Consider the following 57671-nt stretch of genomic DNA (forward strand, 5'->3'; position numbering starts at 1 on the left):
TACGACGTGGGGTAGAGCATTTCCTGCATACCGGGGCCGCCCTTGGGGCCTTCGTAACGGATCACGACCACGTCACCCGCGACGACCTTGTCGCCGAGAATGGCATCGACAGCCTCGTCCTGGCTTTCGAACACGCGCGCGCGTCCGGAGAAGATCCACTGCGATTCGTCGACACCGGCAGTCTTGACGATGCAGCCCTTCTCGGCGAGGTTGCCGTAGAGCACGGCGAGGCCGCCGTCTTTCGAATACGCGTCCTGCTTGCTGCGGATACAGCCGTTCTTGCGGTCGGTATCGAGCGACGCATAGGTCGCCTCCTGGCTGAACGCCACCGTGGTCGGAATGCCGCCGGGCGCCGCGCGGAAAAACTTCTGTGCTTCTTCGCCCGCGCCGCCGGCGATGTCCCACTTGGCGATCGCGTTGCCGAGCGAGCCGCTATGCACGTTGCCGCACGACAGGTCGAGCAATTCAGCGCGGGCCAGTTCGCCCAGAATGCCGAGGATGCCGCCCGCGCGATGCACGTCTTCGATGTGGTACTTGTCGGTCATCGGCGCGGCCTTGCACAGGCAGGGCACTTTGCGCGAGATGCGATCGATATCGGACATCGTGAAATCGACCCCCGCTTCCTGTGCGGCTGCCAGCAGGTGCAGGACGGTATTGGTCGAACCGCCCATGGCCACGTCGAGCGCCATGGCGTTCTCGAATGCGGCCTTGGTGGCGATGCTGCGCGGCAGGACCGACGCATCTTCTTCCTGATAGTAGCGGCGGCACAGGTCCACGACCAGGCGGCCTGCCTGTTCGAACAGGCCTTTGCGCCATGCGTGCGTCGCGACGATCGTGCCGTTGCCGGGCAATGCGAGGCCGATCGCCTCGGTCAGGCAGTTCATCGAGTTCGCCGTGAACATGCCCGAGCAGGAACCGCACGTCGGACACGCGCTGCGTTCGATTTCGGCCACGTCGGCGTCGCTGATCGCCGGGTCGGCGGCCTTGATCATCGCGTCGATCAGGTCGATCTTGGCGATCACCTGACCATCGGTCGGCGACTTGACCTTGCCCGCTTCCATCGGCCCGCCGGAAACGAACACGACGGGGATGTTCAGGCGCATGGCGGCCATCAGCATGCCCGGGGTGATCTTGTCGCAATTGGAGATGCAAACCATGGCATCGGCGCAATGCGCGTTGACCATGTATTCGACCGAGTCGGCGATCAGCTCACGCGAGGGCAGCGAGTAGAGCATGCCGCCGTGGCCCATGGCAATGCCGTCGTCCACGGCGATCGTGTTGAATTCCTTGGCGACGCCGCCGGCCGCCTCAATTTCCTTCGCGACCAGCGCGCCGAGATCGCGCAGATGCACGTGGCCCGGCACGAACTGCGTGAACGAGTTCACCACGGCGATGATGGGCTTGCCGAAGTCGCCGTCTTTCATGCCGGTGGCGCGCCACAAGGCGCGAGCGCCAGCCATGTTCCGGCCATGAGTCGAAGTCTTTGATCGATAGTCAGGCATCTCTGTCCTCAGGTCTTGCAGTCGTCGTAAGTGGGATTGGGGTCCGGGCCAGCGGCCAGCGAGGGCTCGCAGTACCGCGCAGGGCGAATGTCCGGAAAGGGCAAATAGTGCTGGAGCGCCAGTAAGACGTCCAATATATTTTTCCAGGCGAATAAAGTCGAAAAATATATCAATCGATGACGGCATCGGTCAAAACCGGGCCAGGCCGCGCGTGGACGAACGATACGTTGTGACCGAAACCGGTTGCGGATTTGCCCGAGATGAACCAAAAAAAAGCACGCCCTCAGGCGTGCTTTCGTTACTGCGAGGCGAGACGCCGCGCTTCAGCGCACCTTCATCCCCGGCTTCGCGCCGCTTTGCGGTTCGATGATGTAGAGGCCCGGTTCGGCCTTTTCGTTGGTCGACGACGCGGACAGCACCATCCCTTCCGAAACGCCGAACTTCATCTTGCGCGGCGCGAGATTCGCGACCACCACCGTGAACTTGCCCTTGAGGTCCTCCGGCTTGTAAGCCGAGCGGATACCCGAGAACACGTTGCGCGTGCGTTCTTCGCCGACGTCGAGCGTCAGTTGCAGCAGCTTGTCCGACCCCTCGACGACGTTGCAATCGACGATCAGCGCCACGCGCAGGTCGATCTTCGCGAAGTCGTCGATCGAGATGACCTCGGGCGTTGCCGGTTCGGCGTTGGCCTTCGCAGGCGCGTCCTTCGATGCCTTCGACTTCTGCTTCGCATCGGCGGGCGCGGCCGCGCTCGCGTCGGCTGCCTGCAGCGAATCGCGGTTCGCTGCGAGCAGGGCTTCGATCTGCTTGGGATCGACGCGCGTCATGAGGTGCTTGTACGCGTTGATCGGCGTCGCCGACGACAGCGGTTTCGCGGCGTCGACCCAGGTGAGCGGCGCGATCGAGAGGAAGCTCTCGACGCCGGCGGCCAGCGTCGGCAACACCGGCTTGAGCGCGAGCGACAGCAGGCGGAACGCTTCAAGGCTCACGCTGCAGGCTTCATGCAGCGCCACCGCGTTGACCGGATCCTTCGCCAGTTCCCACGGCTTGGCCGTATCGACGTAGCCGTTGACCACATCGGCGAGTTCCATCGTCTGGCGCAGCGCGCGGCCGTAGTCGCGCGACTCGTAGTGCGCGGCAATCTGCGGGATCGCGTCGCGCAGTTGCGCGAGCAGCGGATGATCCATCGCGCCGTCCTGCACGCGGCCGTCGAAGCGCTTGATCAGGAAACCCGCCGCGCGGCTGGCGATGTTGATGTACTTGCCGACGAGGTCGCTGTTCACGCGCGCCTGGAAGTCCTCGAGGTTCAGGTCGAGGTCTTCCATCGTGCCGTTGAGCTTGGCGGCGAAGTAGTAGCGCAGCCACTCGGGATTCAGGCCGGTGGTGATGTAGCTTTCCGCCGTGATGAAGGTGCCGCGCGACTTCGACATCTTCGCGCCGTCCACCGTGAGGAAGCCGTGCGCGAACACGTTGGTCGGCGTGCGATGGCCCGAGAATTCGAGCATCGCCGGCCAGAACAGCGTGTGGAAGTACAGGATGTCCTTGCCGATGAAGTGATACTGCTCCGTCTTCGTGCCCGGCTTGACCCAGGCGTCGAAGTCGATGCCGCGCTTCTCGCACAGGTTCTTGAAGCTCGCGTAGTACCCGACGGGCGCATCGAGCCACACGTAGAAGTACTTGCCGGGTGCGCCCGGAATTTCGAAGCCGAAATACGGCGCGTCGCGCGAGATGTCCCAGTCGGCGAGCTTCGATTCACCCGCGTCGCCGAGCCACTCGCGCATCTTGTTCGTGGCTTCCGGTTGCGCGAGGCCGCTCACCCAGCCGCGCAGGAACTGCTCGCAGCGCGGGTCCGAGAGGCGGAAGAAATGGTGCGTCGAGGTCTTGCGGATCGGCGTCGCGCCGGAGACCACCGAGTACGGATTGACGAGGTCGGTCGGCGCGTAGGTCGAGCCGCACACTTCGCAGTTGTCGCCGTACTGGTCCTTCGCGCCGCATTTCGGGCACTCGCCCTTGATGAAGCGGTCCGGCAGGAACATGTTCTTGACCGGATCGTAGGCCTGCTCGACGTCGCGCGTGTCGATGAGACCCGCTTCCTTGAGCGCCAGATACACCGATTCGGAGAGCACACGGTTCTCTTCGGAATCCGTCGAGTAGTAGTTGTCGAACGACACGCCGAAGCTGTCGAAATCGCGCTTGTGCTCCTGCCAGACGCGCGCGATCAGCTGCTGCGGCGTGAGGCCTTCCTTCTCGGCGCGCAGCATGACGGGCGTGCCGTGCGTGTCGTCGGCACCGACGTAGTAGACCTCGTGACCATGCATTCGCAGCGCGCGAACCCAGATGTCCGTCTGGATGTACTCGACCAGATGGCCGATATGGATTTGCCCGTTGGCGTAGGGCAGGGCGGACGTAACGAGAATCTGGCGGCGGGCCTGCTGAGCCTGGTGTGTGCCGGCGGCACTGAGGTCGGTGGCGGGTGCTGACATGTTGGGAGAGTCCGGTGATGCGGGAGGTCGAAACGACAATTTTAGCAGGGCGGAGGGGGCGCGCGTTCGCGGCCGGAAGTGCCGCGGGAGACGCGCTCTGGTCCTGTGCGAAATCCTGGTGCGCCTGGTGCGCGTGACACGGGTTCTGCGCAACAGCGGGCGAAACCAGGGGACGGACGCTGTCCAGGAACCCGTCCGATGCTGCATCGCACAAATAGCGGGCAAAAAAAACCGGGGCAGTATGGCCCCGGAGCAACAACGACAAGAGGAGAATGGTGACGCGGCGGCATCGCCAGCCACGTACCGTAATGAGAGACAGCGGATCGGGCGGGGAGTTCGAAAAAATTTACATTTTCCGGGTCCACCCGCCGTCAAACTGCCATCACGCAGCCATCAGCCCTGATGTTGCGCCGTTGCGCGCAGATAGATTTCCACGCGACGGTTCGCCGCGCGGCCTGCTTCGGTGTTGTTGTCGGCGACCGGTTGCGTGTCGCCACGGCCTTCCGCGGCGAGGCGCTGCATCGGGATGCCGCGCGTCGACAGGTAGTTCACGACGCTCTGCGCGCGGTTGACCGATAGCGTCTGGTTAAACGCGGGCTGGCCCGTACTGTCCGTGTGCCCCACGACCTGCGCGACCACTTCCGGATTCTGCTGCAGCGTCTGGGCGACCTGATCGAGCACCGGTGCGAATGACGGCATGATCGCGTAGCTGTTGGTGGCGAAGGTCACGCTGCTCGGGATGTCGAGCTTGAGCGAGCCGTCCGGCTGCTCGGTGATCTTGGTGCCCGTGCCCTGCGTCGCGCCCGACAGACGGTTGTGGATCGCCTGCCAGTTGTAGCCGGTCACACCGCCGACGAGCGCGCCGGCACCTGCGCCGATCGCCGCGCCCTTGCCGCCGCCGAAGATCGCGCCGATCGCAGCACCCGTGCCGGCGCCGACGCCGGTGCCGATGGCCGTGTTGGTGCCCTGCTGGGTCGCGCAGCCCGCGACGAGCGCACCGGCGACAGCAAAGACGGAGAGGCGGGTCAAGATTCTTGCGTTCATTTTGCTTCCTCACTTGAATGGAACACGACGACTGCCGGCACTGACCGCCCGCCTGCAGGCCCCGACTGGGTACAGGGTCTTCGGGCGGCTGCCTGCCGACAGCTACTACAATGGCGGCTTGAAGGCTTGTGTGACGAGGTTCACCGACGGGATCGCCGCTTCAAGGTTCGACGCCCGCAAGCGTGCACTTCAGCCGTGAAATTCGCAATGCAGCCTAACAATTTCTATCATTTCGCGGCGCCAGCGCGATCATTCGATCCGCGCCCGGCGACCGGTGTACCCACGGAGCATCAATGAGCATAGATCGGGCTTTGGTCGACGCCGCGCTTGCGGCCCTGACGGATCCGAACACGGGCAAGCCCTACGCGACGGGCAAGGGCGTCCGCAATGTTGTCGTCGAGGGTGACGGCGTCGGCGTCGAGATCGTGCTTGGCTATCCGGCGAAGAGTCAGGTCGACGCGATCCGGTCGCAGGTCGAGGCCGCGCTCGCCGCGGTGCCCGGCGTCAAGTTGAGCCGCGTCGCGGTGACGACTGACATCGCCGCGCACACCGTTCAGCGCGGCGTCAAGCTGCTGCCGAACGTGAAGAACATCGTTGCAGTCGCCTCGGGCAAGGGCGGCGTCGGCAAGAGCACGACCGCCGTGAACCTCGCGCTCGCACTGGCGGCCGAAGGCGCCTCGGTGGGCATCCTCGACGCCGATATCTACGGCCCATCGCTTCCGATGATGCTTGGCATTCACGGTCGCCCCGAGTCGCCGGACGGCCAGTCGATGAACCCGCTCGAAGGCCACGGCATGCAGGCGAACTCGATCGGCTTCCTGATCGAGCAGGACAACCCGATGGTCTGGCGCGGCCCGATGGCGACATCGGCGCTCGAACAACTGCTGCGCCAGACGAACTGGCGCGAGCTCGACTATCTCATCGTCGATATGCCGCCGGGCACCGGCGACATCCAGCTCACGCTCTCGCAGCGCGTGCCGGTGACGGGCGCCGTGATCGTCACGACGCCGCAGGACATCGCGCTCCTCGACGCGAAGAAGGGTCTCAAGATGTTCGAGAAGGTCGGCATTCCGATTCTCGGCATCGTCGAGAACATGGCCGTGCATGTCTGCTCGAACTGCGGCCACGCCGAGCACATCTTCGGCGCGGGCGGCGGCGAGCGCATGGCGCAGGAATACGGCGTCGAGGTGCTCGGCAGTCTGCCGCTCGACATCACGATTCGCGAGCAGGCGGACTCGGGCCACCCGAGCGTCGTCGCCGATCCCGAGGGCCGGATTGCCCAGACGTATCGCGCGATCGCGCGTCGCGTCGCGATCCAGATCGCCGAGCGTGCACGTGACATGACGTCGAAGTTTCCAAGCATCGTCGTGCAGAACACCTGAAAAGCCTGGGTTCGCGCCGGCGGCCCGTATCGGCGCTGCGCCTTGGCGCGCGGGGTGCAGCGCGGCCGACGCTGTGCGCTCCCGCACACGCGCAGGTGCACAGGCGCGCGGTATCATGTGGACTTCATCGCGTCCGGTGCGATGGCCGCAAGAGCGGCTGCCGGCCGGCAAGAGGATTGCATGGTAAAAGGAAACGAGAGGCTAGCGGGGTATGCATTCGTCGTGCTGGCAGTGGCTGGCGGCGTGCTGCTTGGCGGCTGCACCAGCTTCATGGGGCAGCAGGACAAGCGCGCCGCCGCGCAGTTGCTGCCCACGATGGGTAACCAGGTGCGCGGCACCCTTTCGTTCGTCGAGCGTTCGGACGGTGTGCAGGTCAGCTATAACCTCGCGGGTCTGCCGCCCAACAGCGATCACGCCTTGCAGATCCACGAACGCGGAGACTGCAATGCCGTCGACGCGTCGAGCGCGGGACCCGTCTTCGCGCCCGCCGCCGCGCGCATGCGGCCCGGAACACGCGTGGAGGGCGATCTCGGCAACATTCGCGCCGATTCGAACGGCGTTGCCACGGGGTTTTTGGTCGCACCCGACGTTTCGCTCGATGGAATCCGCTCGGTGATCCAGCGCGCGGTGCTGGTCCACCATGACCCGATCGACCCGTACGCCGACCCGCAGCGCGGCACCGGCCTGGCGCTCGCATGCGGCGTGATCCGCGTCGAGTGAGCGCGGGACCGCTCCGGCCGGTTGGCCGCTTGCACTGCCGCGATGCCTTTCATATGCACTTTTCGGGCGTCTCGATCTACATCGCGTAAAATAAGCGCCTTTCGTACGCGGGCGCAGTTCCGTCGCGCAGTTCTGCCCGCAGTTCTGCCGATTGGCGGTTTCGGACCGCATTGCGCTTTTCGCCCCTTTTCGTCATCCAAGTCATTTAACTGACACGTAGCGACCAACATGGCAATCAAGTCCGACAAGTGGATCCGGCGCATGGCCGAAGAACACAAAATGATCGAGCCGTTCGTGCGCGACCAGGTCCGTGTGGCGGAGGATGGGCGCAAGATTGTGAGCTACGGCACGTCGAGCTACGGCTACGACATCCGCTGCGCCGACGAATTCAAGATCTTCACGAACATCAATTCGACGATCGTCGACCCGAAGAACTTCGACGAAAAATCGTTCGTCGACTTCAAGGGCGACGTTTGCATCATTCCGCCGAACTCGTTCGCGCTCGCGCGCACGGTCGAGTATTTCCGCATCCCGCGCAAGGTGTTGACCGTGTGTCTCGGCAAGTCCACGTACGCGCGTTGCGGGATCATCGTGAACGTCACGCCGTTCGAGCCGGAATGGGAAGGCTATGTGACGCTCGAATTCTCGAATACGACACCATTGCCTGCCAAAATCTACGCGAACGAGGGCGTCGCGCAGGTGCTCTTCTTCGAGAGCGACGAGGTCTGCGAGGTGTCTTACGCGGATCGCGGCGGCAAGTACCAGGGGCAGCACGGCGTCACGCTGCCGAAGACCTGATCCAGAATCTGCGCGGCGCAAGCAGGAACGCACCGCCCAAACGACATACGGGGACCGCTGCGCAACTTATGCAGCGGTCGTTTCTTTTGGAGAATCGCCCATGAAGTTTCGTTTTCCCGTCGTCATCATCGACGAAGATTTCCGCTCCGAGAACATCTCGGGTTCCGGCATCCGTGCACTCGCCGAAGCGATCGAGAAAGAGGGCGCGGAAGTCCTCGGGCTGACGAGCTATGGCGACCTCACGTCGTTCGCGCAGCAGTCGAGCCGCGCGTCGTGCTTCATCCTCTCGATCGACGACGACGAACTGCTGCCCTACGTCGACGGCGCCGATGAGGAGGCACCCGAGCACGCGCCCGCGATCATCGCGCTGCGCGCGTTCATGGAAGCCGTGCGCCGCCGCAACTCGGACATCCCGATCTTCCTGTACGGCGAGACGCGCACGTCGCGCCATTTGCCGAACGACATCCTGCGCGAACTGCACGGCTTCATCCATATGTTCGAGGACACGCCGGAGTTCGTCGCGCGCCACATCATCCGCGAGGCGAAGGTTTATCTCGACGCGCTCGCGCCGCCGTTCTTCAAGGAGCTCGTCAAGTACGCCGACGAAGGCTCGTACTCGTGGCACTGCCCGGGCCACTCGGGCGGCGTCGCGTTCCTGAAGAATCCGCTCGGCCAGATGTTCCACCAGTTCTTCGGCGAGAACATGCTGCGCGCCGACGTCTGCAATGCCGTCGACGAACTCGGCCAGCTGCTCGACCACACCGGTCCGGTCGCGGCCTCCGAGCGCAACGCGGCACGCATCTTCAGCGCGGACCATGTGTTCTTCGTGACCAACGGCACGTCCACGTCGAACAAGATCGTCTGGCATGCGACGGTGGCGCCGGGCGACATCGTGCTCGTGGACCGCAACTGCCACAAGTCGATCCTGCACGCGATCACGATGACGGGCGCGATCCCCGTGTTCCTCACGCCGACGCGCAATAACTTCGGCATCATCGGCCCGATTCCGCGCGACGAGTTCAAGCCGGAGAACATCCGCCGCAAGATCGAGGCGAATCCGTTCGCGCGCGAGGCACTCGCGAAGAACCCGAATCTCAAGCCGCGCATCCTGACGATCACGCAGAGCACGTATGACGGAGTCGTCTACAACGTCGAGATGATCAAGGACCTGCTCGGCGACATGCTCGACACGCTGCACTTCGACGAAGCGTGGCTGCCGCACGCCGAATTCCACGAGTTCTACCAGGACATGCACGCGATCGGCGCGGGCCGTCCGCGTACCAAGGCGCTCGTGTTTGCGACGCACTCGACGCACAAGCTGCTCGCCGGCATTTCGCAGGCGTCGCAGATCGTGGTGCAGGACTCGGAAAACAGCGCGTTCGACCGCCATCGCTTCAACGAAGCGTATCTGATGCACACGTCGACGAGCCCGCAGTACGCGATCATCGCGTCGTGCGACGTGGCCGCCGCGATGATGGAAGCGCCGGGCGGTCCCGCGCTTGTGGAAGAGTCGATCGCGGAGGCGCTCGACTTCCGCCGCGCCATGCGCAAGGTCGATGCCGAATACGGCGACGAATGGTTCTTCCAGGTATGGGGCCCCGAGGAGCTGGCTGAAGAGGGCATCGGTTCGCGCGAAGACTGGATGCTGCGTCCGAACGATCACTGGCATGGCTTCGGCGCGCTCGCCGAAGGCTTCAACATGCTCGACCCGATCAAGGCGACGATTGTCACGCCGGGCCTCGATGTCGATGGCGACTTCGGCGACACCGGCATCCCCGCTGCGATCGTGACGAAGTACCTGGCCGAGCACGGCATCATCGTGGAGAAGACCGGCCTGTATTCGTTCTTCATCATGTTCACGATCGGCATCACGAAGGGTCGCTGGAACTCGATGGTTACCGAACTCCAGCAGTTCAAGGACGACTACGACAATAACCAGCCGCTCTGGCGCGTGCTGCCCGAATTCGTCGCGCAGCATCCGATGTACGAGCGCGTCGGCCTGCGCGATCTGTGCCAGCAGATCCACAGCGTCTATCGCGCAAACGACATCGCGCGCCTCACGACCGAGATGTACCTCTCGGACATGGAGCCTGCGATGAAGCCATCCGATGCATTCGCGAAGCTCGCGCACCGCGAAGTGGAACGCGTGGCCATCGACGAACTCGAAGGCCGTGTCACGTCGATTCTGCTCACGCCGTATCCGCCGGGTATTCCGCTGCTGATTCCGGGCGAGCGCTTCAACAAGACGATCGTGAACTACCTGAAGTTCGCGCGCGAGTTCAACGAGCGCTTCCCGGGTTTCCACACGGACATTCACGGCCTCGTGGGCGAGATGGTCAACGGACGCATCGAGTATTTCGTCGATTGCGTGCGCAACTGATTGACATGATGAGTGGCAAAACGATGCGCGCCTGGCCGTCCTGGCGTTCGGGCGCGGCATGGCTGATGACGGCGTGGCTGCTGGGCGCGAGTCCGGCACACGCGGAAGTGGCGGCGGCCGATCCGATCGATACGGGCATGCGCGCGTGTTTTGCGCGCGCGGACCGTTCGTCGACGGCGGGTCAGGTGCAGTGCATGAACGACGCGCGCGGAGCCTGGCACAGCGCGACCAACACCGCGCTCACGCAACTGCTTGCGAAGCTGCCGGCTGCGCAGCAAACGCGCTGGCAGGTGAGCCAGCAGCGCTGGGAAGCGTGGCGCGAGGCCGATGACACGATGCTCGGCGCCGCGTTCGCGACCACGAGCGGATCGGCCTATCAACTCTACGAAGCGGATATGCGTCTGCAGCCGGTGCGCGATCGTGCGCTCGCGCTGCGCGCACAGGCCGCGATTGCTGCAGGGGGTGACGCGCCGCGTGCGCGTCCCTGTTCGGCGGACGCGCGCTGCGAGCACGCGAGTTACGACCTCGATCGCTACTACCGCAAGCTCTACTCGCGCATGCCCAAACACGGACGGCCCGCGGTCCTGCGCGCGCAGTCCGCATGGCGTGCGTATCGCGACGCCACCACGCCGCTCATCGACGAGCACGCGCGGCTCGATCTGCTCGGTGCGCGGCTCGCGACGCTCAAGCGGCTTTCGGAGACGGTGGGGAATCGCTAGAACCCCCGTGCCGGCCCCGCTCAGTCGATGATGAAATCCTCGGCTGAGCGCACGGGCAGCGTCGTGGAGTCGCCGAGGAGGTCGTGCAACGCGGCCTCGATCTGCGTCGACATCGCCGTGAGCGCCAGGTCGTTGTCCTCGGTGCCGAACGGGTCCTCGATCTGCGAGGCGATCGCTTCGTGCGCCATGAACGCATAGGCGACGAACACCGCGAAAATCGGCGTCAACGGTCCGATGCTTTCCACGAGACCAAACGGCAGCGTGGCGCAGAAGAAGTACACGGTCCGGTGGATCATCACCGTGTACGCGAACGGCAGCGGCGTCGAGGCGATGCGCTCGCAGCCGCCGATCACATCCGATAGTCCATTCAGATTGCGCTCAAATGCGAGCACGGCCCAGCCGTCAAGACGGCCCTGGCGCGTCTCGTTGCGCATCCACTCCGAGGCACAGACGAGCAGCGTCGCCGGGCGAAAGCGTGACGCCATCACGCGATCGAGCAGCGCGGGCGGCAGGTGATTCGCGAGATCGTCGCGCGGGTCCGTCTGGCGCAACTGGTGGCGCAATGCGTGCGGCAGCGCGCAGAGCAGATTGACGAGTTCGCGCGCACGCTTGTGGCTGTCGTCGCTGCCGTTGGTAAGCGTCAGCGCCTGGCGCGTGAGCGAGCGCGACTCGTTGAGCAACTGGCCCCAGAGCTTGCGGCCCTCCCAGTAGCGGTCGTAGCTGGCGCTGTTGCGAAAGCCGAGGAACACCGCAAGCGCGATGCCGATCAGCGAGAACGGCACGGTGCTCAGATTGACGGTGAACTTGATGATGTGATCGTGCGCCGCCACGGCGATGATCGACACGCCCAGCACGAGGAACAGCCGGGGCAGCAACTGCGGTAGCACGGAGCCGCGCCACGCAAGCAGCATCCGGAACCAGTGGAGGTGAGGGCGGACGATCATCGGGGTATGAAGGTCGGACGGGACTCAAACCGGCTTGGCCGGCCGGGAGGGCAGCTTGTGCGGCGCTGCCCTTATGGTGGCGCTCATCGCATGCGATGCGGCGTCTATCGCCGCGCCGCATGCTTAACGAGCGCTACAAGCGACGCCTTACTTGACGAGCGCCGCGCGCGCCGCCGCAATGGCGGCGCGAACCTGCTCCGGCGCGGTGCCGCCCGGATGGTTGCGTGCTGCGACCGAGCCGTCGAGCGTCAGCACTTCGAACACGTCCTCACCGAGCAGATGCGAAACCGCCGGCAGCTCGCGGCGCATCTCGTCGAGCGTCAGGTCCGCGAGGTCGCAGTTGCGGTCCACGCAGATGCGCACCGCGTGCGCGACGGCTTCGTGCGCGTCGCGGAACGGCAGGCCCTTCTTCACGAGGTAGTCGGCGAGATCGGTGGCCGTCGAGAAGCCTTGCAGTGCTGCCGCGCGCATGGCTTGCGCCTTCACGCTGATGCCCGCGACCATTTCCGCGAAGATGCGCAGCGTGTCCGCGACCGTATCGACGGTGTCGAACAGCGGCTCCTTGTCTTCCTGGTTGTCCTTGTTGTACGCGAGCGGCTGGCCCTTCATCAGCGTGAGCAGGCCCATCAGATGGCCGTTCACGCGGCCGGTCTTGCCGCGCGCGAGTTCGGGGACGTCCGGGTTCTTCTTCTGCGGCATGATCGACGAGCCGGTGCAGAAACGGTCGGCCAGATCGATGAAACCCACGCGCGGGCTCATCCACAGCACGAGTTCTTCCGAGAAGCGCGAGACGTGCGTCATCACGAGGGCTGCGGCGGCCGTGAATTCGATCGCGAAGTCGCGGTCGGAGACGGCGTCGAGCGAGTTCGCGCAGATGCCGTCGAAGCCGAGTGTCTTCGCCACCGCGAAGCGGTCGATCGGGTAGCTCGTGCCCGCGAGCGCCGCGGCGCCGAGCGGCAGGCGGTTCACGCGCTTGCGGCAGTCGATCATGCGCTCGCTGTCACGCGTGAACATCTCGACATAGGCGAGCAGGTGATGGCCGAATGTCACCGGCTGCGCGACCTGGAGGTGCGTGAAGCCGGGCATGATCGTGTCGGCGTGCTGGTCCGCGAGGTCGAGCAGCGCGGTGCGCAGATCGCCGAGCAAGCCGCCGATGCGGTCGATTTCGCCGCGCAGCCACAGGCGGATATCGGTCGCGACCTGGTCGTTGCGCGAGCGGCCCGTATGCAGGCGCTTGCCCGCATCGCCGATCAGCGCGGTCAGGCGCGCTTCGATGTTCAGGTGCACGTCTTCGAGATCGAGCAGCCACTCGAATTCGCCACGCTCGATTTCGCCCTTGATCTGCGCCATGCCGCGCTGGATCTCGGCGAGGTCGGCGGCGGAGATGATCTTCTGCGCGGCCAGCATCGACGCGTGCGCGAGCGAGCCCTCGATATCGACGAGCGCGAGACGCTTGTCGAAGAAGACCGACGACGTGTAGCGCTTGACCAGCTCCGACATGGGTTCGGAGAAGCGAGCCGACCAGGCTTCGCCTTTTTTGTGCAGTTGGGACGTCATGGTGTTGAGCGGTGAGCGGTGAGAAGGTTCGCCCCGCGGCCAGGCCGCACTTGCCTCAAGCGATGAGCGGCGGCGCACGACGGGGAAAGGCCTCGATTTTACCATTGGAGGCGATGCGGGCCGGCGCTCGCGGTGCTACTGGCATGGATCGCGCGGAGGCGGCGACGCGTGTCATGCCCGGTATCCCCGGGTGCGCGATCCCGCCGGCGCCGAGCGGGCGCGATGCGCCTCCCGCAAACGCGGCAATCAGAGCCGCACCAGCACCACGAGCTTCAGATCTTCGCGGTGCGCGGGCTTAAACGTGATCTGATCATAGGCAACGCGGCCGTGGCGCGGATGATTGAACTCGCGCCGCCCGCCCTCGCGCTCGAATACGTCCTGTGAAGCCCAGAAGCGCGCGAATGCGTCGCTTGCGGCGATCAGGGAGTCGATCAGCGCGCGCGTGGGCGCGTCGTTAAGGTGCCGGATCGAATCGGCGCGGAACTCGGCGGCGAGGCGCCGCGCGCGCGTTTCCCAGTCGACGATCAATTCACGCGCGAGTGGCTCGGTGAACGTGAAGCGCAGCAGGTTGCGGTCGTTTCCGGCGTCGAGCCAGCCTGTGAACAGATCGGCCGCGTGGGCGTTCCAGGCAAGCGCCGTCCACTGGCGGTCGAGCACGTAGGCGGGCGCGTCGACGAGTTGAACCGTCCGCAGCAGCGTGGCGGGCGCGTCGGTGGAGCTGGCCTGATCGGGCTCGGCAGGATCGCGCTGCGCGGCCAGCTCGAACAGATACGCGCGCTCGGCGCGCGAAAGCTGCAGCGCGACGGCGATGCGCGCGAGCGCATCCGCCGACGCCGACACCGGCCGCCCTTGCTCGATCCACGTGTACCAGGTCGGGCTGACACCGCACAGCTGGGCGACTTCCTCGCGGCGCAGGCCAGGCGTGCGGCGGCGCGGGCCCGGTGGCAGACCGACCGCCGCGGGCGTCAGGCGCTCGCGATGGGCGCGGATGAACTCGCCGAGCGCATGCGCGGGCGTAGTGTCGAGCGGGCTGGCCGATGGGGATTCGGACGCGGATTCGGGGGCGGCGTGGCGCATGAGTGTGTGACGGGTGCTGGAGATACCAGAATATCTGCTTAACTTGTACTGGTACAAGCGGGACTTTATTGTAGCGGCTGACGCGGCGAACGGGCAGCCGCGCCAGCCGCCCGGCGAACCGACGCCACACGCCGTTCGAAGCGCAACGGCGTATGGCGCCTCAAATCACAGACATTCCGGCAGTGTGCCGCCAAGGCTGGTAGCACGCAGGTTGGGAGAGGAGCATCCGATGAAACATCACGACCAGGTCGCCGACGCGTTCGGCACGTCAGCCGCCGCCTATCTCACGAGCGCAGTCCACGCGACCGGCGCCGATCTGGAGAATCTCGCCGCGACGTTCGCGGCGACCTGCGGCAACGCGACGGTGCTGGACATGGGCTGCGGCGCCGGCCATGCGAGCTTTGCGGTAGCGCCGCACGTGCGCGAAGTGGTGGCCTACGATATCGCCGCGCAGATGCTCGCCACCGTCGACGCCGCCGCGAAGGAGCGCGGACTCGCCACGATCCGCACGCAACAGGGCGCCGCAGAAACGCTGCCCTTTGCCGATGCCTCGTTCAACTGGGCGATCAGCCGCATGAGCGCGCACCACTGGCGCGATGTGCCGAAGGCGCTTGCCGAAGTGCATCGCGTGCTGAAGAAGGGCGGGCGGCTGAAATTCATCGATATCGCGGGTATCGACGATCCGCTCTACGACACGCATATCCAGGCGATCGAGGTGCTGCGCGATGCATCGCATATCCGCGACTATCGCGCCGACGAGTGGGTTGCCATGCTCGACGCCGCAGGCTTCGACGCAAAGGTCACGCAACGCTGGCGCATCGGCATCGAATTCGACTCGTGGGTCGCGCGCATGCGCACGAGCGCGGAACGCGTGACGGCGATCCGTTCGATGTGGGAGTGCGCGCCCGACGAAGTGCGCCAGTACTTCGACGTGCAGCGCGACGGTTCCTTCAAGCTCGACGCGCTGATGATCGAGGCGACGCGGCGCGATTAAGCGCTTCGCAACGCGTCGCGCAATAAAAAAACGGCGTCGTGCCACTCAGGGCACGACGCCGTTTTTGCTGACGCGGTTGTTCTACCGCTACCTTGACCGCAACCGCGCGATCAACCCGTATTCCGCAATCCAGCCGCAATCCCGTTGATCGTCAGATGCAGACCGCGCTGCACGCGCGGACTCGGGTCCCCTGCGCGATAGCGCTTGATCAGTTCCACCTGAAGGTGGTTGAGCGGATCGAGATAGGGGAAGCGGTTCTTGATCGAACGCGCGAGCAGCGGGTTATCGGCGAGGCGGCCGCTTACGCCCGTGATCTCATCGAGCACTTGGGTCGTGCGCTCCCACTCCGCGACGATGCGCTCGAACACGTGCTTGCGCAATTTCTTGTCGGCCACGAGCTGCGCGTATCGCGACGCCACGGCGAGGTCCGTCTTCGCGAGCGTCATGTCCATGTTCGACAGCAGGTTCGAGAAGAACGGCCAGGTCTTGTACATCTTCCTGAACATCGCGAGACGGCGCGTGCGTTCGGCGTCGCTGCCGGCGTCGTCGAGATACGACGCCACCGCGCTGCCGAAGCCATACCAGCCCGTGAGCAGGAGACGGCACTGGCCCCACGAAAAGCCCCACGGAATCGCGCGCAGGTCTTCGATCTTGCGGTTCTTCGGATCCTGCAGCTTGCGCGACGCGGGCCGGCTGCCGATGTTCAGTTCCGCGATTTCGGTGATCGGCGTGGACGAGAAGAAGTAGTCAGTAAAGCCGGGCGTCTCGTACACGAGCGAGCGGTATGCGGCCATCGCCGCATCCGAGAGCTGCTGCATCGTCGCTTCGAATGCGCTCAGTTGATCCGGCGCGCCCTTGGCCGTGTCGCCCGTGGCGGCTCCGCCGGGAAGCAGCGTCGCTTCGAGCGTTGCCGCGATCACCGTCTCCAGATTGCGACGGCCGATCTCCGGGTTGCCGAACTTGCTCGCGATGACCTCACCCTGCTCGGTCAGGCGGATCTGGCCGTCGACTGTGCCCGGCGGCTGCGACAGAATCGCGTTGTAGGTCGGACCGCCTCCGCGCCCCACCGTACCGCCGCGGCCGTGGAAGAGCCGCAGCTTGATGCCGCGCTCGCGAAAGAGCCCGACGAGCGCGAGTTCGGCGCGGTACAGCTCCCAGTTCGACGTGAGGAAGCCACCGTCCTTGTTGCTGTCCGAGTAGCCGAGCATGATTTCCTGCTCGTTGCCCTGGTGCTCGACGAGTCCGTCGATGCCCGGCAGCGCGAGCAGGTCGCGCATGATGTGCGGGGCGTTGCGCAGGTCGGGGATCGTCTCGAAGAGCGGAATCACCATGAGCGCGGCTTGTGCGGGATCGTCCGCGTGGCCGAGACGCCCGCTGAACAGGCCGGTTTCCTTCTGCAGCAGCATCACTTCGAGCAGGTCAGAGACCGTTTCGGTGTGCGAGATGATGTAGTTGCGCACCGCGCGTGCGCCGAACTTCTCGCGCGTCACGCGCGTCATCTCCAGCACGCCGAATTCGCTCTTCACGAGATCGGAGTAGTCGAGATACGGCGAGCGCAGCGTGCGCGGATCGGCCAGCTGTGCGAGCAGGAGGGTCTGCTTTTCTTCCTCTGAGAGCGCGGCATAGTCCGCTTCGATGCCCGCGCGCGCGAGCAGTTCGGCGATCACGGCTTCGTGGATGTCCGAGCTCTGGCGAAGGTCGATCGACGCGAGATGGAAGCCGAACACTTCGACGGCGCGCAACAGCGGCGCGAGACGCGGCGTGGCGAGCGAAGCACCGTGATGCTCGGCGAGCGAGTCCATGAGGACGCGCAGGTCGCGCGAGAACTCGGCGGCGTCGGCGTAAGGCTGCGCACGCACGGGTGCTGCACCGCGGCCTGCGCTGCGCACCGCGACCACGCCTTCGCCGAGACGCACGCGAGCGCTCGCCGCGAGCCGCGTGTAGACGCCGATCAGCGCGCGGCGATACGGTTCGTCGACACGATGCGGCGAGCGGTCGGGCGAGGCGTCGGCCAGTGCCTTGAGTTCGTCGCTTGCGCCCGCGAGCATGTTCGACACCGAAAGCTCCGCGCCGAGCCGGTGCACTTCGTCGAGGTAGTGCTGCAGGATCACCTGCGCCTGGCGCTCGCTTGCCTCTTCGAGCGTCGCGGCCGTGACATTCGGATTGCCGTCGCGGTCTCCGCCGATCCAGCTGCCCATCTGGAAGAACGCAGGCAGGCGCGCGGACACGCCGTGCTCCTTGAGCGACGTCTCGATCTCGCCGTACAGCGCAGGGATCTCGGTGAGGAAAGTCGTGTGGTAGTACGAGAGCGCGTTTTCGATTTCGTCTGCGACGGTCAGCCGCGATGCGCGCAACATGCGCGTCTGCCACAGCGACGTCACGCGCGCGCGCAGCAGCGCTTCGTTTTGCGCGCGTTCGCGATGCGTGAGCGGCTGGTCGCGTTCGGCGAGCAGGCGTGCGATATCGTGCTGCGAATCGAGCGTGCTCTTGCGCTGCACTTCCGTGGGGTGCGCGGTGAGCACGGGCACGATCAGCGCGTCGTTGAAGAATTGCTGGAGCACCGGCGTCGCGGCAGCGCCTGCGACCGCGAGGCGTTCGAGCGAATGCGCGATCGTACCCGCCTGAGGCACCGAACCCGCGAGGTCGTGGATGCGGTGGCGACGGTTGCGGTGGCGGTCCTCCGCGATGTTGGCCAGATGCGAAAAGTAGCTGAACGCACGCACGACGCACACCGTCTGCTCGGGCGAGAGACCGCGCAACTGCTTGTCGAGCGCGAGGGCTGCGGCGTTATCGTCTTCGCGGCGAAAGCGCACAGCCGTCTGGCGGATCGTTTCGACGACGTCGAATACCGCGTCACCTTCCTGCTCGCGCAGCACCTCGCCCAGGAGACGCCCGAGGAAACGGATGTCCTCGAAGAGCGGCTGGTCCTTGTCGTCGCGGGTGCGTGTGTTGCGCCCGTTCTTCGTCGTCTGGGTGTTCGTCGTGGTCGTGGTCTTCGCGGTCGGGCGGGCGGGTTTCGATTCCGCTTTGGGCGCTTTGATCGCTTTCGTCGTCGTGGCCGTTTTCTCGGCTTTGGCGGCTTTGGCCGCCTTGGCGTTTTTCGGGGCGGTCGTGGTCACGGCCGTCGAGGTAGCGATCTGCGATGCTTTGTTGCGGCGCTCTGCGCGCGCCGGTCCGGAAGACTTCACGATGTGTTCCTTAAGGCTTGCAGGAGATGAGTCGGTTAAATGGAAACACTATGCGATGCGTGAGCCGCGGCACTAGCCGGGCCCGATACTGCGGGTGCAACCAGAAACGTACGCCGGCGATGGCCGGGTGCAACTGCGGGAAATCGTGGACTCGGTGTGCAGTGAAACTGAAGGCGCAACCGAAGCGGGCTATGCAGCGAAGAGCGGTGGGGACAGCATCGCGCGCAACCAGGACGATGCGCGTAACGTGGGACCTGACGACTGCTCAGATTGCCTTTAGTTTGCCTCCGGTTTACTTCTGGTTTGCTTCGTGCCGCAGCGCGCGCACTGTTGCCGGAAGTCCCGCGGGGCCTGCCGCAAAAGGGGCGCGTGCTAACATTGCCTGTTATCCGATTCTGTTTTTTTCATCCCGTCATTCGATGTCCCTGCCATGAACTCCGAGACGCTATCTACGCAACCGCGTACGCCCACGCCCAGCACGCTAGTCATCGCTTCCCGGGAGAGCCGCCTCGCGATGTGGCAGGCCGAATATGTGCAAGCTGCGCTGCACAAATTATATCCGTCCTGTGACGTGAAAATCCTCGGTATGACGACGCGCGGGGACCAAATTCTCGATCGTACACTTTCGAAGGTGGGCGGCAAAGGGCTCTTTGTGAAGGAGCTGGAGCAGGCTCTCGCCGAAGGGCGCGCCGACCTCGCCGTCCATTCGCTCAAGGACGTGCCGATGGATCTGCCCGAAGGTTTCGCGCTCGTGGCCATCATGGAGCGCGAGGATCCGCGCGACGCGTTCGTCTCGAACGACCATGACTCGCTCGCGGCGCTGCCGGCGGGCAGCATTGTCGGCACGTCGAGCCTGCGCCGCGAAGCGATGCTCCGCGCCCGCTATCCGCATCTCCAGGTGAAGCCGCTGCGTGGCAACCTCGATACGCGTCTTGCCAAGCTCGACCGTGGCGACTACGCGGCAATCATCCTCGCGGCGGCGGGACTGAAGCGCCTCGGGCTCGGTGCGCGCATTCGCGCGCTCATCGAACCCGACGACAGCCTGCCGTCGGCGGGGCAGGGCGCGCTCGGCATCGAGATCCGCGCGGACCGCGCCGATGTCGCCGCGTGGCTCGCGCCGCTGCACGACGACGCAACCGCGAAGGCCGTCGAGGCGGAACGCATGGTGTCGCGTGCGCTGGGCGGCAGCTGCTCGGTGCCGCTCGCGGCCTACGCGCAGTGGCGCGACGGCGCGCTGCACCTGCGCGGCACGATCGCTACGCCCGACGCGAGCCGTGTGCTCGACGCCGCGGGCACGTCGCCGGCAGCGAGCGTCGAAGACGCGCTCAAGCTCGGCCGCGAAGTATCCGATGCACTGATCGCACAGGGCGCGCTCGATATCGTGCGCGCGCTGGCCGATGCCGCACAGGCCGAAGGTGCGCCGAACACGCCGCCGGGTGCTGCACAGCCTGGCCGGACTGACGAGGCGGACGACGCCCCGTCCGACGCGCGATGACAGCCGGCGCCGACTCCAACGCGGCCGACAGCGCCGCCAGCGGCGCCAACGCGGGCCGCCGGGTCCAGCCGGACGAGTGGGGTGGCCCCGCGGAGAGCGCACCGGCTCCCGCACCGTTCACTGTCGTCGTTACCCGTCCGGCCGGTCAGTCGGCAGCGCTCGCCGCGCAACTGACCAAGCGCGGGATCCGCGCGTTCGAATTCCCGCTGATCTCGATCGAGCCCGTCCGCGACGACGCGCCTTTGCGCGCGGCGCTATCCGCGCTCGACCGCTACGCGCTCGTGGTGTTCGTCTCGCCGAACGCCGTCGATCGCGCGTTCGCGGCCTACGCCGCGATTTCATCGATCTGGCCTCACGCGCTGCCGGTGGCCGTGGTCGGCCCGGCGAGCGTCGCCGCGCTCGCGCGACACGGCGTCGCGGCGGACTCGCATCGTGTGATCAGCCCGACTGGCGCCGCCGACGAGGAACCCGCCCGCTTCGACTCCGAATCGCTCTATGCAGCGCTCGAAGCGCAATTCGGCGACGATGCGTTCGCCGGCAAGCGCGTCCTGATCGTGCGAGGCGACGGCGGCCGCGAATGGCTGGCCGACCGTCTGCGCGAAGCCGGCGCCGAAGTCGAGGCCGTCGCTGCCTACCGGCGCGTCGTGCCCGAGCCGCCGATCGCCGCGTGGACCGAGGTGCACGCATTGCTCGCGGGCGCGCCGCACGCGTGGCTCGTCACGAGCTCCGAGGGCGTGCGCAACCTCGCCGAGCTTGCGCGCGAACACCTCACGGCGGGCGAGATCGCCGAACTGCACCATGCGCCGCTCGTCGCGCCACACCCGCGGATTGCCGAAACGGCCCGGGGAATGGGTTTTGATAGGATTACGGTGTCCGGCGCGGGCGACGAGCGCATCGTCGAGACGCTGACGGGCCTCGCTTCTTCCGTTGTTCAACCGGTTCAGAACAATCCGGCCTCAGGGTCGGCACAACCACGCATGACTGATTCGAACAATTCCAGCAACGTCGCACAGCAGCGGCCCGCGTCCGCGGGCGCACCTTCCGCCTCCTCGCCAGCACGGCCGGCCTCGTTCGCTGCGCCGGCGACATCGCGCCCCGAGCGGCGCGGTGCGAGCATCGCGTTGCTGTGGCTCGTCGTGGTGCTGGTGGCGGGCGGGGCGGGCGTGGGCGGCTACGTGCTCAACCGCAAGCTCGATCGCGTCGATCAGCAACTGGTGCAGCGCCAGCAGGCCGCCGACCAGCAGGCCGCCGCATTGCGCGCACGTACCGATCAGGTGGTCGAGGGCACGCAGCAGCTGGACAAGCAGATCACGCAGCTGGAAGGTAAGATCGCCGACGCGCAGACGTCGCAGCAGGCGCTCGCGCAACAGTACGCGGACCTCTCGAAGAGCCGCGACGACTGGACGCTCGCCGAAGTTGGCCAGATGCTCGCGAGCGCGAGCGATCAGCTTCAACTGACCGGCAACACGCAGCTTGCGCTTTTCGCGCTGCAGAGCGCCGATACGCGTCTTGCCGCCTCCAGCAATCCGCAGGCGCTCATGGTGCGCAAGGCCATCGCGCACGACATCGAAAAGCTGAAGGCCGCACCTTCCACCGATCTCACTGGACTCGCGATCAAGCTCGACACGGCGCTCGGCGAAATCGATGCGCTGCCGCTTTCGGGCGAGGCGCTCGTCGCGCGCACGAAGCCGGAAGCCGCAGCGCCCGCCGACATCGCGAAGACCGCCGCGCTGAACAACGAGCCGCGCTGGAAGGCGTGGCTCCATACGTTTGGCGAGGGCATTGGCCAGCAGATCGCGAGCCTCGTGCAGGTGCGCCGCATCGACAACGCAGACGCCATGCTGATTTCGCCGGACGAGGGTTATTTCGTGCGCGAGAACGTGAAGCTGCGCCTGCTTTCGGCGCGCCTGTCGCTGCTCTCGCGTAACCAGGATGCGCTGAAGTCCGACCTCGCCGCTGCCGACGCGGCGCTCGCGCGGTACTTCGACAACGCGTCGAAAGAGACGCAGTCCGTGCGCGACCTGGTGAAGGCAGTGCGCGCAGGCTCGGCGACGGTCGCGCTGCCGAACCTCGACACCAGCCTGCAGGCAATCCAGCAATACAAGAGCCGGGGGTAAGACATGGCCATTCGTGGACTCCTGTGGCTTGCTTTCCTGTTCGTGATCGCTGTTGCGCTCGCGACGGTCGGCCACTTCGACGCCGGGCAGGTGCTGTTTGTCTACCCGCCGTATCGCGTCGACGTTTCGCTGAATCTTTTCGTCGTCGGCGTGGTGGTGGCGTTCCTGCTGCTCTACGCGATCCTGCGCTTCGTGCGCAACATCGTGACCATGCCGCGCCGCGTCGCCGCCTACCGCGCGCGCTCGCGCAAGGAAAAGGCGCATTCGGCGCTGCGCGACGCGGTCAGCAATTTGTACGCAGGGCGCTTCTCGCGTGCGGAAAAGGCCGCGCGCGATTCGCTCGCCGATGAGAAGAACAAGGGCGCTGCGGGTCTTATCGCCGCGACGGCTGCGCACCGGCTGCACGAGTACGCACGCCGTGACGAGTGGCTCACCAACGTCGAAGATCCCGACCTCCAGGAAGCGCGTCTGCTCGCGACCGCCGACATGCGAGCCGACGGTCGCGATGCCGATGGCGCGCTAGCCGCGCTCACCGAAATGCGTTCGCAGGGCGGCCGCCGCATTCACGCGCAGCAGATCGCGCTGCGCGCGCAGCAGCAATTGAAGAACTGGAACGAAGTGCTCAAGCTCGTGAAGACGCTGGAAAAGCGCGAGGCGCTGCATCCCGCCGTCGCCGTGCGTCTGCGCCAGCTTGCGGCGGAAAACCTGTTGCGCGACCGCCGCCATAACGCCGACGCGTTGCTCGAGCTGTGGCAGTCGCTCTCGACGGTCGAGCGTCATTCGCCGCGTCTCGCCGACTGTGCCGCCGAACTGCTGATCGCGCTCGATCGCCAGAGCGACGCGCGCAAGATCGTCGAGGACGCGCTCGCGCAGAACTGGGACGCGCGTCTTTTGCGCCGCTATCCGGACACGGCGGGCAGCGATGCGCTGCCGCTCATCCAGAAGGCGGAAGGCTGGCGCAAGGATCGGCCCGATGACGGCGACCTGCTGTTCGCGCTCGGCCGGCTGTGTCTGAAGCAGCAGCTCTGGGGGAAGGCGCAGTCGTTCCTCGAAGCGGCGCTCAAGTCGGCGAATGCGAGCGACAACGAACCGCTTAAGATCCGCACGCATCGTGCGCTGGCGCGCTTGCATGAGCAGCTTGGCGATGGGGAGAAGGCGGCGGGGCACTACCGCGAGAGTGCGTTGTCGATGAATGTTGTTTGATCGCGTTCTTTGGCAGTGACCAGTTTGACGCATCAACGAAATACGGCCGCTATATGCGGCCGTATTTCATTTCGCCTCGAGAGCGCGCGGAGAATCAAGCAGCCGCAGCCTCACCGGTTCACGAGCTTCGCGGGAGCACATAGCGCGAGCAGCCCGCCGAGAATCATGAACGCGGCGAGCATGTACATGCCCGAATCGTTCGCGGCGGTCGCCTGTTTGAGCCAGCCTACGGCGTACGGGCTCAGGAAGCCGGCGAGATTGCCGATCGAGTTGATGAGCGCGATGCCCGCCGCCGCGCCCGCGCCCGCGAGCCATGCGGTCGGCAGGCTCCAGAACAGCGGCAGCGTCGTGAGAATGCCGATGGTGGCGAGCGTGAGCGCGGTCATCGCGAGCGTCGTGTCGTGCGCCCATGTCACGGAAAGCACGAGCCCGAGCGCGCCCACGGTAGCCGGAATCGCGATGTGCCAGCGGCGCTCGCGCATACGGTCGGCGCTCCTCGCCACCCACACCATGCCGATCACCGCCGCCGCGAACGGAATCGCGGAAAGCAGGCCGATCGCGAGCGTATCTTTCACGCCCGTCGCTTTGATGATGGTCGGCAGCCAGAAACCCACGCCGTAGAGTCCCATCACGAACGAGAAGTAAGTGAGGCTCATCAGCAGCACGCGCGGACTCGTTAGCACCGTCCGGAGCGGCAGGTCTTCCTTCGTGGCGTCCTCGGCGGCGATGTTGCGCTCGAGCAGCGCGCGTTCGTCGGCGGTGAGCCATTTTGCGTCGCCGATGCGGTCATCGAGCACGAGGAAGACCAGCACGCCGACGAGCACCGACGGCAGCCCTTCCAGCAGGAAAAGCCACTGCCAGCCCTGCAACCCGTTGACGCCGTCGAACGCCTTGAGGATCCAGCCCGATAGCGGCCCGCCGACCACGCCCGAGATCGCGATGGCGGTCATGAACCACGTCGTCATGCGTCCGCGCCGGTGTGCCGGATACCAGTAGGTGAGGTACAGGATGATGCCGGGGAAGAAACCCGCTTCGCACACGCCGAGCAGAAATCGCATCACATAGAACATGGCTGGCGTCGTGACGAACATCGTCAGTATCGAAACGAAGCCCCACGTGACCATGATCCGCGCGATCCACACGCGCGCGCCGACGCGGTGCAATATCACATTGCTTGGCACTTCGAACAGAAAGTAGCCGATGAAAAAGATGCCCGCACCGAAGCCGTAGACCGCATCGGACAGATCGAGCGCGGCGCTCATCTGCAGTTTGGCAAAGCCGACGTTTACGCGGTCCAGGTAGGCGACCACGTAGCAGAGCATCAGGAGCGGGATGAGCCGCCACGCGACCTTGCGGTACGTGGCTTCCTCGAAGGCGGACGGTGGCGCATCCGCGCCGGCTTGCGGCAGGTGATTCGCTGGACTGGCCATGTTGTCTCCTCTGTCGATGGGAGTAAGGGTGTTGGCCCTGACGCCCGGCGGATTCCATGCGAGGCGTCTGCTTGTGTCGTCGTGCGATCTCGTTGTGTTGTCATCTGCAACTGATGCACCCCCATTCTATACACGCCACTGACGCGCAGCGGCACGCCTGAATCGGGGAAAACACCGATCAGTCAACGACTTACGTCCGCGTCTCCGGATGGCTGTCTCGCGCCGGGTCAGGTAAGCCTGTGGCCGCGCTCCGCTGTGCTCGCTGCTCCCGACGCGCCCTCGGTCGCAGCGTCGAGCCGCGAGCGGGAGCGCGATTGCCGGGCGGGCCACCATCGCGCTATTCGCAGAGCGCTTCATAGTGTTGCGGCGTGTTTGCCGGCGTCGTGAGTCCGGTCTTCGCCCCGTGGCGCGGGCCGTCGCAGGCCGTTGGGAAGTCGGCCCCGCCCGATTGGCTATAATGTCGCCATCTTTTAACGTCCGGTTTTCCGCGCCGGCGCACAACGTCCGTTCGGTCCGCGAGGTCCGCGACGCGTGTGCGAGACAGGTTGCGCGCGGATTCGCCGGTTTTCATCTGGACTGAGAGCGCTCATGAGCTTCGCAAATGTTCCCGCCGGCAAGGATCTGCCGCAAGACTTCAACGTCATCATCGAGATCCCCGCGCAAAGCGACCCGGTGAAGTACGAAGCCGACAAGGAAATGGGCCTGCTCGTCGTCGACCGTTTCGTCGGCACGGGCATGCGTTATCCGGTGAACTACGGCTTCATCCCGCAGACGCTTTCCGGCGACGGCGACCCCGTTGATGTCCTCGTGATCACGCCGTTCCCGCTGCTGGCCGGCTCGGTCGTGCGCTCGCGCGCGCTCGGCATGCTGCAGATGACCGACGAGTCGGGCGTCGACGCCAAGCTGGTCGCCGTGCCGCACGACAAGGTCTGCCCGATGACCGCCAACATCAAGTCGCTCGAGGACGTGCCGCAATACCTGATGGACCAGATCAAGCACTTCTTCGAACAGTACAAGGCGCTCGAAAAGGGCAAGTGGGTCAAGGTGGACGGCTGGGCCGGCATCGACGCCGCGCACAAGGAAATCACCGACGGCGTCGCGAACTTCAAGAAGTAAGCTGGCGCAGTTAGCTGCAACGCGCGCGATTTAATCGCGTCGCGCGATGGTGCAAGGAAAACCGCACGGGCCGTAGAGGCCGTGCGGTTTTTTTACGTCGGTGAGGGTTCGGGCGTTTCGCCTTCGTCGCCGTCCTCGTCAGTTGCGACAACAGGCAGCACCGATTCGAGCGTCCGCATCCCGGTCGCGAGCGCGCGTTTTTCTCGCGGCGTTAGCCGCTTGACCCAGTACTCGGCGCTCGAGGCTTGCGCGCGGTTCGCTAGTTCAAACGAAGCGAGCACCTGCACCGGCTTGCGCGAGCGCGTATAGCGGGCACCTGTGCCATTCACATGCTGCTCAAATCGCGCGGCGACATCGATGGCGATGCCGGTATAGACGCTGCCATCCGCGCATTCGAGCAGATAGAGGAACCACGGCGTGGAGCGTTCGTTTTCGTTACGGCGTGTCATGGGCGAAACGGATTGTGTTCGTTCAGTTCGTCGACGTAAGAATGGATGTGATGCTTCTCGTCGTCGAGAAAACGTGAGACCGCATCGGCGAACGCGGGATGCGCGAGCCAGTGCGTCGAACGTGTGACGGTCGGCATGAAGCCGCGCGCCATCTTGTGCTCGCCTTGCGCGCCGCCTTCGAACACGTCGAGCTTTTCCTCGATGCAGAATTCGAGCGGCTGGTAATACGCCGTTTCGAAGTGCAGGCACGGAACATGTTCGAGCGCGCCCCAGTAGCGCCCGTAGAGCGTGCCACCGCTGCCGCCGTTGCCATTCCCGCCGCGCTGGTACACGACGAGCGAACTCGCGATCGGCTTGCCTTCGTATTCGGCGATCACGAGCATCAGGTTCTCCGGCATCGACTCGCCGATCATGCGGAAGAAGTCGAGGTTCAGATACGGCGTCGAAAAATGCTCGCGGTAGGTCTGCCGGTAGCAGCGGCTAAAGAAGCGCCAGTCGGCATCGGTGATATCTTCGCCGCGCACGCGCCTCGTGCTCACGCCGGCCTCGCGCACCTTGCGCCGCTCCGCGCGGATGTTCTTGCGCTTCTTCTGTTCGAGCGTCGAGAGAAAGTCGTCGAAGTCGCGGTAACCGTCGTTTAGCCAGTGAAACTGCACGCCCTCACGCTGCATCATGCCAAGGTCGGTCATCGCGCCCGCCTCGTCGGCGGTGGGGAACAGCACGTGCAGCGACGAGACGTCAGCCTGTTCCGCGAACGCCAGCAGCGTCGCGGCGAGGTGGCGGCGCGCGGTTTCGTCCGCGGCGAGCAGGCGCGTGCCTTGCACCGGCGTGAATGGCACCGCGCACAAGAGCTTCGGGTAGTACTCGATGCCGTTGCGTTTGTACGCGTCGGCCCACGCCCAATCGAAAACGTATTCGCCGTACGAGTGGCCCTTCAGGTAGACGGGCGCCGCCGCGACGAGCCGGTCCGTGCGCGCGTCGGTGAGCGTGACGAATTGCGGCGCCCAGCCCGCATCGGGCGTGGCGCAGCGCGCGGCGTGCAGTGCCGAGAGGAATTCGTGGCGCAAAAAAGGCGTCGGCTGCGCCTGACGCGCAACGAGTGCGTTCCATTCGGCGGCGTCGACCTCGGCCGGTGAGCCGAGAATGCCCGTGCGATAATCGAAACGTTCCTTGTTCAACTTGCGTGCCAGTCCGGTAAAGGCATGCGCCGGCAAGCGCGCGCCGCGCCGCCAGTGCGGGAAACGGTCATGGTAAAGCAAACACCCCGAACGGGTGAGGACCGCCGCGCTGCGTACGCCGCTTCACTATCGACGAAGGCCGCCGTGCGCGCCGTGAGGGTTTCCAGGGTTATCGAAATGAAAGAGCGCTTCTTCAATCTCTACACACACGGCTTTGCTCGCGTGGCTGTGGGCGTGCCGCGTTGCCGTGTCGCCGACCCGGTGTTCAACGCAGCCGAGACGCTTGCGCTCGCGCGCGAAGCCGCCGAGAAGGGCGCCGCGCTCGTCGCGTTTCCCGAACTGGGGCTCTCGGCCTATACCTGCGATGATCTCTTTCGCCAGAAGGCCTTGCTCGAAGCGTGCGAAGCGGCGCTATGCTCGCTTGCCGAGGCGTCAGCGTCGCTGCCGCTCGCGATGATCGTCGGTGTGCCGGTGCGCGTGGGCCACTCGCTCTTCAACTGCGCGGCTGTAATCGCCGGCGGACGCGTTTCGGGCGTGGTGCCGAAGAGCTATCTGCCGAACTACGGCGAGTTTTACGAGCCGCGTCAGTTCAGCGCCGCTGATTGCGCGCGCACCGACACTGTGCGCCTTGGCGGTGAGGACGTGCCGTTCGGCGCTTCACTGCTGTTCGATCTGCCACAGGTCGAGGGGCTGCGCTTTCATGTGGAAATCTGCGAGGACGTGTGGGTGCCGATTCCGCCGTCGTCGTTCGCGGCGCTTGCCGGGGCTTCGGTACTCGTGAATCTCTCGGCGTCGAACGTCGTGGTCGGCAAGGCGGGTTACCGCCATCAGCTCGTTTCGCAGCAGTCGGCGCGCTGTCTCGCCGCGTATCTCTACACCTCGGCCGGCAAGGGCGAATCGACCACCGACATGGCGTGGGACGGTCAGGCGCTCGTCTACGAAAATGGCGAGATACTCGCGCACTCGGAGCGCTTTCTCGACGACTCGCAGTTGATCTTCGCCGATGTCGATCTCGAACGGCTCGCGCAGGAGCGTATCCGCCAGACCACGTTCGGCGATTCGATCCGCCGCCATCACGACGAGATCGCGAAGTTCCGCGTGATCCGCTGCGACGTGCCGCAAGCGGGCGCGTGGGAATCACCCGTGCTGCCGCTCGCTCGCCGCGTCGAGCGTTTCCCGTACGTCCCTGCCGATCCGAAGCGCCGCGACGAGCGCTGCAACGAGGTCTACAACATCCAGGTGCAGGCACTCGTGCAGCGGCTGTCGCAGAGCGGCCTCAAGAAGGTGGTGATCGGCGTGTCGGGCGGGCTCGATTCCACGCATGCGCTGCTAGTCTGCGCGAAGGCGATGGACCGGCTGGCGCTGCCGCGCGCGAACATTCTCGCGTACACGATGCCCGGTTTTGCAACGAGCGAGCGCACGCTGCGTCAGGCGCGCCAGCTGATGGCGCTGGTGGGCTGCACGGCATCCGAAATCGATATCCGGCCGAGCTGCATGCAGATGCTCGAAGACCTCGGCCATCCGTACTCCGAGGGCAAGGCCGAATACGACGTGACCTTCGAAAACGTCCAGGCCGGCGAGCGCACGAACCATCTGTTCCGTCTCGCGAACTTCAATCAGGCCATCGTGATCGGCACGGGCGATCTCTCGGAGCTCGCGCTCGGCTGGTGTACGTATGGCGTAGGCGACCACATGTCGCACTACAACGTGAACGCGAGCGTACCGAAGACGCTCATCACGCACCTCGTGCGCTGGGTCGCGGAGACGGGGCAGATCGGCGAGAGCGGATCGGAGGTGCTCGAAGCGGTCCTCGATACCGACATCAGTCCCGAACTGATTCCAGGCAAGGCAAACGGCGCGCCCGAGCAGAAGACCGAAAGCGTGATTGGACCGTACGAACTGCAGGACTTCAACCTCTACTACACGCTGCGGTTTGGATTCGCGCCGTCGAAGGTCGCGTTCCTCGCGCAGCATGCGTGGGGCGATCGCGAGCGGGGCGCGTGGCCGGAGAACGCGCTGGTCGCGCGCAATCAGTACGATCTCGCCGATATCAAGCGCAATCTGGCCATCTTCCTCGACCGCTTTTTTCGCCAGAGCCAGTTCAAGCGAACCTGCATCCCGAACGCACCGAAGGTCGGTTCGGGCGGCTCGCTTTCGCCGCGCGGCGACTGGCGCGCGCCGAGCGATTCCGAGTCGGAGGTATGGCTCGCTGACCTCGCGCGGGTGCCCGATTCTGCGCCTCAAGCGCCCGCGGGGTCGTGAGCGCAGTCGGCGCGGCGTAGAATTCGACTATGCACCCCGGTTTTTTCGACCGATTTTTCGACCGATACCAACCTGATACAAGACGAGGTCCGTCATGAAACGCATTACTGCCGTCATCAAACCGTTCAAGCTCGATGAAGTGCGCGAGGCGCTCGCCGAAGTGGGCCTTACGGGCCTGACCGTTACCGAGGTCAAAGGCTTCGGTCGCCAGAAGGGCCACACGGAGCTTTATCGCGGCGCGGAATATGTGGTCGACTTCCTGCCGAAGGTGAAGATTGAAGTGGTGGTCGCGAGCGCGCAGTGCGACCAGGTGATCGACGCGATCATCGGCGCGGCGCGCACCGGCAAGATCGGCGATGGCAAGATCTTCGTCACCGACGTGGAGCGCGTGATCCGCATCCGCACGGGCGAAGAGAACGAAGCGGCCGTCTAACCGCGTAAGGCGCCGGTTTCGGCATCGTTTCACCGCACAAAAGAACACGGGCCGCATCTGCGGCCCGTGTTCTTTTGCGAATACATCGCGGATAAAAAAAGGTGCGGATACCCTTTCGGGCACCGCACCGATACGCGCCTCTCGCAGCAGCGTGAAAACGTCGTTACAGCTGTTCTGTGGGCACCCGTCGATTAGAACGAGTGCTGGATGCCTGCATACACGCCGGTCTGTGCCTTGCCCAGCGTCGGGTTGCCCGTTGCAACCGAAGTGCCGGGGTTGTTGGCGTTCAGACCGAAGTTGGCCGCCTTGCTGTTCTGCACCGTTGCGACCTGCATGTCGAGCAGCGTGCGCTTGGACAGGTTGTACGAACCGCCGATCGTGTACAGCGTGGCGTTGCCGCCGCCGTTGTTCGCGTTGACGTGGTAGATCGCCCCGATGAGCGCCGCAGCCGACGTGGCCTGCCAGGTCACACCGCCCCAGAAGTGGTCGAGCGTGGTCGGCTGGCCTATTGCCGTGCCGGTCATGCCCGCCGTGCGGATGGCTTCGTAACCGGCCTGAACCTTGAACGCGCCGAGGAACACGTTGAGCATCGCCATGTAATCGCGCGAGTAGGCGAAGGGGCCCTCGGAGACGTTGGCATCGTTGATCGTGTCGGCGTACGGGCCGCCGAGCGAACCGTTCTTCGGGTTGCGGATTTCGTCGTACAGGCCGCGGACCTGGAACAGCGCGCTCGTGTACGTCAGCTGGAGACCGGCTTCACGACCTTGCGGGGTCGTGCCGTTGCCGTTCCAGCTCGTCGCGTTCGAGAACGCGTACTGGCCGTACACATCGAAGCCGTACCAGTTCGGCGACTGGTACGAAATGTTGTTGCTCGACTGCGGCCAGTTACGTCCGCGGACCATCGATGCCGACGACCAGTTCGACTGGCCGAACGGGTCGAAGTCCCAAATGCCGTTTGAGATAAAGAGCATGCGGCCCAACAGCATCGTACCGAACTGGTCGTTGGCCATACCGATGGTCGCCCAGCGATTCCAGAGTTCGCCGCCGCCGGGGCCTGCACCCGTTGCCGTGCTGAAGCTGCCTTCCAGGTGGAAGAGGACCTTGTTGCCACCACCGATGTCTTCAACACCCTTCATGCCCCACAGGCTCGTGCCCCAGTAGCCGCTTTCGAGCAGAGTCTGGCTCGTGGTGCGGGTGGCCGCCCCCGCACCGGTTCCGAGGTTGTTAGTGCCAATGCCGTTCATATACGCGATACCTGCGTCGAGGCGGCCGAACAGCGTGACGCTGCTCTGGGCGTGCGCGACTACTCCAGCAGACATCAGTGCAGCGGCAAGCAAAGCTTTCTTCATGTTCTCCTCCATACCCTGTCAAAGAGTCAACCTAAGTACTGCGAAAGACGTCCGTGCGCATGAGAGCGCAGCGAACAGGAATCGTCATCGCACGAGGGAGAGTTGCCCTGGGGACCGGCGCACGGGCCACGGCGCGGCCCGGTTGGACGGTTGAGTCGTCATGCAGATCCCCTGGTTGACTGGCATCTCCCGTTCTTATTTGAAGTAAAACTACTTTTAACGAACTTCGTTTTGCTACTTTGGTTACCAATCTAGCAAAAAAGGTCCGTGGCGGCGAACAAAATCGCTTGTGGGGCGGGGTGTGTCGTCAAATTGCAATAGGGCCTTCTTGAGCTGTCCCTCAGGCATCTCAAAAAAAGTGACGGGAGGCCTTATCGGACAAGGGGCGCGTGGTTGCGCCGATGCGGTTGCGATTCGACCGCGTTGAGGATTGCCACTATTGACACGGGGAATTGCCGGGAGTAAAGGCAAGCGCCCCTTCGGATGCTGGGAGCGGGCGTGGAGGTGCGGGGGAAATAAAAAAGAAAGGCGCTGAAAGCGCCTTGTCATACTACTTTTGCTACATCGCTGCGTTGCCGGTCATGCCGCAGCGACGATGGGCGGGCCGACTACTTGAGACTGCCGGAAATGAACTGCCGCAGCCGCTCGCTCTTCGGATTGCCGAAGACCTCGGACGGGTGGCCTTCTTCTTCGACGCGGCCCTGATGCAGGAACATCACATGGTTCGAGACGTTGCGCGCGAAACCCATCTCGTGCGTCACGACGATCATCGTGCGGCCTTCTTCGGCGAGTTTCTGCATGACCTTCAGCACTTCGCCCACGAGTTCGGGGTCGAGCGCCGAGGTCGGTTCGTCGAACAGCATGACATCGGGGTGCATGGCCAGTGCGCGCGCGATCGCCACGCGCTGCTGCTGGCCGCCGGACAGATGCGACGGATACTGCTTCTCCACGCGCGGCGCGAGGCCCACCTTCTCGAGGTATTCGCGCGCACGCTCCTCGGCTTCCTTGCGCGGAATGCCGAGCACGTGCACGGGTGCCTCGATGACGTTTTCCAGCACCGTCATGTGCGACCACAGGTTGAAGTGCTGGAACACCATCGCAAGTTTGGTGCGCACGTTCTGAAGCTGCTTCGTGTCGGCCACCTGCAACGCGCCGCTGCGCGCGTCGGGACGCGTGCGGACCTCTTCGCCGTCGACGACGATGCGCCCGGCGTTCGGCTGTTCGAGAAAGTTGATGCAGCGCAGCATCGTGCTCTTGCCGGAGCCGGAAGAGCCGATCACGCTGATCACGTCGCCGGCGTTCGCCGTAAGCGAAACGCCCTTGAGCACTTCATGGTCGCCGTACCGCTTGTGCAGGTCATCGACGAAAAGCTTTTGCGTCTGGGATTTCATCAGGGTCATAGGTAGCGGTGCTCACTTGCCAAGCGGTCGCAGATACGCGAGCCAGCGGCGCTCGGCCTGGCGGAACAGCCACACGAGCGTGAACGAAATAAGCAGGTAGAGCAGGGCGGCGATGCCGAACGCGGTGAACGTCTGGTAGGTCGCCGAGTTGACGTCGCGTGCGATCTTGAGGATGTCCGGCACGGTGGCCGTGAACGCGACTGTGGTCGCGTGCAGCATCAGGATCACTTCGTTGCTGTAGTAGGGCAGCGCCCGGCGCAGCGCCGAAGGCAGGATCACGCGGCGATAGAGCGTGAACGACGACATCCCGTACGCGCGCGCGGCTTCGATCTCGCCGTAGGGTGTGGCCTTGATCGCACCCGCGAAAATTTCGGTCGTGTACGCGCAGGTGTTGAGCGCGAACGCGAGCAGCGTGCAGTTCATGCCGCTGCGAAAGAATGCGCCCGTGATCTCGTGGTTGTGAATGATCTCGAGGCTATAGATGCCCGTGTAGAAGAGCAGCAACTGCACGTAGAGCGGCGTGCCACGGAAGATGTACGTGTAGAGCCACACGAGGCCCGCGAGCCACTTCCGCTTCGAGACGCGCGCGACGGCGAGCGGCACCGACATGCAGAAGCCGATGCCGATCGACACGACGAGCAGCCATAGCGTGATGGCGACGCCGGTGAAGTGATAGCCGTCGGAGAAGAGATAGTTGCGCCAGTACTGCTGGATCAGCTGGATGAGGTCTTGCATTATGGTTGGCCTTATCAGCGGTCCGCTTAGAGGTCTGCCTTGCGCACGCCGGTGGAGTAGCGCTTTTCGAGGTACATCAGCACGAAGTTCGACACGGTCGTGACGATGAGATAGATCGCGCCCGCGACCAGCGTAAAGAAGAAGAACCGGAGCGTTCCCTTGCCGGCGTCCTGGCTTGCCTTGACGACGTCGGCGAGGCCGATGATCGACACGAGCGCCGTCGACTTGACGAGCACCTGCCAGTTGTTGCCGATGCCCGGCAGGGCGAAGCGCATCATCTGCGGAAACATGATGCGGCGAAAGACCTGCCAGTTCGTCATGCCGTAGGCGTGTCCCGCCTCGAGCTGGCCGCGCGGTACCGCGATGAACGCGCCACGGAAGGTTTCGGTGAAGTACGCGCCGTAGATGAAGCCCAGCACGATCACGCCTGCAACGAACGGATCGATGTCGATCTGGTCCCAGCCGACCGCGTCAGTGAAGTTGTTGAGCCAGATCTGCAGGCTGTAGAAGAGCAGCAGCATCAGCACGAGATCGGGCACACCGCGAATCAGCGTGGTGTAGACCGTGCCCGCGCCGTAGGCGACGCGGTTCTTCGAGAGTTTCGCCGCCGCGCCGATCAGCCCGAGTACGAACGACAGCACGAGCGACAGCACGGAGAGCTTGACCGTCTGCCAGGTGCCGGCGAGGATCAGCGGGCCGTAGCCTTGAAGAAACATAGATGGGTCCTGGGCGGGGCGCCAGGTGCGCACCGCGAAAGGCGTGGCGCCTCACGCCACGGTTCAAATCCGTTCATGAACGTCCAGCCGGTCGGGCGGGGCATCCGCCGCAACTGGCACTCGCGCTTTCCTCGTGTCCGGTTTTGCGGACGTTGGCGCGTGTGCGACTGGGTGTTCGACTGCTGGTGTGACTGCGCGCGAACGGCGGCCGTCACTGCGGGTGTCACTCTATATACGAAGCCCGGGATTGGTCTATCGGGTCTGGCCCCGGGCGTCGCTGGTCAATTGTGTATTGTCTCGTGCTTACTTGCCTGTATAGATATCAAAGTCACAGCGCTGCTTCACAATCCTGTCGAACCAACGGCCTTGTCGCATCGACGTCCAGGCCGACGCTTGGGCCATTGGGCGTTTTGGCCTCCGGCGGCGGATGACTTGCGTCGATGTCGACGCGCACCGCCCCTCCCACTCGTTCGCGGCGGCACAGCCCGCTACGACGGGAAATACGACACGCGTTGCGGACTTTCCTCGCGGTTCTCCGTGTACGGGCGGCGCAGGTGCGCCCCCGCTGACGTGTCCAACTGACTTGTCCGCGTTCTTTGTCCGCTGTCGTTGTCCGTTTCGTCGGTTTGGTGCTGCTGGCGCGCGGCGGGTTTGCGGCCGGATGCCGCCGACAGGCGATCAAAATACGGGTCCGATGCCAAGGCAACCGGCCCTGTGGTCCGGTCGGGAGCCGCGCAAGGAACGGTCCAACAGAAAAGCGCGGTATTTTAACCGATGGCGAGGCCCGCGCGAGATTGTTGGTCAGGATTGTGGCTGGGTGCAGACGCCGCAGCCCATTGAAGTTACTGGCGAAACGATGCGGTGCACGGGTGCCGGTTGTGTCGCGGGGCTGTCGCCCTTACCTTCGGGTATCGCAATGAACTCCGGGAGAATCCGATGCTCGCCATCCGACGCGCCGATGAACGCGGCCACGCCAACCACGGCTGGCTCGACACGTTTCACAGCTTTTCCTTCGCCGATTACTACGACCCGGAGCACGTCCACTACGGTGCGCTGCGTGTGCTCAATGACGACCGCGTCGCGGGCGGACAGGGTTTCGGCGCGCACGGCCATAGTGACATGGAGATCGTGACCTACGTGCTGGACGGTGCGCTTGCACACCGCGACAGCATGGGCAATGGTTCGACCATTCGTCCGGGCGACGTCCAGCGCATGAGCGCGGGAACCGGCGTGATGCACAGCGAATTCAACGCGTCGCGTGAGGACGAGGTGCATCTGCTGCAGATCTGGCTGCTGCCGCGCGAACGTGGCGGGGCACCGGGCTACGAGGAAAAGCTCTTCTCCGACGCCGACAAGCGTGGCCGGCTGCGCGTGATCGCATCGCCTGACGGACGCGACGGCTCGGTGACGGTGCAGTCCGATGCGTCGATCTACGCCGCGCTGATCGACGGTGACGAGCGCGCGCAATACGCCGTGCCGGCCGGCCGACGCGCGTACGTCCACGTGGCGCGCGGCGCGGTGGAGGTCAACGGCGAGCGGCTTGGCGCAGGCGATGCAGCGCTGATCGAGGCAGAAGACAGCGTCGTGCTTGCCAACGGCGACAAGGCGGAAGTGCTGCTGTTCGATCTCGCCTGACCTCCGCGCTGCGCTCCCGACCGAACCCGGCCACCGTGCTACGTTAAACGCGCAGCAAAAAAGCGCCGCGGTGCAAACCGCGGCGCTTCGATTCTGGCCAGCTACTTCGGGCTGCCCGTTTCGCCTGACGCGCTCAGGTTATCCCGCGCGTCAGGCATCTGCCGGGCGTGCGGGGATTCCCCGCTTACTGGGCCTGTGCCGCCGACGCCGCGCCGCGATGCTGCTCCCAGTGCTGACGCATCTTTTCGCCACGCTGTTCCATCTTCGCGAAGTGCTCCTTGAGCGCGGAGCTGACGGTAGTCTTCTGTTGGTCGTTCAGGCCGTTATAGAACGCGAGCCACGCCTGCGCGTTCTGCTCGCGCAGTTGCGCGTTCTGCTGCTCGACCTGCTGGCGCGCCGTATGCAGCGCGTTCATGTCGAGGATGGGCTGGTTCTTCATCGAATCGAACTGCTGCTTCAGTTGTTCGAAATTCTTGCGCGACTGCTCGTGATTCTGCTTCATCGTGTTGACCGCGGCCTGCCATTGTTTTTCCTGGTCGGCGTTCAGGTTCAGCTTGTCGTGCAATTTCTTGAAGCCCATCATGAAATCGCCGCCGTGCATACGATGCATGCCCGGGCCGCCGGGGCCGCCAGGGCCACCCGCGGGCGGCATCTGGGCGTGGGCAGCGCCTGCCGTGAGGGCGAGCGCGGCGGTAGCGATTGCGAGAAAGCGCGAAGTCTTCTTGTACATCGTGATGCTCCTGATAAATCCGGGAAGGGTTTTATCCGGTGGGGGTCTTGCCAGGTGGTTGGGCAGTTGCCGCATCCGGTGACCCTAGCGTATCGGGCGCTCCGGCGGCGCGTGTTACGCAGGATGCCTCAGTCATTACGCGACATTACTAACGCCTTTCGCAGTAACACCTGGTAACCCAAAGTGCCTCCCGGTAAGGAAACGGCCTGCTCGCGCGCGTTACACTTCGTCCCATGGCTACTCAAATCCTTGTCGTCGATGACGACCTCGAACTACGCGACCTGCTGCGCGACTATCTGGCGCGGCAGGGCATGGAAGTATCAGTGCTGCACGACGCGGGATCGCTCGAGCGGCGGCTCGAGCGCGAGCGTCCCGATCTGATCGTCCTCGACCTGATGATGCCAGGTGTGGACGGCCTCACCGCGCTGCGCAAGCTGCGTGCGTCCGGCGACGACATCCCCGTCATTATGCTCACCGCCCGCGCGGACGACGTGGACCGTATCGTCGGCCTCGAACTCGGCGCGGACGATTACCTCGGCAAGCCGTTCAACCCGCGCGAGCTGCTCGCGCGTGTGCAGGCCGTGCTGCGCCGCCGCCGCACGCTTGCGTCGGCCGCGGCGCCCGAGCAGCGCGAGCCGTTCTCTTTTGGCCGCTTCATACTGGATTTCCAGTCGCGCACGCTGCACCAGGAGGGCAAGCCCCTGATGCTGTCGGGCAGCGAGTTCGCGCTCCTGAAGATTTTCGTCAATCACCCCATGCGCACGCTCACGCGCGAGCGGCTGCTCGAACTGCTGCACGGCCCAGAGTACGACGGCACCGACCGCGGCATTGACGTCCAGGTCTGGCGTCTGCGTCGTATCCTCGAAACCGACCCGTCCACGCCGCGTTTCATCCAGACGGTGCGCGGCCGCGGTTATGTGTTTGTGCCGGACGGCGAGCAGGGTAGCCATGCGCCGGCCGTTTGACTCGCTGTTCGGGCGGCTCGCGCTGCTTTTCATCGGCGTGCTGCTGTTGTCGCATGTCGCGTGGTTCGCGCTCATGCGCCTCGAGCGCAGCCAGATGCAGACGCGTTATGCCGTGGAGGAAGCTGCATTCCTCGTCGACGCGGTGCGCCAGCACGTCGAGCGCACACCCGACCAGCCGCTGCCGTCGCGTGTGCAACTCGTCGAGGGGAACAGCGCCGACGTGCCGTCCACGGGCGCCAGTGTTCCGGAACCGCTGCGCCGTTTCGTCGACGACGTGCGCGAGCGTATGCCGCCCGGCTCTGACGTGCGCGTCGGGCCGCCTGGCCGGCCGCCCACGCTTTGGGTGCGCGGTCCGCAGGACGCGCGCTGGATCGTCGTGCCGATGCAGCCGATCCGCCTGATGCGGCCGCTCGACAAGATGATTCCGTGGTTCGTCATCATCTTTTCGGCGGCGGTGATTGCCGCGCTCGTGGCCGCCTGGATGCTGCAGAAGCCGCTGCGCTCGCTTGCGCAGGCCGTTGTCGGCTTCGGACGGGGCGAGCCGGTGCCACCGGTCCCCGAGCATGGGCCGCGCGAGCTGCGCACGCTGACGCGCGGCTTCAACCAGATGGTGAAGGAAGTGGAGCGTACCGAGCATGATCGCGCGGTCATGCTGGCGGGCGTCGCGCACGATCTGAAAACGCCGCTCGCGCGGCTGCGCCTGCGCGCCGAACTGATGGACGAGGCGACGACGCGCGACGGAGTGGTGCGCGACGTCGAGGCGATGGCGCATATCGTCGACCAGTTCCTCGTGTTCGCGCACGACGGCGCGGACCGCAGCGAGCCCGTCGAGGTGGACGAGCAGTGCGAGCGCATCGTACGCAACTTCCGCACGACGGACGAGGCCACAACTATCCAGATGCGGCTTTCGGCCGGCAGCGACTTCAGGCTGCCTGCCGCGACGCTCGAACGTGTGGTGTCGAACCTGCTCGATAACGCTTATGCCTACGGCGCGCCTCCAGTCGAAATCGAGACGGCGCGCGGCGTGGACAGCTACACGCTGACCGTGCGCGATCACGGTAAGGGCATCGATGCGCAGGACCTGATGCGCGCGAGCCGGCCGTTCGTGCGGCTCGATCCGGCGCGCGGCGGCAACGGCCACAGCGGTCTGGGTCTCGCGATCGTGGAGCGGCTGGTGCGCCGGGCGGGCGGGGAACTGCAGATTGGCAACGGCGAGGACGGTGGACTTGCGGTCCGGATGTCGTTCCCGTTCGAAGTGGTGCAGCGCACCGTCGACGAAGCGGCCAACGCTTGGTGACGGGCCCCGGTGCGGGATTCAAGCGCGCTTTCTGATGCGCGAGCGGCAAGCCGCTGATTCGGGGCGCCTTGGTCAAGGGATGCCGGCGGGCCGTGGTGCGGTCAGCCTATGCCGCACGGACACCGGTCATCGGCCATGTCTCGCGCGAATGTGCGCCTACTCGGAGAAGAGCGTGTCGAGCGTTGCGGCGGCCTCGCTGTCGATGGTGTTGTACGTGACGCTATCGGCCTCGAAGATGTAGTGCGTCGTGTACTTGCCGATGCGCGTCAGAATCTCTTCCTGAATCAGCTCGGGTGCGACGTCGAGCTTCAGATACCACGCGGTCGATGACAGGCGCGTCTGAAACGCGCCATATTCGACCATCAACTGGTCGAACGCGTGAGCATCCTGATCGCGGCAGACGATGACCAGATTTCCCTTCATGCAAGCCTCCAGATTGAGCGAAACAATGCGGTGCCGTTGATGGGGTGCGTCGCATGGTGCGGCGCATGCTTCTAATCGATGATACCGCGTTGTTCCGCGCAACCTGCGCGGGCCTCGCCGGCCACGTGCGTCGGATTCCGGGTCAACCGCGACCCGGTGGACCTGTGCGGCCACCCGCGCCGTGGGCCGGGATAGGGTCGCAGTGGCCGTATCCACTTGCTTTCGCCATGTGGCGCGAGCCTCGGCGCGCCGTCTGACGGATCACCGCGGTGAGGTTGTGCCTGTCACACAGGTTGTAGTAGTGTCGTCCCGTTCAAATCAAGGCAAACCGGCAAAGGTCGCTGCCGGCCCGGACACGCACTGGAGCGGTGGACCTGGGCGGTGCGGGCGGCGGCAATGCCGCCGACGTCTGATCCACGCCAACGAGTCTTTTCTCCCATGCGCCTTGTCCCCTTCAATTCGTTCCTCGCGGGTCACGTGCCCCGATTCGACGCATTTTGCATGACGGTTTGCGGGGAGGGCGCCTGAATGGACTTCGGCTTCAATCTGAACCGCACGGCCAACGCTTCGGCGTGGCGCGTGCTGCCCAATCGCTGGGACTTCATTGCGTTCCCGCTGATCATCTGCCTGATCGCGATGGGGGCCATCGGCTTTCACGAGACGATGGCGCCCATTTCGACGCTCCAGTCCGAGGCGATTTCGCTCGATCCGCGGATGTTGCCCGAGTACGCCATGCGTACCACGCTGCGCATGCTCGCGGCGATGGTCGCGTCGCTCACCTTCACGCTGGTGTACGGCACGCTCGCCGCAAAGAGCCGCCGCGCGGGCCAGGTGCTCGTGCCGATCCTCGACATCCTGCAGTCGGTGCCGGTGCTCGGGTACATCTCGTTCACCGTGACGTTCTTCCTCGCGCTGTTTCCGTCGCGCGTGCTGGGCGCCGAACTCGCGGCGATTTTCGCGATCTTCACGAGCCAGGCCTGGAACATGACGTTCAGCTTCTACCAGTCGCTGCGCACGGTGCCGCGCGATCTGGATGAGGTGTCGAAGGGCTTTCACCTGACCGGCTGGCAGCGCTTCTGGAAACTCGAAGTGCCGTTCTCGATGCCCGGCCTCATCTGGAACATGATGATGTCGATGTCGGGGGGCTGGTTCTTCGTCGTGGCCTCCGAAGCGATCACGGTCGGCGACAAGACGATTACGCTGCCCGGCGTCGGCGCGTACCTCGCACAGGCGATCTCCGACAAGAACCTCGGCGCCGTTGGTTGGGTGATTCTCGCGATGACGGTCGTGATTCTCGCGTATGACCAGTTGCTGTTCCGTCCGCTTGTCGCCTGGGCCGACAAGTTCCGCATGGAAACCACGAGCTCGGGCAACGCGCCGGAATCGTGGCTGCTCGACCTGATCCGCCGCACGCGCCTGATTCACCGCCTGCTCGTGCCGGCGGGCATGCTGCTCGCCACGCTCGCGCGCATTCCGATCCGCGTGCAACTGCCGAAAGCCGTGCCGGTTGTCAGCGCGACGCGCACCAAGCGCTCGCGTGTCGGCGATGTGGTCTGGGCCGTCTTCGTGATCGTGCTGACCGTCTACGTGGTGTGGCGTGTCGTGGCCTACGTGCGCACGGGCGTGACGCTCGACGAAGTCGGCCACGTGCTCGTGCTCGGCTTCATCACCCTGTTGCGCGTCGTTCTGCTGATCGCGATCGCTTCGGTGATCTGGGTGCCGCTCGGCGTGCTGATCGGCTTGCGTCCCGCGCTCGCCGAAAAGATCCAGCCGCTCGCGCAGTTCCTGGCCGCGTTCCCGGCGAACCTGCTGTTTCCGGTGTTCGTGATCTTGATCGTGCGCTTCCACCTGAACCCGGACATCTGGCTCTCACCGCTGATCGTGCTCGGCACGCAGTGGTATATCCTGTTCAACGTAATTGCGGGCGCGACCGCGTATCCGAACGATTACAAAGAAGCCGCCACGAACTTCCGCATCCGCGGCTGGCAGTGGTGGCGCCAGGCGATGCTGCCCGGCATCTTCCCGTACTACGTCACCGGCGCGATTACGGCGTCGGGCGGTGCGTGGAACGCGAGCATCGTCTCCGAATTCGTCCAGTGGGGCGACACGAAGGTACAGGCGCACGGGCTCGGCGCGTACATCGCGCAGATGACCGCCGCCGGCGACTTTCCGAAAATCATTGTGGGCATCGCCGTGATGTCCCTGTTCGTCACGCTGTTCAACCGCGTGCTCTGGCGCCCGTTATATGCTTACGCCGAAGCGAGGCTCCGGCTCGACTGATTGAGAATCGAAGGCAAACACGATGCAAAACCCCAAGACCCTGAGTGCCGCACACGGCGACGTACAAACGCACCCCGTCCCGCCCCGCGTCGGCGAGGAAATTCTGCGCGTGCAGAACGTGTGCCGGGGCTTCAACAAGTCCCAGGGCGAGCTGCTCGTGCTCGACGATGTGAACCTCTCGCTGCGCGAAGGCGAGATCGTCGGGATGCTCGGCCGCTCGGGCTCGGGCAAGTCGACGCTCCTGCGCATCATCTCGGGTCTCATCGAACCGACCGACGGCAACGTCGACTGGCTCGGCAAGCCGCTCGAAGGTCCGGCTGACGGCGTCGCGATGGTGTTCCAGACCTTCGCGCTGTTTCCGTGGCTCACCGTGCTGCAGAACGTGGAAGCGGGTCTCGAAGCGCAGGGCGTGGGCGCGCGCGAGCGCCGCGAACGAGCGCTGGCGGCGATCGATCTGATCGGTCTCGACGGCTTCGAGAACGCCTATCCGCGCGAACTTTCAGGCGGCATGCGTCAGCGCGTGGGTTTCGCGCGTGCGCTCGTCGTCGATCCGATGCTGATGCTGATGGACGAACCGTTCTCGGCGCTCGACGTGCTGACCGCCGAAACGCTCCGTACCGACCTGCTCGATCTGTGGACGCAAGGCCGTCTGCCGATCAAGTCGGTGTTGATCGTCACGCACAACATCGAAGAAGCGGTGTTCATGTGTGACCGTATCGTCGTGCTGTCGTCGAATCCGGGTCGCGTCGTCGCTGAGATCAAGGTGCCGTTCAAGCATCCGCGCAACCGTCTTGACCCGGCGTTCCGCAAGCTCGTCGACGAAATCTACGCGAAGATGACCGCGCGCCAGACCGGCGAAACGACGAAGAAGGGGCTGGAACTGGGCAGCTGGTTGCCGCGTGTGTCCACCAACTTGATGGCCGGTCTGATCGAAACGTTGGCGGCCGCGCCGTATCACGGACGCGCCGACATGCCGGAAATCGCGCGCTCGCTGCATCTGGAAGTGGACGACCTGTTTCCGATCGCGGAAGTGTTGCAGAACCTCGGCTTCGCGGACGTGCGCGAAGGCGACGTGCTGCTCACGCCGCCCGCGCGCGTGTTTGCCGAGTTCGGCACGCAGGAGCGCAAGATGATGTTCGCGGAGCACCTGCTGCGGCACGTGCCGCTCGCGGCGCGGATCAAGAAGGTACTGGGCGAGCGCCCGGGTCACCGTGCACCGCGCGTGCGTTTCGAGCAGGAGCTCGAAGACTTCCTCTCGGACGGGGCCGCCGAGGAAACGCTCGATACTGTGATCGACTGGGGCCGTTATGGCGAGATCTTTTCGTACAACGACCAGTCGGAAATCTTCAGTCTCGAGGACGTGGAGACCTGAGCGGGGCGTACGTCTCAAAGCAAACGAAAACGGTCGCGCAGGCGACCGTTTTTCTTTGACCCTCGTGCCGCGAAAGCGCGTTTATTGCAGCGTTCCCCAGCGCTCGACTGCCGGTTCCGCCGATGCCCATTGCCAGCCGCGTGCGTCGCGGCAGGCGCTGGCGGTGAACCACTGCGCGCTTGCATCGGCTGCATCGCCGTCCTTCACCGAGAACACGAACTCCTTGCACAGCGCGAGCGCCGACGCAAATGCACGCGTCACACGCACTTCGCCATGACCGTTCTCGATCGGGAGAGTGTGCTTGATGCGCCAGCTATCGCTGCCGCCTACGGGCAGCCGGCCGGCGGTTTCGGCGATCAGTTCCTGCTGGTCGGCATGCATGTGCATCATGACGCGCTTGACGGCTTCGTCGGTTGCGGCCTGCACGGCGATACCTACGCCCACGCCGACCGCAGGGTTCGCCGTGACGATGCCCGTCGCGGCGGCAGCGGCAGCGCCACTTGCTGCGCCGATCGATGCGCAGCCATTCATCGCGAGCGCCGTGAGCGAGCACAGCGCGGCGAGGGCAACGAGCCGCGCAGGCGACGTGCCGCGCGCAAAAGCACCAGTGCGCGCGCTCATTGCAGCGCGCCCCAGCGATCGGTGGCGGGTTCGGCCGATGCCCATTTCCACGCGCTGCCGTCGCGGCAGACAGCGGCCACATAGAACGCGCTGGCGGCCGCCGCTTCCGTCGTCGCATCGCGATCGACCGAGAAGACGATTTCCTTGCAGTCGAGCGCGCCGCTGCTGATCGTGCGGCTAACCGTCACGCGGCCATGTTCGTCGTCCTCGATCGGAAACGAGTGCGTGATGGACCACGACGTGACGCCGCCCACGTCGAGCGAACCGGCTGCCTTCGCGATGCTGTCCTGCGTGTTGCGGTGAACGACTCGTTCGGAGTACTGCACGCCTGCTTTAGCGGCGGCTACGGCGCCAAGACCGATGCCTGTCGCGACGGCGGCGTTGTTGGTGACCTTCGCTGCGATGGCGGCACCGGCGATGCCCGCGCCGGTCTGCGCACCTTCCGAGTAAAGCGAGCCGCACGCCGAGCAGGCGAGGGTCAAGACGGTCATCAGCGTGAGCGTTGCCGCGGCTTGGAGCGTGCGGGATGAAGGTGTCGTCGGGACGGAGGAGGAGAACTGGTGGGCGGCGCTTCGTTCTTGCATGTCGTATCCCTGCTGCCGGGCGCCGGGCACCGCAGGAATGGGTGGGCGGCCTCGCTTGGTGCAGCGGGGATTTTGCCGGACGGGCGCCCACAAGGGCATAGGGGAATTGCAAAGGTTTGCAAAAGGTGTCGCGCGGAAAATCCCTCTGCAATGAGCGGTTCCTGACGAACGGTTCCGTCATTTGGACGAATGTTCGTCGGGCGGCTCGACGGAAAAGCTTCTGTGCGATGAAACACCGACAATCAGGCGGCTATTGTCCGCCGCGGCAAATCGAGTTCGAGATGAATGGCCGCCTCCTCAAGATGCGACATCACAGCGGCGCGGGCTGCGTCCGGATCGCCGACGCGAATCGCCTCATAGATCGCGACATGCTCACGCTGCACGGTTTCGGGCATTGGCACATGCGTCAGCGCGATGTGGCGCGCTGCGTACACGGCCTGATGCAGTTGCTGGTTGAGATAGTTCAGCAAGTTCAGATAGTGCGGATTGTGCGTTGCTGCAGCGATTGAGGTGTGAAAGGCGATGTCGAATTCGACACCGGCTTCGAGGTCGTAAAGATTGTTCGCGAGACGGCTCAGCACTGTCTCCATTGCAACCAGATCCGTGTCGGTACGCCGCACCGCGGCGAGAGCAGCCGCCGCGCTCTCAAGATCGAGTCGCAGCTCAAAGACGCGCACGAGTTCGGTGCGATCGTCGCCAATCTCGCATTGAATCCGGAAGCCACGCGCTTCAATGCGCGACTTCACGATGCACCCCGAGCCCTGGCGGCTATCAATCAGACCCTGCGAACGCAGCCGCTCAGTCACTTCGCGGATGACCGCCTGGCTCACGCCGAACATCTTTCCCAGCGCCTGACCCGACGGAAGTTTCGCACCTACCGGATAGACACCGCGCTGGATGTCGTCCAGAAGTTGTTGCGCAACCTGATCGGTCAAAGTTGTTATTTTCGTCGCCATGCCTTGTTCTCCTTCGAGCAGGAATTCTACGACGTCTGTCCGGTGCGCAAGATGCGCGACCGCCGCAGGCTAGCGAACCGCGACTTCAACCTCACAGTGGTTACCCCTGTAGGGATTAACCTACGCTGTTTCGCCAAAAGTCTTCATATAAGATGAAAACCCTGTAAGCATAACAATAAAACCGGTGATCTCAACGCCGGCTGAAGCATCGCGGTATCACAAACAAAGGGATATCAAGGAGACATCGGCCATGCGGATTTACCAGTATGTGAATAAGGTTCCTGGAGGGATGATGGTCGTGCCGCTTTTCATCGGCATGCTTATCAATACCTTCGCCCCGAACGCGCTCAAGATCGGCGGGTTTACCCAGGCACTCACCAATCAGGGGTATCCGACGATACTCGCGATGTACCTGTTCACAGTGGGTACCAAGATGACCCTGCGCGCAGCGCCGGGCATGCTCAAGCGAGGCTTCGGCATTCTCTTTGCCAAAGTTGGCGTTGCAATCATTATTGCGCTGGGTATTTCGCACTTCTTCAACGGCAACCTCTGGACGCTCAGCACGCTGGCAATCCTCGCGGCGATGAACGATACGAATGGCGGTATGTTCCTCGCGCTGACGAGCACCTTCGGTACCAAGGAGGACTCGGGAACCTACGTTGTGCAGAGCATCGAGACGGGGCCGTTCGTGACCATGGTGGTGCTGGTCGGCGCTGGTCTCGCGAATATTCCCTGGTTGACCATGCTTTCGGTGATCGCGCCAATCTTCGCCGGCGCGATTCTCGGTAACCTCGATCGCGAACTGCGCGACTTCTTCGGCCGCCACGAACCGCTGATCGTACCGTTCATGGCGTTCACGCTCGGCCAGGGGATCAACCTCAAATCCGTGGCCACGGCAGGCGGGCCAGGCATCGCGCTGGGTATCGCGGTTTTCGTCATCACCGGCATCGTCTGCGTCTTTGCCGATCGTCTGCTGGGTGGTTCGGGCGTTGCGGGCGCCGCGGCATCTAGCACGGCCGGAAACGCCGCCGGTACGCCGCAGGCCATCGCACTCGCGGACCACTCCTACGCGGCTATCGCGCCGATCGCTACGGTTCAGGTTGCGGCATCGGTCATCGTGACGGCTGTCCTCACGCCTATCCTGACCGCCTTCGTCTACCGGCGCCGGCAGGCGAAGTTGCTCGGCGTGCCGGATGCGCCCATCGTCGCGGCCCCGACCGGGGCGGACTTTGGCGGCGAGCTGGGCGGGCAAGGTGCGGGCTACCCCGAGTAACCGTCTCGACTCACTTCTTTAGAACAAACGTAATGGAGGCCGACTGATGGAGGCACTTGATCTGCCGCGCGTGCAAAGGTTGCTTTCGGACGCGGTTTCCATCGCGCAGAAGCGGTTCAGTCGGCCGGTATGTGTTTCGGTGTGCGATAGCTACGGCTTTCTCATTGGGTTCTACCGGATGGATGGCGGCCCGGTGCGCAGTATTCAGTTATCGCAACAGAAGGCCTATACCAGCGTACGCATGGGTGTTTCGACTGAAGCGTTTCTCGCGCGGCTGCGGCGCGAAGATATTTCGATCGGCTACTTCTGCGACCCGTTGCTCACCGCATTGCCCGGCGGGGCAGTGCTCAACGACGCAACGGGCCGCACGCTGGGCGGCGTTGGCATCAGCGGGCTGACACCGGCCGAGGATCAGGCATTGGCCGACGAACTGGCATCCTCGATCGCCGCCGGCCACCAATACGTTTGCGCGCGATTCACGCTTCACCTTCCCAGATCTGGCAACAGCACACTTTGTTATGACTCGATCCAACGTCTACATCACTCGCGCGATTCCGCAACAGACCATCGACTATCTGCGTCAATTCCACGACGTCGAAGTCAATCCGCACGACCGCGCGCTTACGCGAGAAGAGTTGCTTCATGCGGTACGCGGTCGTCACGCGGTCATCACCCTGCTGACTGACACCGTCGACGGTGCCGTACTCGACGCTGCCGGCCCGCAATGCCGGATCTTTGCCAACTATGCGGTCGGCTTCAATAACTTCGACCTCAAGGCCGCGACTGCCCGTGGCGTCGTTATGACGAACACGCCCGGTGTGCTCGACGACGCGACGGCCACCCACGCATGGGCGCTGCTGCTGGCTACGGCACGTCGCATCAGCGAATCCGAGCGCTACGTTCGAGCCGACAAATGGAAAGGCTGGGCGCCGATGGCGTTTATCGGCCAGGACGTCGACAACAAGACGCTGGGCGTGGCGGGACTCGGAAGAATTGGCTCGAAGTTCGCACGCAAGGCGGCCGCGTTTGATATGAAGGTCATCTACACGGACGCGCAGCGCAACCCCGAACTCGAGCAACAGATTGGTGCGACCTACGTCGACAAGGAGACGCTGCTGCGCGAATCGGATTTTCTGTCGCTCCACCTGCCGTTGTTGCCGGAGACGCATCACTACATCGGCCGGGCCGAACTGGCGCAGATGAAGCGAACAGCAATCCTGATCAACGCCGCGCGTGGACCGCTGGTCGACGAGAAAGCGCTGGTCGAAGCTTTGCGCGAGCAGGTCATCTGGGGCGCCGGGCTCGACGTGTTCGAGGACGAGCCACAGTTGGCCGCAGGCTTGAGCGAACTCAACAACGTGGTGGTGGTGCCGCACATCGCGTCCGCGACGATCGAAACGCGGCTGGCAATGGGCAGGATTGCTGCCGGCAACGTCATCAGCACGCTCAGGGGCGAGGCGCCACAAACCTGCATTAATCCGGAAGTGCTGCGCTGACGCGCGGCGGTACATGTAGAACAACGTTTATCGAAGGAAGAGGCGGTGCAATGATGAAAGTGGGATTCATCGGACTTGGGATCATGGGCGCGCCAATGGCCGCCAACCTGCTGAAAGGCGGTCATCAGCTCTTTGTGCTCGAGCGCAGCAAGGGCGCGGCAGCGCTTGCCGCGCAGGGTGCAACGACTTGTGAATCGTGTCGGGAAGTCGCGAGGCAGTCCGATGTCGTGATCGTCATGGTGCCCGATACGCCACAGGTCGAAGAAGTCTTGTTCGGCGAGAACGGCGTATCTGCAGGGGTGAGCGCAAACAAGATCGTGGTGGACATGAGCTCGATCTCGCCGATTGCGACCAAGGTGTTTGCGCGCCGTATCAACGAGCTTGGCGCGCAATATCTCGATGCACCGGTCTCCGGCGGTGAAGTCGGTGCGCGTGCCGCCACACTCACGATCATGGTCGGCGGCCCCGAGGATGCGTTCGAGAAGGTCAAGCCGCTGTTCGAGTTGATGGGCAAGAACATTACGCTCGTCGGCGGCAACGGCGATGGACAGACGACCAAGGTGGCCAATCAGATCATCGTGGCGCTGAACATCCAGGCCGTCTCCGAAGCCCTCCTGTTCGCGTCCAAGGCGGGTGCGGATCCCGTCAAGGTGCGTCAGGCGCTGATGGGCGGCTTTGCCGCTTCACGCATTCTCGAAGTGCACGGCGAGCGGATGCTCAAACGCACGTTCAATCCAGGCTTTCGAATCGAGCTTCACCAGAAGGATTTGAATCTGGCGTTGGAGGGCGCAAAAGCTCTCGCGGTGACTTTGCCGCATACCGCGTCGGCACAGCAATTGATGAGCGCGTGCGTAGCGCAGGATATGGGTCAGCTTGATCACTCGGCGCTGTGTCGTGCGATTGAATTGTTGTCGGCGCATGAGATTTCCGGAGGCTGAGCGCTACCGGCACGATGTACGTCGTCGAATGGATTGATCCGCGCGATTGACGTACATCGTTCTGCTTTGTTGAGCGTCCTTTCCGTGGCGTGCTGGAAGTTGTGGCTCCTGTAGGAGGCGCGAGTTCGAGCACCTGCCGTTACGTATGGCAACGGCGCCGTCGACTCACCATTCGTGCTGCCGATTCGCTCGTTCACCCGATCGCCACAGTCGTTGGCGATTCACCTCAACTCGTTTCGCGCGCACCGCCGTCTTCGTCTTCGGCATTGTCTTCGGCACCGTAGCTGCCTAGGCGGTTGTAGAGCGTCTTGAGGCTCACACCCAGCGTGCGCGCCGCTAGCCGTTTGTCACCACCGCAGTATTTGAGCGTGCCAAGGATGATCTGCTTCTGCGCGTCGGCGAGCGGCGTGCCGATCCAGACGTTCATCGCGTCGCCTTGCGCGACCGGTTTCTTCACGCGCGGCACGAGTTGCGGATGCGTGATCTCGACCACCTTCTCCGTGAGAATGAACGCGCGATAAACCGCGTTCCTCAATTCGCGCACGTTGCCTGGCCACGACCAGTTGCGCACGGCGTCGAGCGCGCGCTTGCTGAAGGTCTTTTGCGTGCCCTCCTGCGCATTCAGCTCGGCGAGAAAGAGTTGCGCGAGCAGTTCGCGGTCGCGTTCGCGTTCACGCAGTGGCGGCGCGCGCAGCGGAAAAACGGCGAGGCGGTACATGAGGTCTTCGCGCAGGCAGCCCTCCTTCACGGCGGTCACGGGATCGCGATTGGTCGCCGCGATGATGCGCACGTCGCCGCGGATCGCTTCGTTGCTGCCCACCGGAAAGTACTCGCCGGTTTCGAGTGCGCGCAGCAGCTTCACCTGGCGCAGCAATGACATTTCGGTGATTTCATCGAGGAACAGCGTGCCGCCGCGCGCGTGCTCGAAGTGTCCGTCGCGCGCCTGCACGGCGCCCGTGAAGCTGCCTTTCTCGTGGCCGAAAAGTTCCGCTTCGATCAACTCGTCAGGGATCGCGCCGCAGTTCACCGCGATGAACGGTCCGTCGCGCCGCGCGCCGAGGTCGTGGATGGTGCGGGCCACGAGTTCCTTGCCCGTCCCCGATTCGCCGATGATCAGCGCGGTGGCGTCAGTGGCCGCCACGCGTTCGATCTGCGCGTAAAGCTCCAGCATCACCGGCGACGATCCGTAGAGCAGCCCATACGACTGCAAACCGGCGACGCGCGCCGCGGCGTTTCCCGTTTCGTTGCGAGTGGCGGTGGACGAGTCCGGCTCGATTGACGCCATAAGGTAGTCGACCTGCAAAGGGGCTGCCGCCTTCGAACGGCCGCATGAAATGCGGTGCGCGGCCGGGGCGGGGTTTGGGCATGGCCGTCCAGGACTGGCGCGCAGAGCGTCGCGCCGACGGCCGCGGGGTTTCTATCTCGGAAACATTTAACCACTGCCGCGCCTCGCACGGCAACGAACGTGCCGTCGGAACCAGGCGCGAAACTCGCCTGCACCGTGACAGACGCGCGTGTCGAAGCGATGTTGGCGCGATGTTGCGCCCCAGAAGGTGCGAATCCTGCTAGGGAACTTGGAGCGTCTGTCGGAATCGACGGTGTAAGGGCCCGGGTGCAGAGGCGAAAGCGCCCGGCTTGACGGTGCCGTCGCCCGCGATCCGGGCGTTCTCCGGCACGGACAGAGCGAGATCAGGAGGCCGCGATGAGGAACAGGACGAGTCTGGTTGGCGCATTTGGCGCATTGCTCGCTGTCGGCGCGCTGGGCGCGACGGCCGGGATGATGGCGAAGCACTGGGCGCAGCGTCATCGGGCGCAACGTACGAGCTATTACCGCGACTTGAGCCGCTGGGAAGACGAAGGCGGCGCGCTCGCCACAAACGGCAGTGGTGGGTCTGCGGTGGTTGCCTTCAGTGCCGATCGGCCGGGGACCGCATCGGATACGGCACACCGCGGGGACGGCGCGGCCGGTGAGCCCTGGCCATTTCCGCATGGCCACGCATGAGCGGGCTCCGGGCACGCCCCGTGGCGGGCTCGTGTGATATCGGGTGCGTCTATCTCGAATACGTCTATAATGGTTATATCGACAACAATCCGGGCTCGATTTAGTCATTAATCGCAGGATTGTTGCGTTGATGTAGCTAAACCCCGCGCCTGCGCCGTCTTCGGCGCAGGTCCGACCGTTTCGTACTCCACTGCGCCACGACTGTGTGTGCCGCGCTTTGCGCGGCGCCGGGCTGGGTTGTTCAGCGCGCCCCCGCACCGGCGGCGCGGCAGTGTGGGGTCATCCACCTTCCAGGGCTGACGAGACGCGATGCCACATGTATTGATTGTCGATGACGACGCGGCAACCCGCGAAGCGCTGGCGGCCGTGGTGAGCGACGATGGGCTCACCACCGCACAGGCAGGCGATCTGCGCGAGGCGCGCATCCAGCTCGTGCGGCAGATGCCGGACGTTGTCTTCACGGATCTCAAGCTGCCGGACGGCAGTGGAACCGACCTGTTCCAGGACCTCGATCCGCGCTCGGGCGTGGAGCTCGTGGTCATCACTGGCTACGCGAGCGTCGAGACGGCCGTGGACGCGCTCAAGGCCGGCGCGATCGACTACCTCGTCAAACCGATCAACCTTCAGCGCGTGAAGGCGATCCTGAACCGTCTGCCGCGCGCCGGCGATCTCAAGGCAGAGATCGGCACGTTGCGCGGCGAGCTGCGCCGGATGGGCCGTTTCGGCTTGATGCTCGGCAATTCACCGGCGATGCAGGAGGTCTACGACCAGATCAGTCGTGTTGCGCCGACACCGGCGTCGGTGATGCTCGTCGGCGAATCGGGCACGGGCAAGGAAGTCGCGGCGCAGACCATCCATCAACTGAGCCTGCGCCGAAAACACGAGTTTCTCGCCGTGAACTGCGGCGCGATCTCGCCGAACCTGATCGAATCGGAAATGTTCGGCCACGAACGTGGCTCGTTCACCGGCGCGGACCGGCAGCACAAAGGCTATTTCGAGCGCGCGAACGGCGGCACGCTGTTCCTCGACGAAATCACCGAAATGCCTCCGGAGCTTCAGGTGAAGCTGCTGCGCGTGCTGGAGACGGGCATGTTCATGCGCGTCGGCACGACAAAGGAGATCGAGACCGACGTGCGCCTCATCGCCGCGACGAACCGCGATCCCGAAGAAGCCGTCGCCGAGGGCAAGCTGCGTCTCGACCTCTATCACCGCCTCAACGTCTTCCCGATCAACCTGCCGCCGCTGCGCGAGCGCGGCAAGGACGTCGTATTGCTCGCCCAGTCGTTCCTCGACGAACTCAACGAGCGTCACGGTACGAAGAAGCAGTTTCCGGCCGCCGTGCGCGACATGCTGGTAGCGTACCCGTGGCCCGGCAACGTGCGCGAGCTGAAGAACTACGTGCAGCGCGCGCACATCATGGCCAGTGACGACGGCGAGCTGACGGCGGCGGTGCCGCTGCAGATTTCGCTGTCGAAATCGATGCCCGGGACCGCATTGACGATTCCGTTCGGAACCTCGCTGGCCGAAGCCGACCGGCAACTGATTCTGGCGACGCTCGAACAATGCGGCGGTGTGAAGACGCGCGCGGCGGAGATTCTCGGTATCAGCCTGAAGACGCTCTATAACCGGCTCGTCGAATACGGCAACGAGCGGGGCAAGGGCGGAGCGGGTGAAGAGGCGCAGGCGGGCGCGGAGGGCGGCGCGAACGTCTGAGCGCGGGGCCGCGAGGCGGCCCCGGCAGTCTGCGTGCGGGGCGTTGGGCGCTTCGTGCGCGTCCCGCCCAAGGTGTGTCCTGGTGTCGATGAACGAAAGACATCCCGAGGAGTGAGCCATGCCCAGAAGCCAATCCGCCGATAGCGCCAGCGCGAAGCCCTGGCTCGCGCATACCCCCCAACCTGATGAACCGCCGCCGGGCGAGCCCGAACCGGGTGGACCGCCGATCGGCGATCCGCCACCCGAGCCCGATGAGGAGCCGCATTCAAAAGGCGTCTCGACCCCGTTTGAATCGGCTTTCCTGCACGCAGCAGATTGCGAGCCTGGGCCATTGCGGCACTAACGAATTTAGGTAGACGTTACAAAAGCGTCGCCTTTTTTACCGGAAATTTCACGCCGCGGACCCTAGACTATTTAAACGCCACCGACGAGTGGCGGCCTTCTGCTGGAGGCATCGAGATGAGACATCCTGCATTGCGTCGCTCTGCACGTCACTCGGCCAAGCGTGGTCCGCGTGACGGAGAAGAGAAGGGCAGCAATCCGCCATCGATGACCGCGCCCGACCCGGCCGGCCAGAACCGCCCGGCGCCCGGCATTCCCCCTGACGGCGAGCACAACCAAGGCGGCACGCGAGCCGAGGGACTCGAATACCAGCGCGATCTCGGCTCCGAACAGGACGCCTGAGTTTCTTCCGGGCGCGTCGCGGTTCTTCTGGCCCCGGCGCTGCCTGGGCGCGTCAACCCACGCTTTCGCAGGGCGCGCGCGCCGCGCGGGACACGCTCGTCCTGCGCGGACTCAAACAGGTTCTCACGCAGAGCGATTGATGGACGGCACGCTTTTTGCGTGCCAGTGCGAGGCAACGTCTTCCGGAAATAACGAAACAGGAGGTTGGCCGCAATGGGCAAGCTGATCGTGGTATCGAATCGCGTCGCGCCGACGCAGGAGGGGCGCCCCGCTGCTGGGGGCCTGGCCGTTGGCGTGCTGGACGCGCTCAAGGAAACCGGCGGCGTCTGGTTCGGCTGGAGCGGCGACACCGTCGCCGCTCCAGCACCGCCCGCCCTCGAGCAGCAGGGCAGCGTCACTTACGCGACGGTGGGTCTGACCCGCCGTGACTACGACCAGTACTACAAGGGCTTCTCGAACACGACGCTCTGGCCGACCTTCCACTACCGTAACGACCTCGCACGCTACGAGCGTCAGGAATACGGCGGCTATCTGCGCGTGAACGTGGCGCTCGCGCGCCAGCTTCAACCGATGATCGAGCCCGACGACATCATCTGGGTCCACGACTACCATCTGATCCCGTTCGCGCGTTGCCTGCGTGATCTCGGCGTGAAGAATCCGATCGGCTTTTTCCTGCACATTCCGATGCCGGTGCCCGAGGTGCTGCGCTCGGTACCGCCGCACGAAGAACTGATGAAGTTCCTGTGCCACTACGACGTGGTCGGCTTCCAGACCGATGCGGACCGCCAGGCGTTCCTCGACTACGTCGAACGCGGCGGCCATGGCACGGCGAGCGAGGACGGCATGGTCCACGCGTGGTCACGTTTCCTGAAGGTCGGCACCTATCCGATCGGCATCTATCCCGACGCGATCGCGACGGCAGCGGCGCAATTCTCCGACCGCAAGGCCGTGCGCAGCCTGCGCGACGCCATGCGCGGGCGCAAGCTCATCATGAGCGTGGACCGGCTCGATTATTCGAAGGGGCTCGCGGAGCGTTTCCAGGCCTTCGAGCGCATGCTGCAGAACGGGCCGGGCTGGCACGGCCGCGTGTCGCTGCTGCAGATTGCGCCGCCGACGCGCTCCGATGTTCAGACCTACCAGGCGATCCGCAGCAACCTCGAAGGCGAAGCGGGCCGCATCAATGGACGCTTCGCGCAACTCGACTGGACGCCGATCCAGTACCTCAACCGCAAGTACGAGCGCAATCTGCTGATGGGTTTTTTCCGGCTCGCGCACGTGGGTTATGTCGCGCCGTTGCGCGACGGGATGAATCTCGTCGCAAAGGAATATGTGGCGTCGCAGGATCCCGACGATCCGGGCGTCCTCGTGCTCTCGCAGTTCGCGGGTGCAGCCGAGCAGATGCCGGGCGCGCTGGTCGTCAATCCATACGATCTGAACCAGACGGCGGAGGCGCTCGAACGTGCGCTGTCGATGCCGCTCGCCGAACGCCAGTCGCGCTACGAGGACATGATGGCCGCGCTGCGCGAGAACAATCTCGCGGTGTGGCGCGATACGTTTCTCGCCGATCTGCGCAGCGTCGCGACCGCGGCGTCTGTTACGGCGCGGGCGCGTAGTGTTGCGCCAGCAAAAGCAGGCTGAAGGCGTTCTTCCACCAGGTTTCGTTCGCCGCGTCGCGCCTGCGCTGGTCGGGCGCGGCGCTCTACAGCCAGGTGTGCCGCCGCGGCGCACACGAATCCCCTCGCGCGGCGGCCTTCGAACCGCTGCGTTGCGTTGCAGCAGGCCCGCGCGTCAGCCCTGCGGCTGCCGCGCCTGGTCGTACGGCTCGGGCGAGCGGGTCGGGTCGAAGTCGGCCCAGTGACCGCCCTGCCAGCGGCCCGAAGCGCGTTCGATGTCGGCGGCGTGCGATTCACGCAGGACATCCGCCGCGACAGCCTGGCTTTCCGGAGTCACATGCACCGTGAGCAACACGCCCGAGTTGCGCGTTTCGTGTAGCACGAGCTCGTGATGCTCCGCCGCTTGCTGCCGGCTCTCTATCGCGCCGATCCACGCGCCGAGCCACGCTCCCACACCTGCCGCAATGACGACAGAAGGAAGCGATGCCGCCATTCCCGCGAAGATCGCGACACCCAACACGGCGCCCGCAACGGCGCCGGCGGCGACATTGCGCGAGACATGCTGCGAAGTGTGGACGGGTTCGCGCGGCGCGGCGATGCCCATGGCGTGGCGTGCATGGGCATGCTGTCCACGCGGATTGACGAAGACGAGGTTCACGTCTTCCTCGACGAAGCCGCGCTCGTAGAGTTTCTCGGCGACGGCCTCGGCGGCGGGGAAGGTCGTGAACCGTCCGGCGACGATCAATGACATGGAAATCTCCCTTTTGGTTGGTGGAGCACCGTGAAGGGAAGATCACGCGGACGGCGCGAATCGCGAATCAATACGCGCCGCCGTTTGTTTGGACAGTTTTTTTGCGCGAGAGTGCGATCGAAGCGGGTAAATCCGGGGATTTACGTCCGCATCGGCACCGAATTTTTCGGCACGAGCCGCAGCGTGCTGATGACGGCTGCGATGGCGGCGAACGCTGTCGCCACGTAGAGCGCGGCGGTCGGGCCGTGCTCGGGGGCCACGCCGAAGATCAGCGCGACGAGCGCGGCGCCGAGTGTCTGTCCGCTCAGGCGCGCGGTGCTGAGCATCCCGCTCGCACCGCCCGAGCGCTCGCGCGGCGCGGACGAGAGCATCAGCCGGTTATTCGGCGACTGGAAGGTGCCGAAGCCCACGCCGCACAGCGCCATGCGCCAGCCGATGTCGAACGCCGACGGATGAGCGCCGAGCGTCGCGAGCAACACCAGCCCGAGCGTGAACAGCGCGAGCCCGATGCCGCCGAGGAGGCCCGCCGGATAGTGGTCGGAGAGCCAGCCGGCTAGCGGCGCGGCGCCGATGATCACGAGCGGCCAGGGCGTCATGAGCAGTCCGGTCTGCACCTGCGAGAGCCCGAACGTGTCCTGCATCAGGAACGGCAGTGCAACGAATGCAAGCGTCTGTGCGCAGAACGTGCAGACCGACGTCCCCACCGAAAGCGCGAATACGGGAATGCCAAGCAGATCGACGGGCAACAGCGGTGCGGGTTGAGTCAACTGGCGACGCACGAAGAACCAGCCGATCACGAGCGCCGCGACGAATTCGGCGGCGACCCACGCGCGGCGCTCGCCGTGGCCGAGGCCATCGACGGCGAAGATCAGCAGGCCGAACACAAGCGCGTTGAGCACGGCGCTCCAGTAGTCGTAGGGCGCCGGATGCCGCGGGTTGAACGGCAGCACGCGCATGCCGAGCGCGCAAGCGGCGACGCCGATCGGCACATTGATCGCGAAGAGCCACGGCCATGACGCGATGCTGAGCACGCCCGATGCGACGGTGGGCCCCACCGCGGACGCGATGGCGACGACCATCGCGTTGATCGCCACGCCGCGGCCCAGCTTGCTGCGCGGATAGATCATGCGAACGAGGGCCGTGTTGACGCTCATGATGCCGGCGCCGCCGAAGCCTTGCACCATGCGCGCGATCGCGAGCGCGGGGAGCGTTGTGGCCAGCGCACAGCCCAGCGACGCGACCGTGAAGAGCGCAAGCCCCCACAGATACACGCGCCGGTAGCCGATACGGTCGCCGAGCGAGGCAAGCGGCAAAAGCGAGATCGTGACCGAAAGCTGATACGCGTTGACGATCCAGATCGAGCTGGCCGCGCTCGCGTTCAGATTGCGCGCGATGGTCGGCAGGGCGACGTTGGCGATCGCGCCGTCGAGCACCGCGAGCGTGATCCCGAGCGCGACCACGATGATCGCGTGATAGCGCTGCGGGAACGGCAGGCCGGGTTCGGCTTCTGCAGTGGCGTGATTCGGGTGCGTGGAAGCGGGGGAGGTGGTGGACGTGGTGGGCATCGATGATCGGGTGTGCGTCGCGTCGCATGGCGACTTGCATCGTGTTCGCACATGCGCCGGCGGCGGCCCGCGCGCGTGAGCGCGGGCCCGCTTGCGGCAAAA

General features: G+C 64.7%; 48 protein-coding genes (1 of these 48 cut by a window edge). 26 read left to right on the plus strand and 22 right to left on the minus strand.

Features of this window, described 5'->3' with window-relative positions:
• The 3 genes from ilvD to L0U80_RS03775 form a co-directional block, all read right to left on the minus strand.
• Positions 1–1502: the 5' portion of a dihydroxy-acid dehydratase gene (ilvD, locus tag L0U80_RS03765; protein ID WP_233862608.1), read on the minus strand. 361 nt of this gene lie to the left of the window's left edge; the window shows 1502 of its 1863 coding nt (coding positions 1–1502); its start codon is at positions 1500–1502; its stop codon lies off the left edge, out of view.
• A 323-nt stretch (positions 1503–1825) separates the two neighbouring features.
• The gene (gene metG, locus L0U80_RS03770) at positions 1826–3985 is read right to left on the minus strand and encodes a methionine--tRNA ligase (RefSeq protein WP_233862610.1); all 2160 of its coding nucleotides are present in this window, start codon (positions 3983–3985) and stop codon (positions 1826–1828) included.
• 393 nt (positions 3986–4378) lie between these two features.
• On the minus strand, positions 4379–5029 hold the full coding sequence (locus L0U80_RS03775; RefSeq protein WP_233862611.1) for a YiaD family glycine zipper/OmpA-like lipoprotein: 651 nt from the start codon (positions 5027–5029) through the stop codon (positions 4379–4381).
• Positions 5030–5322: 293 nt separating this feature from the next.
• On the opposite strand from L0U80_RS03775, the gene apbC reads away from it, so the two are divergent.
• The 5 genes from apbC to L0U80_RS03800 all read left to right on the plus strand — a co-directional run bounded on the left by apbC (position 5323) and on the right by L0U80_RS03800 (position 11028).
• The gene (gene apbC, locus L0U80_RS03780; protein ID WP_233862613.1) at positions 5323–6411 is read left to right on the plus strand and encodes an iron-sulfur cluster carrier protein ApbC; all 1089 of its coding nucleotides are present in this window, start codon (positions 5323–5325) and stop codon (positions 6409–6411) included.
• Positions 6412–6591: 180 nt separating this feature from the next.
• On the plus strand, positions 6592–7131 hold the full coding sequence (locus L0U80_RS03785) for a superoxide dismutase family protein (protein WP_233862614.1): 540 nt from the start codon (positions 6592–6594) through the stop codon (positions 7129–7131).
• A 228-nt stretch (positions 7132–7359) separates the two neighbouring features.
• The gene (gene dcd, locus L0U80_RS03790; RefSeq protein WP_233862616.1) at positions 7360–7929 is read left to right on the plus strand and encodes a dCTP deaminase; all 570 of its coding nucleotides are present in this window, start codon (positions 7360–7362) and stop codon (positions 7927–7929) included.
• A 100-nt stretch (positions 7930–8029) separates the two neighbouring features.
• Complete coding sequence (locus L0U80_RS03795; RefSeq protein WP_233862617.1) at positions 8030–10309, plus strand: arginine/lysine/ornithine decarboxylase; 2280 nt, start codon at positions 8030–8032, stop codon at positions 10307–10309.
• Between the two features lie 5 nt (positions 10310–10314).
• Complete coding sequence (locus tag L0U80_RS03800; protein WP_373322098.1) at positions 10315–11028, plus strand: lysozyme inhibitor LprI family protein; 714 nt, start codon at positions 10315–10317, stop codon at positions 11026–11028.
• A 20-nt stretch (positions 11029–11048) separates the two neighbouring features.
• On the opposite strand, the gene L0U80_RS03805 is transcribed toward L0U80_RS03800, so the two are convergent.
• From L0U80_RS03805 to L0U80_RS03815, 3 genes are all read right to left on the minus strand, one after another.
• A complete protein-coding gene (locus L0U80_RS03805) occupies positions 11049–11972 on the minus strand; it encodes a bestrophin family protein (RefSeq protein WP_233862619.1) in 924 nt (307 codons plus the stop codon).
• 147 nt (positions 11973–12119) lie between these two features.
• Complete coding sequence (gene argH, locus L0U80_RS03810; RefSeq protein ID WP_233862620.1) at positions 12120–13529, minus strand: argininosuccinate lyase; 1410 nt, start codon at positions 13527–13529, stop codon at positions 12120–12122.
• A gap of 246 nt (positions 13530–13775) precedes the next feature.
• Positions 13776–14606 (minus strand): helix-turn-helix transcriptional regulator, encoded by an 831-nt coding sequence (locus L0U80_RS03815; protein WP_233862621.1) that lies wholly within the window; start codon positions 14604–14606, stop codon positions 13776–13778.
• Between the two features lie 229 nt (positions 14607–14835).
• Here L0U80_RS03815 and L0U80_RS03820 point away from each other — a divergent pair, with 229 nt between their 5' ends.
• On the plus strand, positions 14836–15600 hold the full coding sequence (locus L0U80_RS03820; protein WP_233862623.1) for a class I SAM-dependent methyltransferase: 765 nt from the start codon (positions 14836–14838) through the stop codon (positions 15598–15600).
• Positions 15601–15710: 110 nt separating this feature from the next.
• Here the strand turns inward: L0U80_RS03820 and ppc are convergent, their stop codons facing one another.
• Positions 15711–18788 carry a phosphoenolpyruvate carboxylase gene (ppc, locus tag L0U80_RS03825; protein ID WP_233862624.1) on the minus strand — a complete coding sequence of 1026 codons (3078 nt, stop codon included), beginning with the start codon at positions 18786–18788 and terminating at the stop codon, positions 15711–15713.
• Between the two features lie 430 nt (positions 18789–19218).
• Here ppc and hemC point away from each other — a divergent pair, with 430 nt between their 5' ends.
• The 3 genes from hemC to L0U80_RS03840 are packed head-to-tail and all read left to right on the plus strand — an operon-like array spanning position 19219 to position 23603.
• Positions 19219–20283, plus strand: a complete 1065-nt coding sequence (hemC, locus tag L0U80_RS03830; protein WP_233862626.1) for a hydroxymethylbilane synthase — start codon at positions 19219–19221, stop codon at positions 20281–20283.
• A complete protein-coding gene (hemDX, locus tag L0U80_RS03835; RefSeq protein WP_233862627.1) occupies positions 20280–22400 on the plus strand; it encodes a fused uroporphyrinogen-III synthase HemD/membrane protein HemX in 2121 nt (706 codons plus the stop codon). Before hemC ends, hemDX begins: the two co-directional genes overlap by 4 nt.
• Positions 22401–22403: 3 nt before the next feature.
• Entirely contained in the window at positions 22404–23603 is a 1200-nt protein-coding gene (locus tag L0U80_RS03840; protein ID WP_233862628.1) for a heme biosynthesis protein HemY, read from the plus strand.
• Between the two features lie 110 nt (positions 23604–23713).
• On the opposite strand, the gene L0U80_RS03845 is transcribed toward L0U80_RS03840, so the two are convergent.
• Positions 23714–25033: an MFS transporter gene (locus L0U80_RS03845; RefSeq protein WP_233862629.1), complete on the minus strand. Its 1320-nt coding sequence runs from the start codon at positions 25031–25033 to the stop codon at positions 23714–23716.
• 588 nt (positions 25034–25621) lie between these two features.
• Here L0U80_RS03845 and ppa point away from each other — a divergent pair.
• Positions 25622–26149, plus strand: a complete 528-nt coding sequence (gene ppa / locus L0U80_RS03850) for an inorganic diphosphatase (protein ID WP_233862630.1) — start codon at positions 25622–25624, stop codon at positions 26147–26149.
• Positions 26150–26241: 92 nt separating this feature from the next.
• On the opposite strand, the gene L0U80_RS03855 is transcribed toward ppa, so the two are convergent.
• Positions 26242–26598: a GIY-YIG nuclease family protein gene (locus tag L0U80_RS03855; RefSeq protein ID WP_233862631.1), complete on the minus strand. Its 357-nt coding sequence runs from the start codon at positions 26596–26598 to the stop codon at positions 26242–26244.
• Positions 26595–27776: a GNAT family N-acetyltransferase gene (locus L0U80_RS03860; protein WP_233862632.1), complete on the minus strand. Its 1182-nt coding sequence runs from the start codon at positions 27774–27776 to the stop codon at positions 26595–26597. The genes L0U80_RS03855 and L0U80_RS03860 overlap by 4 nt, the downstream gene beginning before the upstream one ends.
• A 177-nt stretch (positions 27777–27953) precedes the next feature.
• Here L0U80_RS03860 and L0U80_RS03865 point away from each other — a divergent pair, with 177 nt between their 5' ends.
• Both L0U80_RS03865 and L0U80_RS03870 read left to right on the plus strand, forming a co-directional pair.
• Positions 27954–30038, plus strand: coding sequence for an NAD(+) synthase (locus L0U80_RS03865; RefSeq protein ID WP_233865640.1), 2085 nt, complete (start codon positions 27954–27956; stop codon positions 30036–30038).
• A 94-nt stretch (positions 30039–30132) separates the two neighbouring features.
• Complete coding sequence (locus L0U80_RS03870; protein ID WP_124150032.1) at positions 30133–30471, plus strand: P-II family nitrogen regulator; 339 nt, start codon at positions 30133–30135, stop codon at positions 30469–30471.
• Between the two features lie 191 nt (positions 30472–30662).
• Here L0U80_RS03870 and L0U80_RS03875 read toward each other — a convergent pair whose 3' ends face one another.
• The 4 genes from L0U80_RS03875 to L0U80_RS03890 all read right to left on the minus strand — a co-directional run bounded on the left by L0U80_RS03875 (position 30663) and on the right by L0U80_RS03890 (position 34671).
• Positions 30663–31820, minus strand: coding sequence for a porin (locus tag L0U80_RS03875; RefSeq protein WP_233862633.1), 1158 nt, complete (start codon positions 31818–31820; stop codon positions 30663–30665).
• 608 nt (positions 31821–32428) lie between these two features.
• Positions 32429–33211, minus strand: a complete 783-nt coding sequence (locus tag L0U80_RS03880; protein ID WP_233865642.1) for an ABC transporter ATP-binding protein — start codon at positions 33209–33211, stop codon at positions 32429–32431.
• 21 nt (positions 33212–33232) lie between these two features.
• Positions 33233–33955, minus strand: a complete 723-nt coding sequence (locus L0U80_RS03885; RefSeq protein WP_233862634.1) for an ABC transporter permease — start codon at positions 33953–33955, stop codon at positions 33233–33235.
• Positions 33956–33981: 26 nt separating this feature from the next.
• Positions 33982–34671 carry an ABC transporter permease gene (locus tag L0U80_RS03890; protein WP_233862635.1) on the minus strand — a complete coding sequence of 230 codons (690 nt, stop codon included), beginning with the start codon at positions 34669–34671 and terminating at the stop codon, positions 33982–33984.
• Between the two features lie 936 nt (positions 34672–35607).
• Here L0U80_RS03890 and L0U80_RS03895 point away from each other — a divergent pair.
• On the plus strand, positions 35608–36306 hold the full coding sequence (locus L0U80_RS03895) for a pirin family protein (protein ID WP_233862636.1): 699 nt from the start codon (positions 35608–35610) through the stop codon (positions 36304–36306).
• 184 nt (positions 36307–36490) lie between these two features.
• Here L0U80_RS03895 and L0U80_RS03900 read toward each other — a convergent pair whose 3' ends face one another.
• Entirely contained in the window at positions 36491–37036 is a 546-nt protein-coding gene (locus L0U80_RS03900; protein ID WP_233862637.1) for a Spy/CpxP family protein refolding chaperone, read from the minus strand.
• 233 nt (positions 37037–37269) lie between these two features.
• Here L0U80_RS03900 and L0U80_RS03905 point away from each other — a divergent pair, with 233 nt between their 5' ends.
• The gene (locus tag L0U80_RS03905) at positions 37270–38001 is read left to right on the plus strand and encodes a response regulator (RefSeq protein WP_233862639.1); all 732 of its coding nucleotides are present in this window, start codon (positions 37270–37272) and stop codon (positions 37999–38001) included.
• Positions 37985–39298 carry an ATP-binding protein gene (locus tag L0U80_RS03910; RefSeq protein WP_233862641.1) on the plus strand — a complete coding sequence of 438 codons (1314 nt, stop codon included), beginning with the start codon at positions 37985–37987 and terminating at the stop codon, positions 39296–39298. Before L0U80_RS03905 ends, L0U80_RS03910 begins: the two co-directional genes overlap by 17 nt.
• 156 nt (positions 39299–39454) lie before the next feature.
• On the opposite strand, the gene L0U80_RS03915 is transcribed toward L0U80_RS03910, so the two are convergent.
• A complete protein-coding gene (locus L0U80_RS03915) occupies positions 39455–39721 on the minus strand; it encodes a double-stranded DNA-specific endonuclease (protein WP_233862643.1) in 267 nt (88 codons plus the stop codon).
• 528 nt (positions 39722–40249) lie between these two features.
• On the opposite strand from L0U80_RS03915, the gene L0U80_RS03920 reads away from it, so the two are divergent.
• Both L0U80_RS03920 and L0U80_RS03925 read left to right on the plus strand, forming a co-directional pair.
• Positions 40250–42001, plus strand: coding sequence for an ABC transporter permease (locus L0U80_RS03920; protein ID WP_233862645.1), 1752 nt, complete (start codon positions 40250–40252; stop codon positions 41999–42001).
• 22 nt (positions 42002–42023) lie between these two features.
• Complete coding sequence (locus L0U80_RS03925) at positions 42024–43373, plus strand: ABC transporter ATP-binding protein (RefSeq protein ID WP_233862647.1); 1350 nt, start codon at positions 42024–42026, stop codon at positions 43371–43373.
• Positions 43374–43454: 81 nt separating this feature from the next.
• On the opposite strand, the gene L0U80_RS03930 is transcribed toward L0U80_RS03925, so the two are convergent.
• The 3 genes from L0U80_RS03930 to L0U80_RS03940 form a co-directional block, all read right to left on the minus strand.
• The gene (locus tag L0U80_RS03930; protein WP_233862649.1) at positions 43455–43994 is read right to left on the minus strand and encodes a hypothetical protein; all 540 of its coding nucleotides are present in this window, start codon (positions 43992–43994) and stop codon (positions 43455–43457) included.
• Positions 43991–44578 (minus strand): hypothetical protein, encoded by a 588-nt coding sequence (locus L0U80_RS03935; RefSeq protein WP_373322099.1) that lies wholly within the window; start codon positions 44576–44578, stop codon positions 43991–43993. Before L0U80_RS03935 ends, L0U80_RS03930 begins: the two co-directional genes overlap by 4 nt.
• Positions 44579–44820: 242 nt before the next feature.
• Entirely contained in the window at positions 44821–45534 is a 714-nt protein-coding gene (locus L0U80_RS03940) for a FadR/GntR family transcriptional regulator (RefSeq protein ID WP_233862651.1), read from the minus strand.
• Positions 45535–45784: 250 nt separating this feature from the next.
• On the opposite strand from L0U80_RS03940, the gene L0U80_RS03945 reads away from it, so the two are divergent.
• Genes L0U80_RS03945 through glxR form a run of 4 tightly spaced genes read left to right on the plus strand, consistent with a single transcriptional unit; the run spans position 45785 to position 49241 of the window.
• Entirely contained in the window at positions 45785–46807 is a 1023-nt protein-coding gene (locus L0U80_RS03945; protein ID WP_233862652.1) for a 2-keto-3-deoxygluconate permease, read from the plus strand.
• Between the two features lie 46 nt (positions 46808–46853).
• Positions 46854–47492: a GlcG/HbpS family heme-binding protein gene (locus L0U80_RS03950; protein ID WP_233862654.1), complete on the plus strand. Its 639-nt coding sequence runs from the start codon at positions 46854–46856 to the stop codon at positions 47490–47492.
• On the plus strand, positions 47383–48303 hold the full coding sequence (locus L0U80_RS03955) for a 2-hydroxyacid dehydrogenase (RefSeq protein WP_233865645.1): 921 nt from the start codon (positions 47383–47385) through the stop codon (positions 48301–48303). The genes L0U80_RS03950 and L0U80_RS03955 overlap by 110 nt, the downstream gene beginning before the upstream one ends.
• Before the next feature lie 29 nt (positions 48304–48332).
• Positions 48333–49241: a 2-hydroxy-3-oxopropionate reductase gene (gene glxR, locus L0U80_RS03960; protein ID WP_308444864.1), complete on the plus strand. Its 909-nt coding sequence runs from the start codon at positions 48333–48335 to the stop codon at positions 49239–49241.
• A gap of 226 nt (positions 49242–49467) precedes the next feature.
• Here the strand turns inward: glxR and L0U80_RS03965 are convergent, their stop codons facing one another.
• On the minus strand, positions 49468–50526 hold the full coding sequence (locus L0U80_RS03965; RefSeq protein ID WP_233862657.1) for a sigma-54 interaction domain-containing protein: 1059 nt from the start codon (positions 50524–50526) through the stop codon (positions 49468–49470).
• A 417-nt stretch (positions 50527–50943) separates the two neighbouring features.
• On the opposite strand from L0U80_RS03965, the gene L0U80_RS03970 reads away from it, so the two are divergent.
• From L0U80_RS03970 to otsA, 5 genes are all read left to right on the plus strand, one after another.
• Positions 50944–51243, plus strand: a complete 300-nt coding sequence (locus L0U80_RS03970; RefSeq protein ID WP_233862658.1) for a hypothetical protein — start codon at positions 50944–50946, stop codon at positions 51241–51243.
• A 309-nt stretch (positions 51244–51552) separates the two neighbouring features.
• Positions 51553–52956, plus strand: a complete 1404-nt coding sequence (locus tag L0U80_RS03975) for a sigma-54-dependent transcriptional regulator (protein ID WP_233862659.1) — start codon at positions 51553–51555, stop codon at positions 52954–52956.
• 118 nt (positions 52957–53074) lie between these two features.
• Positions 53075–53299, plus strand: a complete 225-nt coding sequence (locus tag L0U80_RS03980; RefSeq protein WP_233862660.1) for a hypothetical protein — start codon at positions 53075–53077, stop codon at positions 53297–53299.
• A gap of 116 nt (positions 53300–53415) precedes the next feature.
• The gene (locus tag L0U80_RS03985) at positions 53416–53640 is read left to right on the plus strand and encodes a hypothetical protein (protein ID WP_233862661.1); all 225 of its coding nucleotides are present in this window, start codon (positions 53416–53418) and stop codon (positions 53638–53640) included.
• A 213-nt stretch (positions 53641–53853) separates the two neighbouring features.
• Entirely contained in the window at positions 53854–55278 is a 1425-nt protein-coding gene (gene otsA / locus L0U80_RS03990; protein ID WP_233862662.1) for an alpha,alpha-trehalose-phosphate synthase (UDP-forming), read from the plus strand.
• 150 nt (positions 55279–55428) lie between these two features.
• On the opposite strand, the gene L0U80_RS03995 is transcribed toward otsA, so the two are convergent.
• Positions 55429–56004 (minus strand): hypothetical protein, encoded by a 576-nt coding sequence (locus tag L0U80_RS03995; protein ID WP_233862664.1) that lies wholly within the window; start codon positions 56002–56004, stop codon positions 55429–55431.
• A gap of 140 nt (positions 56005–56144) precedes the next feature.
• Entirely contained in the window at positions 56145–57569 is a 1425-nt protein-coding gene (locus L0U80_RS04000; protein ID WP_233862666.1) for an MFS transporter, read from the minus strand.
• Positions 57570–57671 lie beyond the last annotated feature (102 nt).

The sequence above is a fragment of the Paraburkholderia adhaesiva genome (genome assembly GCF_021390575.1).
GTDB classification, from domain to species: domain Bacteria; phylum Pseudomonadota; class Gammaproteobacteria; order Burkholderiales; family Burkholderiaceae; genus Paraburkholderia; species Paraburkholderia adhaesiva.

Bases quoted from the DNA above. Each gene is read 5' to 3' on its own strand.
- metG (WP_233862610.1), bottom strand. From the start codon at position 3,985: ATGTCAGCACCCGCCACCGACCTCAGTGCCGCCGGCACACACCAGGCT.
- L0U80_RS03775 (WP_233862611.1), bottom strand. From the start codon at position 5,029: ATGAACGCAAGAATCTTGACCCGCCTCTCCGTCTTTGCTGTCGCCGGT.
- apbC (WP_233862613.1), top strand. From the start codon at position 5,323: ATGAGCATAGATCGGGCTTTGGTCGACGCCGCGCTTGCGGCCCTGACG.
- L0U80_RS03785 (WP_233862614.1), top strand. From the start codon at position 6,592: ATGGTAAAAGGAAACGAGAGGCTAGCGGGGTATGCATTCGTCGTGCTG.
- dcd (WP_233862616.1), top strand. From the start codon at position 7,360: ATGGCAATCAAGTCCGACAAGTGGATCCGGCGCATGGCCGAAGAACAC.
- L0U80_RS03795 (WP_233862617.1), top strand. From the start codon at position 8,030: ATGAAGTTTCGTTTTCCCGTCGTCATCATCGACGAAGATTTCCGCTCC.
- L0U80_RS03800 (WP_373322098.1), top strand. From the start codon at position 10,315: ATGATGAGTGGCAAAACGATGCGCGCCTGGCCGTCCTGGCGTTCGGGC.
- L0U80_RS03805 (WP_233862619.1), bottom strand. From the start codon at position 11,972: ATGATCGTCCGCCCTCACCTCCACTGGTTCCGGATGCTGCTTGCGTGG.
- argH (WP_233862620.1), bottom strand. From the start codon at position 13,529: ATGACGTCCCAACTGCACAAAAAAGGCGAAGCCTGGTCGGCTCGCTTC.
- L0U80_RS03815 (WP_233862621.1), bottom strand. From the start codon at position 14,606: ATGCGCCACGCCGCCCCCGAATCCGCGTCCGAATCCCCATCGGCCAGC.
- L0U80_RS03820 (WP_233862623.1), top strand. From the start codon at position 14,836: ATGAAACATCACGACCAGGTCGCCGACGCGTTCGGCACGTCAGCCGCC.
- hemC (WP_233862626.1), top strand. From the start codon at position 19,219: ATGAACTCCGAGACGCTATCTACGCAACCGCGTACGCCCACGCCCAGC.
- hemDX (WP_233862627.1), top strand. From the start codon at position 20,280: ATGACAGCCGGCGCCGACTCCAACGCGGCCGACAGCGCCGCCAGCGGC.
- L0U80_RS03840 (WP_233862628.1), top strand. From the start codon at position 22,404: ATGGCCATTCGTGGACTCCTGTGGCTTGCTTTCCTGTTCGTGATCGCT.
- L0U80_RS03845 (WP_233862629.1), bottom strand. From the start codon at position 25,033: ATGGCCAGTCCAGCGAATCACCTGCCGCAAGCCGGCGCGGATGCGCCA.
- ppa (WP_233862630.1), top strand. From the start codon at position 25,622: ATGAGCTTCGCAAATGTTCCCGCCGGCAAGGATCTGCCGCAAGACTTC.
- L0U80_RS03855 (WP_233862631.1), bottom strand. From the start codon at position 26,598: ATGACACGCCGTAACGAAAACGAACGCTCCACGCCGTGGTTCCTCTAT.
- L0U80_RS03865 (WP_233865640.1), top strand. From the start codon at position 27,954: ATGAAAGAGCGCTTCTTCAATCTCTACACACACGGCTTTGCTCGCGTG.
- L0U80_RS03870 (WP_124150032.1), top strand. From the start codon at position 30,133: ATGAAACGCATTACTGCCGTCATCAAACCGTTCAAGCTCGATGAAGTG.
- L0U80_RS03875 (WP_233862633.1), bottom strand. From the start codon at position 31,820: ATGAAGAAAGCTTTGCTTGCCGCTGCACTGATGTCTGCTGGAGTAGTC.
- L0U80_RS03880 (WP_233865642.1), bottom strand. From the start codon at position 33,211: ATGAAATCCCAGACGCAAAAGCTTTTCGTCGATGACCTGCACAAGCGG.
- L0U80_RS03885 (WP_233862634.1), bottom strand. From the start codon at position 33,955: ATGCAAGACCTCATCCAGCTGATCCAGCAGTACTGGCGCAACTATCTC.
- L0U80_RS03890 (WP_233862635.1), bottom strand. From the start codon at position 34,671: ATGTTTCTTCAAGGCTACGGCCCGCTGATCCTCGCCGGCACCTGGCAG.
- L0U80_RS03895 (WP_233862636.1), top strand. From the start codon at position 35,608: ATGCTCGCCATCCGACGCGCCGATGAACGCGGCCACGCCAACCACGGC.
- L0U80_RS03900 (WP_233862637.1), bottom strand. From the start codon at position 37,036: ATGTACAAGAAGACTTCGCGCTTTCTCGCAATCGCTACCGCCGCGCTC.
- L0U80_RS03905 (WP_233862639.1), top strand. From the start codon at position 37,270: ATGGCTACTCAAATCCTTGTCGTCGATGACGACCTCGAACTACGCGAC.
- L0U80_RS03910 (WP_233862641.1), top strand. From the start codon at position 37,985: ATGCGCCGGCCGTTTGACTCGCTGTTCGGGCGGCTCGCGCTGCTTTTC.
- L0U80_RS03915 (WP_233862643.1), bottom strand. From the start codon at position 39,721: ATGAAGGGAAATCTGGTCATCGTCTGCCGCGATCAGGATGCTCACGCG.
- L0U80_RS03920 (WP_233862645.1), top strand. From the start codon at position 40,250: ATGGACTTCGGCTTCAATCTGAACCGCACGGCCAACGCTTCGGCGTGG.
- L0U80_RS03925 (WP_233862647.1), top strand. From the start codon at position 42,024: ATGCAAAACCCCAAGACCCTGAGTGCCGCACACGGCGACGTACAAACG.
- L0U80_RS03930 (WP_233862649.1), bottom strand. From the start codon at position 43,994: ATGAGCGCGCGCACTGGTGCTTTTGCGCGCGGCACGTCGCCTGCGCGG.
- L0U80_RS03935 (WP_373322099.1), bottom strand. From the start codon at position 44,578: ATGCAAGAACGAAGCGCCGCCCACCAGTTCTCCTCCTCCGTCCCGACG.
- L0U80_RS03940 (WP_233862651.1), bottom strand. From the start codon at position 45,534: ATGGCGACGAAAATAACAACTTTGACCGATCAGGTTGCGCAACAACTT.
- L0U80_RS03945 (WP_233862652.1), top strand. From the start codon at position 45,785: ATGCGGATTTACCAGTATGTGAATAAGGTTCCTGGAGGGATGATGGTC.
- L0U80_RS03950 (WP_233862654.1), top strand. From the start codon at position 46,854: ATGGAGGCACTTGATCTGCCGCGCGTGCAAAGGTTGCTTTCGGACGCG.
- L0U80_RS03965 (WP_233862657.1), bottom strand. From the start codon at position 50,526: ATGGCGTCAATCGAGCCGGACTCGTCCACCGCCACTCGCAACGAAACG.
- L0U80_RS03970 (WP_233862658.1), top strand. From the start codon at position 50,944: ATGAGGAACAGGACGAGTCTGGTTGGCGCATTTGGCGCATTGCTCGCT.
- L0U80_RS03975 (WP_233862659.1), top strand. From the start codon at position 51,553: ATGCCACATGTATTGATTGTCGATGACGACGCGGCAACCCGCGAAGCG.
- L0U80_RS03980 (WP_233862660.1), top strand. From the start codon at position 53,075: ATGCCCAGAAGCCAATCCGCCGATAGCGCCAGCGCGAAGCCCTGGCTC.
- L0U80_RS03985 (WP_233862661.1), top strand. From the start codon at position 53,416: ATGAGACATCCTGCATTGCGTCGCTCTGCACGTCACTCGGCCAAGCGT.
- otsA (WP_233862662.1), top strand. From the start codon at position 53,854: ATGGGCAAGCTGATCGTGGTATCGAATCGCGTCGCGCCGACGCAGGAG.
- L0U80_RS03995 (WP_233862664.1), bottom strand. From the start codon at position 56,004: ATGTCATTGATCGTCGCCGGACGGTTCACGACCTTCCCCGCCGCCGAG.
- L0U80_RS04000 (WP_233862666.1), bottom strand. From the start codon at position 57,569: ATGCCCACCACGTCCACCACCTCCCCCGCTTCCACGCACCCGAATCAC.